The sequence below is a fragment of the Terasakiella sp. genome (genome assembly GCF_048267425.1).
GTDB lineage: Bacteria > Pseudomonadota > Alphaproteobacteria > Rhodospirillales > Terasakiellaceae > Terasakiella.
On the sequence record NZ_JBLWXN010000001.1, the window covers coordinates 1 to 52,392 of the forward strand.

Consider the following 52,392-nt stretch of genomic DNA (forward strand, 5'->3'; position numbering starts at 1 on the left):
CCGCACAGCAACTCACCGCGTGCTTTTACCGTATCAAGGGTGCTGGCCGCCATTGCTGCAGTGGCTGTAACAGCCGTGACAACAAATGCGCCCGTCAGGACAGACAAAGTTTTTTTCATAGTTAAATTCTCCCGTGAATTCTAAAAAATGCTCCGGCCGTCAGTTTTTTAATCGCACTTTCCAAAAAAACCGACATTCAAAGCTCCCTAACAATAGTTACTTTTTATTTAGCCAGAACATCTACAAAAAGAGCCCGAAAAATCGGCCTCTTCCATGATTTTCTTTTTGCACATGCGAAAAAACATTCGTTGTTTCTCATGCACATATCCAAGCTTTACCCTTAATTTACCTCTTTGCAAGACCAAATTCCGGAATAAGTCGTTTTTTTTACCATGTGTTCAAAATTTATGCGTAATAGTGGGTATATATTCACCATGACGCATGTTAATTGTGCATTCTGAAAGTTGGCACACATTATTTCTTGGCATTCCCGCAAAAGACATGGCAAAAGAGTCTCTGAATTTTCTTTCAGGCAGGAGTGTTTTAAACATGTCAGAGACCATCATCGGCATCATGGGCGGCAGCGGAATCTATGAGATTGACGGGCTGGAGAATACCCGTTGGACAAAAATCGAATCGCCCTTCGGCACCGTTTCAGACGAGATCCTTTTTGGTGAACTGGACGGCGTTCAAATGCGTTTCCTGCCCCGTCACGGCCGCGGTCACCGCATTTCCCCGTCCGAAGTCAATTACCGCGCCAATATCGATGCAATGAAACGTGCCGGTGTCACAGATATTGTTTCGGTTTCTGCCTGTGGCTCGCTGAAAGAAGAACTGCCGCCGGGGCATTTTGTACTGGCTGATGATTATATCGACCGTACCTTCGCCCGCGAAAAATCTTTTTTCACAACCGGCTGCGTTGCCCATGTCGCTTTTGGCGAGCCGGTATCGAAACGACTGGTCGATTGTCTGGAAGAGGCCCTGAAAGAACTGGATATCGATTATACCCGAGGCGGGACATATCTTGCGATGGAAGGCCCGCAGTTTTCCACCAAGGCAGAATCCAACCTCTATCGTAGTTGGGGCTGTTCCGTCATCGGAATGACCAATATGCCCGAAGCCAAATTGGCCCGTGAAGCTGAAATGGGATATGCCACCGTCGCGATGGTCACCGATTATGATTGTTGGCATGAAGATCACGACGATGTCACCGTTGAGCAAGTCATCAAAGTGTTGCTGGAAAACGCCGAAAAAGGTCGCAACCTTGTCAAAGCTGCTGCCCCAAAAATCGCTGCCGCCCCACTGCCCTGCCCATCCGGTTGCCACAATGCGCTTGAATACGCCCTCATCACCGCACCGGATGCCCGTGACCCGGAAGTGGTTGCTAAATTGGACGCGGTTGCTGGTCGGGTTTTGAAAGGATAATTCCAATGAAAGTTAACGGCACCCCGACACGCCCCATCTGGCTGGATGATGATGGATTTGGGGTCAATATTATTGATCAAACCAAACTCCCGCACACTTATGAGATTGTGCGTATGGAAACGTTAGCCGATGCTTGTCATGCTATTTTTGACATGCTGGTGCGGGGCGCGCCATTGATCGGGGCGACAGCAGCTTATGGCATGGCACTTGCTTTGCGTACTGACGCCAGTGATGAAAGTTTTGAACAAGCCTACAAAGAGCTTTATGCCACCCGCCCAACGGCAGTGAATTTACGCTGGGCACTGGATGAAATGCGCAAACAAATTTTGCCTTTGCCGGTTGCTGAACGTGTAAAAGCAGCTTATGCACTGTCGGCCCAAATTTGTGATGACGATGTCGCACAAAATTCCGCCATTGGTGATCATGGCCTAAAAATCATTGAAGAGATTTGGGAGAAAAAAGGCAAAACAGGTGTGATCAATATCCTGACCCACTGCAACGCCGGATGGCTGGCCACAGTGGATTGGGGGACAGCAACCGCCCCGATTTACAAAGCCTTTGATGCAGGTATTCCGGTTCATGTCTGGGTGGATGAAACCCGCCCGCGCAATCAAGGTGCATCCCTGACCGCATGGGAACTGGGCAATCACGGTGTACCCCATACCCTGATCGTTGATAATGCCGGTGGACATTTGATGCAGCATGGCGAAGTTGATATATGCATTGTCGGCACAGACCGTACCACCGCCAGCGGGGATGTCTGCAACAAGATCGGCACCTACCTGAAAGCCTTGGCCGCCCATGACAATGGTGTGCCCTTTTATGTCGGGCTGCCGTCCCCGACCATCGACTGGACGGTGGATGACGGCGTAAAGGAAATCCCGATTGAACAGCGCGATGCCACCGAAGTCACCGAAATGACCGGACGTTTAAAAGACGGCAGCACCGCCACCGTGACCATCACCCCACAAGGCTGCAAGGCGGCAAACTACGCTTTTGACGTCACCCCGGCCAAATATGTTACCGGATTAATCACTGAACGCGGTGTGGCACATCCCAGCAAAGACGGCTTGGCGAAGCTGTTCCCCGAGTTCACCTAACGGATACTCAGGAGAGGTCTTATGGCATTTGAAACATGGTTGATGTATTTATTGGCGGTTCTTGCGGTCTGTATAACGCCAGGGCCCAACATATTGCTCGCTATGACTCACAGTGTTCAATATGGGTTGAAGCGCACCAGCATCACCGCCCTTGGCTGTATTACAGCGACCTCCAGCATGGCCCTGATCTCTGCAACCGGATTGGGGGCACTTTTGCTCGCATCTGAAAATGCCTTTCATCTTTTAAAATGGATGGGAGGCGCGTACCTCTTTTACATGGGAATCAGCCTGTGGCTTAAAAAAGAAAGTGCTTTCTTTGATGCGACCTGTAACGCACGCCCTGCCGTACGATTGCGCCGTCTTTACGCCCGTGGCGTTATGGTCTCAGCCAGTAATCCAAAGGCGATCATCTTTTTTGGGGCACTCTTCCCCCTGTTTATCAATCCAGATGCTCCCTTGGCCCCACAATTTGCAATTATGCTGACAACTTTTTTGGTCTTTTCTTACGGCTTCATCATGGGGTACGCCGCCCTGACAGCAAAAATCACCCCTTACCTACGCACCCGCCGCGCAAGTAAATGGTTTAATCGGATGAGCGGCAGCCTGTTCATGGGGATTGGACTGGCCTTGGCAACATCGGAAAAATAAATTTATGAAACATCAAAGCGTCATTGATACGGCCTTAAAAATGAATGCCCTTGGTATCAATCAGGGCGCCAGTGGCAATGTCTCAACAAGATCGGATAATGGCTTTTTAATCACGCCGTCGGGGCTGGATTACGACATGCTTCGTCCCGAGGACATCGTGAACGTTCATATGGATGGCACCTACACGGGATCACTTAAACCATCCAGCGAGTGGCTATTTCATCGTGATATCTATTTGGCAAAACCGGATGTCAATGCTGTCATCCATACCCATTCCAAATTTGCAACCACCTTGGCCTGCCTGCGTCGCGACTTGCCGCCTTTTCATTATATGATTGCAGTTTGCGGCGGCAAAGACGTCCGTTGCGCGCCTTATGCCACGTTCGGCACACAAAAGTTATCCGATATTGCCCTCAGCGCCCTTCAGGACCGTCATGCTTGTTTGCTGGCCAATCATGGCATGATTGTCACGGGCCCAAATCTGGAAAAGGCCCTGAAAATCGCACAAGAGCTGGAACTCCTTTGTGAACAATACTTGAATGCTCTACAAATCGGTGAACCTTACATTTTAAGCGATGGCGAAATGGACGAGGTTCTTGAAAAGTTTAAAACCTACGGCAAGCAGGATAAGCACGAGTCATAGATGCCCAAAATCATCGATCTGATCAATATGGGGCCAAAAACAGAAATCTGGTTGCACGAAATCGGTATTGAAACAGAAGCTGACTTACGTGAACGCGGCGTGATTCAAGCTTATATTGAACTCAAAGCCCGTAATCCACACACATGCTTTGGGCGATGCAAGGGGCTTTGATGGGGATCAATTGCTTACACTTGCCAGACGAGATCAAGCAAAGTTTAAAAGATGAATTAAATCAGGCTTAACGTAATAAAGCGCGCGCTGTACGGATAAGCTCATCCGGTAAAAAGGGCTTTTCCAATATAGCATCCGCCCCGCTGAGCATAGCGGCCTCCAGCAAATCACCACCATCTTGATCCGGCCCCCCCCCTGAAATGGCCAAAACGGAAATATCCTGATTGCTCGCAATTGCTTTATCAATAATGGCAAGCCCGTCTATTTCCGGCATTAAAATATCTGTAATCAATAAATCGAAACGAGTATTTCGTATTTGTTCCAGCGCCTGCTCGCCGTTTACAGCACTTTCCACATCAAATTCTGCATTTCGCAATGCCTCTGCCATAACCGCTAAAACGGCTTCATCGTCGTCGACGATCAAAAGTCTTGCCACGCATTTTCTCCATTGAGACTAGAACAAGTCACAAGGATAATCGCATAAAAGTGTAAAAAAAGTACAAACATTTAATCAAACCCAAACATTGTATGTTGCACTTACAGTTCACAAACCTTACATTTTAGCCTTGCGTCACCATCAGGACAATGAACGTGTCTCTTTCCGCTTTTAAGTTTATGCGCCATACCGTCGAAAACCTTCCCCATTGCAAAAAACTGGGGCTGAAGTTCACACAGCTTGACGAAGGGGTCGGCGCCATGCAACTGGCCCCCCGACCTGAATTTGTCGGCAATACCGCCCAAAATTTCATGCATAGCGCAATTGTCACCACCCTTCTGGATACCCTGTGCGGGACGGTTGCCTCTTCGGCTTACAGCGAAGGCCGTACCGTTGCAACATTGGATTTACGGCTGGACCATCTGGACCGACTGCATGGTGATCGCACCCTTTACGCCAAGGCTGAATGCTTTCATCATAATGATGACGTTGCTTACGTGCGCGGCTGGGCTTGGCAGGATAGCGAAGACAAGATGGTTGCCAAAGCAACTGGAACCTTTATGGCCAGCGGCACATTTAAACTGCAAAAGGAAGATATGTGATGAAAACCCTTTTTGGAACAAGCAGTTTACAAGATATAAACGCCATGATCCCTTATGCTCAACTGGTCGGGTTGGACATTTCAAGTGACGAACAAGGTTTGTTAACGATCTTGCGTGCGCACGATGACAATATCGGCAATGAAATCATCGGGGCAGTTCATGGCGGGGTGGTTGCTGGCCTTATGGAACATGCGGCTTCTTTTCATCTGCTGGACGAACTTGTCAACCCGGTGCGCATTCCCCGTATCATAAATGTCTCGATCGATTATTTGCGCCCTGCCCTCAATAAGAATACATTTGCCCGTGGGCAAGTGGTCAAGCAAGGCAAACGCGTTGCAAACGTGCGCGTTACGGCTTGGCAGGACGATGAAAGTCGCCCCGTTGCCGCAGCTCATGCTCATTTCCTTATTGCGTAAAACATCCGGCCTCCCCATCTTTAGAAACTGAACTTATAAAAGCAGGGCCTTAAGAATGGAATTTTCAGCGACAACCCGGATGGTGCATATAACCGTCCAACCTTTTTTTCTGGAACAAGAATCCGATCCGCAAAAAAATACCTTTATGTGGGCCTATCATATCCGCATTCACAATAGTGGGTTTGAACCGATCCAGCTGCTCTCACGTTACTGGAAAATCACCGATGCTTTAGGGCGTGTACAGGAAGTTCGCGGCGAAGGCGTGGTCGGTGAACAACCCCTCATCAGTCCGGGTGGTTTTTACGAATATACCAGCGGTGTTCCCTTGCAAACTCCAAGCGGTTTTATGGGGGGATCCTACGAAATGGTCAGTGGAAACGGCGAGCGACTGGATGTGACCGTTCCGACATTTTCACTCGACAGCCCCTTTGATGTCCATTCTGTCAATTAAAGCTCCTTTTTTCCACACATAGAAACGTTTATTAAAAACCTTCTATTCATCATTTCATGCTGGCTTATTTTTAAGCGGCCTCATATTGTACAGCCTATTTCAGGATACAGCCCCGCATAAGGATATACATGAGAATTGTATCGATACTTGTTCTGGTCGCCTTGTTCTGCCTGACCATCCCTGCTTATGCAGCCACTCCACAATGTCCACAAACCCTAGGTATGTATGCGGAAAACAAGCTGACGTTAAAGGCGCGCCATATATTTGAAGGGATGTACGCAAAACTTGGTTGCAAGCTATCGGTTCGTCTGTTGCCACCCAAACGCAGTGTTATATATTTCAACCGCGCTCTCATTGACGGAGAACTCTACAGACTGGAAGATATCGAGAAAAGTTACACAAAAACCTTTGTGCGCTCTCAAGCTCCTCTCCTTTCCATTCCCGCATCCCTTTGGGCTTCCACAGACCCGGAAATATACAGCACACGTCCGCTGGGCTACATCAAAGGCTATGCATGGCAAGAACGTTTTATCGGACAGAAACCTCTACTGACGCCCGTTGCCTATATGAACGAAGACGATTTATACGTTGCGTTCAACAAGGGTGTTATCGGGTCCTTTCTTGGCAACGACCCCTACGTTGATTTTCTTCAAAAAGAAGGACTGCTGAGCGCACCACTCAAAAAAATTATGACCATTGAAACCCGTCATTTTTACCATTACCTCAACGCAAAATACGCCCCCTTTATGCAACGATTTTCAGAGCTTCTGGCAAAAGAAGATAATTTCGCAGCCCTTTATCAAGACTAGCCCGTGTCCTGAAACATATTTTGCCCTTGCATTCCCTCGATCTTGAGTCTATAACCCGCTACCTCGTCGCTGAAATTTTAGTCAGCGGCGCATATTTTGTTAAAGGCATTGAAAGATGACGAACTGAGGCTAAGGCATGCCGAAGCGTCGGTTTCAATGTAGATACATAAAGGATAATGAAATGCCTAAAATGAAGACGAAATCTGGCGCGAAAAAACGCTTCAAGATCACGGCTACTGGCAAAGTACGCGGTGCTTACGCATTCAAATCCCACAACCTGCGCAAACGTTCTCAGAAAATGAAACGTCAAGCACGTGGCACAATGGTTCTGAGTGCACCTGATGCACGTATGGCCAAATCTTTGATGCCGTACGCTTAAGTACACGATTACAAGCCCAGAATAAGGATTAAGACACATGCGTTCAACAGTAGCAGTTGCTTCCCGCGCTCGTCGCAAGAAGATCATCAAGGCGGCCAAAGGTTATCGCGGCCGTAATAAAAACGTCCTGCGCGTCGCTATGGAGAAGGTCGATAAAGGCCTTCAGTATCAGTACCGCGACCGTCGCAACAAAAAACGTAACTTCCGCGCACTGTGGATCCAGCGTATCAATGCTGGTTCTCGTCAGTATGGCGTAAGCTACTCTCAATTCATGAACGGCCTGAAACTGGCTGGTATCGAGCTGGACCGTAAAGTTCTGGCTGATCTGGCAGCTCGTGAGCCGGACGCGTTTAAATCTTTGGTAGAACAGGCCCAGGCCGCTCTTGCCAAGTAACAAAACGCTCACGTAAAGCTGATTGTTTTACGTTGAAAATTCTTGGAAAAGGGGACTGGGGCCTTCGGGCCTTGGTCTCCTTTTTTGTTTGCTCTAAACACTTCCATAGGGAACGGATATGGAAAACCTCGATCAGATTAAAACAGAAGTCCTGGAAGCTGTCGTTGCCGCGACCGACTCCAAGGCTTTAGATGACATTCGCGTCAGTGCGTTGGGTAAAAAAGGTTCCATCACCTCGTTGATGAAGAACATGAAAGACCTGACACCGGAAGAACGCAAAGAAACCGGACAAAAGCTCAACCTCATTAAAGGCGAAGTCGCCCAAGCTATTGATGCGCGCAAAACAGAATTGGCCGATGCCGAACTGAACGCCCGTCTCATGGCGGAAAAAATTGATGTGACATTGTCTGTACGCCCGGAACACACTGGCACAGTTCATCCTGTCAGCCAAACCATTGACGAAGCCATTGCTATCTTTGGCGAGATGGGTTTCAGCGTTGCCGAAGGACCGAATATCGAGGACGATTGGCGCAATTTCGGTGCCCTGAACATTGGCCCGGAACATCCCGCCCGTCAGGATCACGACACATTTTATCTGCCGCGCGAACAAGACGGCAATCGTATGGTCTTGCGTACGCATACCTCCCCTGTACAAATCCGTTCCATGCAGGAAAAGGGCGCACCGATCCGTATTATCTGTCCGGGGCGCACGTATCGTTGTGATTATGATGCGACCCACACACCGATGTTCCACCAAATCGAGGGGCTGGTCATCGATGAAAAAACCCATTTTGGGCACCTGAAAGGCTGCCTGATTGATTTCTGCAAAGCCTACTTTGGTGTGGATGATCTGCCCGTTCGTTTCCGTCCCAGCTATTTCCCGTTCACAGAACCAAGCGCGGAAGTCGATATCGGCTGTACCCGTAAAGACGGTGAATTCAAAATCGGTGCCGGTGATGACTGGCTGGAAATTTTGGGCTGCGGCATGGTTCACCCCAAAGTTTTGGAAAACTGTGGCATCGATTCCAGTAAATATCAGGGCTTCGCCTTTGGCATGGGGATCGAACGGATCGCAATGCTGAAATACGGTATTCCCGATCTGCGGACATTCTATGAATCTGATCTGCGTTGGCTGCGCCATTATGGCTTCAAGGCCTTGGACATTCCCAGCATGGTAGGAGGGCTGACCCGATGAAATTCACTTTAAGCTGGCTCTTGGAGCATCTCGAAACAGATAAGACCTGTGACGAAATCGTTGAAAAACTCTCCATGATTGGATTGGAAGTCGAAGGCGTGGAAGATCGTTCCAAAGGTCTGGAAACGTTTAAGGTTGCTGAAATTTTGACCGCGGAAAGACACCCGGATGCAGATAAGCTGCAATTGCTGAAAGTCTCTGATGGTGAGAAAGAATATCAGGTCGTTTGCGGTGCCCCGAACGCACGCGCCGGTCTAAAAGGTGTGTTTGCCACATCCGGTTCCTACATTCCCGGCTTGGATGTCACCCTGAAACCGACAAAAATTCGTGGCGTCGATAGCCAAGGCATGATGATGTCCGAAGCGGAAATGAATTTATCTGATTCCCATGACGGTATCGTCGACCTGCCAGCCGACGTCAAAGTTGGCGCACGCGCGGTCGACATTATGGGCCTGACCGATCCGATTATTGAAATTGCCATTACCCCGAACCGTGGCGATTGCGCAGGCGTGCGCGGCATTGCACGCGATTTGGCAGCAACCGGTTTCGGCACCTTAAAACCGATCAATACTGATCCGGTAAAAGGAACGTTTGAAAGCCCGATTAAAGTCCATCTGCACAATCCTGCAGACGGCGTAAAAGCCTGTCCGCAATTTGCCGGGCGTTATATTCGCGGTGTAAAAAACGGCCCCAGCCCGAAATGGCTGCAAGACAAGCTGCTTGCGGTTGGCCTGCGTCCGATTTCCGCACTTGTTGATGTCACCAACTACTTCAGCCAAGGCCTGTGCCGCCCGCTGCATGTCTTTGATGCTGACAAACTCAACGGTGATGTGCATGTCCGTCTCGCCAAAGAAGGTGAAACACTGAAAGCACTGGACGAAAAAGAATACACGCTGGATACGGACATGACCGTTGTGTGTGACGACACAACCCCGCATGCCCTTGGTGGTATTATGGGGGGCGAAGCTTCCGGCTGTCAGGACGACACAACCAATGTCTTTTTGGAATGTGCGTTGTTCGACCCGATCCGCACCGCTATGACCGGACGTAAACTGGATATCCTGTCCGATGCCCGTTATCGTTTCGAACGCGGCGTTGATGAAGCAGGCGTTGTTGACATGACGGAAATGGCAACCCGCCTCATCCTTGAGTTGTGCGGTGGCGAAGCCTCTGATCTGGTTGTTGCCGGTGAAGAACCCCAATGGCAACGCACCATCACTTTACGCAAAGCCCGTGTCAAACAATTGACCGGTGTTGACGTGCCGGAAAGTGATATGGTCCGCATCCTCGACGTTTTAGGCTGCAAATTGGAAGACAAAGGCGACACCTTTGATGTTCAGCCGCCGTCATGGCGTTCAGACATTGAACTGGAAGCTTGCCTCGTTGAAGAAATCATCCGTGTTTATGGTTACGAGCATATCGAGGAAGTGTCTTTGGTTCGTGAAACCAACCTGCCGGGGATTGCCTATACCCCCATGCAGATCAAACGCGATATTTCACGTCGCACACTGGTTACACGCGGCCTGTCCGAAGCCGTCACCTATGCTTTCTTGCCAGAAAAACAGGCTAAACTGTTTGGTTGGTCTGATGAAAACCTGCGTCTAACCAACCCGATTTCCAAAGATTTGGAAATTATGCGTCCAAGCCTGTTGCCCAATCTGTTGGCGGCTTGCCAGCGCAACAATGATCGTGGCCTACCCAATGGCTGCCTGTTCGAAGTTGGTCCGCAGTTTGACGGTGATACAGCCGACAAGCAACCCGTTGTGGTTTGCGGCGTACGTACAGGTCAAACCGGCCCGCGTAACTGGGCGCAAGCCCCGCGCCGTTTTGATGTGTTTGACGCCAAGGCCGATGCAATGGCGGTTCTGGAAGCTGCTGGTGCCAAAGTTGAAAGCCTGCAAGTGGACCCCGAAGGCGCCCCTGCCCATTATCATCCGGGCCGAAGTGGTGCCTTGAAACTGGGTCCGAAAAACACATTGGCCTATTTCGGGGAATTGCATCCCGGTACGCTCAAGAAAATGGGCTACAAGGGGATTGCCGTTGGTTTTGAGATTTATCTTGATGCTATTCCGGCAACAAAATCCAAGAAAACAGGCGCGTTACGCCCTGTGTTGGAACTTTCCGCCTTCCAAAGCGTGGAACGTGACTTTGCCTTTGTGGTCGATAGCGATGTTCCCGCAGCCAAGATCATTCAATCGGCGAAAACAGCCGATAAGAAACTGATCAGTGACGTTGCTGTTTTTGACGTTTACGAAGGCGAGAATGTGGAAGCGGGTAAAAAATCCGTTGCCATCAGCATCACCTTACAACCCACCACCGACACCTTGACGGATGAACAGATTCAAACCGTCAGCGACAACGTGGTTGCCAGTGTTGCCAAAAACACTGGCGGCGAGTTACGTGGGTAAAATCTAACGTCAGTACTGATAAATAAAAAGGGCCGGAAAAATTATCTTCCGGCCCTTTCTTATAGGTTCCTACTTATATTGAGTGCGGTGGTAGAGAGTGCAAAAAACACCACTTTTCAATCGAGTTAAGAACCTATCCCCCTCTTAGGCAACCTTTTGTTTTTGTTCATTTGTTTGTGTTTCCTCCAGAATTTGCTGGATTTCTGACTGACAGGATCCGCAATTGGTTCCGGCTTTCAACGCAACGCCGATGGCTTCAACACTCATTCGGCCTTCTTCGACGATCGCGCGTTGAATTTCCAACAAGCCGACATTGAAACACGAACAAACAATCGCGCCTTTTTCGGCCACTTTACCCGCCGGTTTTGCACTTAATAACGACAAGCGATCCTGTGCATTCAATTCGTCCTGCGCAAACAGGCCTGTGATCCAGTTGCGCGATGGAATACCTTCAGGTGTGCGCGCCATAATCATGACGCCAACCGGTTTATCATCACGTAAAACCGCATAACGACGCGCGCCACGGCGTTCATCACTCATCGCCAGCATTTCACCTTGTCCCAGCAAAACGCCAGCATAATCATCCCAGTTGGACGGATCCCCAACACCTGCCACATCATAGATATAACACCCGTTTGAAAGACTACGTGTCCAATAGGCAAAACCCGATGGTTCCAACGTCTCCCGTACAATCAACAACGCATGCCAATCCGCGGCAAACGGTTTTAAACTGACTGGTGTATGTTTGCTTTCCGGCTGACCGGAATAAGGATCACAAACCGGGTTGACGAGACGACCAACAACGGCTTCCGCACTGTTTTCATCACTCCAATGCATCGGCATGAAGACTTCGCCACGTTTAACATTCTCGCTGACTTTTACCCGCAAAATCGCACGCCCCCAGTTTGATGTAACTTCCACCAAACCACCGTCCTGCAATTCTTCGCGCAAGGCGGCTTCGGGGTGAACTTCCAAATAAGGTTCAATCACATGTGTCGATAAGCGCGGAGACATCCCCGTGCGCGTCATAGTATGCCATTGATCACGGATACGCCCGCTGTTCAACACATAGGGATAATCCGCCGTGACAGGATAAACCGGGCTTTTGGGTTGAACGGGGACCATATTGCCCTTGCCCGAAGCGGTATAAAAACGACCATCCTCGAAAAAACGATCTTTCGCATATGTGCCGACAGGCCATTGCGTGGGTTCAATCCCATTAAATCCAGCACGCGATAAGCCGATCCAGCCGGATAAGTCAAAATCACGCCCGCCTTGATTTTCAAACGCAGATAAAGCGACATGCTCGCGAAATACGTCGTAGGAACTTTCATAAGGGAAAGCTTCCTCAAACCCCATTTTACGGGCAACGTGCGTGATGATTTTCCAATCGGGCAGCGCCTCGCCCGCAAGATCACAAAAAGCACGTTGTCTTGAAATGCGACGTTCCGTATTTGTCACCGTCCCGTTACGTTCCCCCCACGCAGCTGCAGGCAGAACGACATCGGCATAAGCCATCGTATCAGTATGATCCACACAATCAGACACCACCACAAAATCACATTTTTCCAAGGCTTCGCGCACCCGTCCCGCATCGGGAAGGGAAACACATGGGTTGGTCGCCATGATCCAGACCGCCTTGATCTGGCCTTCATGAATGGCTTCAAACATATCCAGCGCTTTTTTACCCGGTTCCTTTGCAATATTCGGCGCTTGCCAAAAACGCGACACCCGATCAATCCCATCCGGTGTAAAATCCATATGGGCCGCCAGCATGTTGGCCAATCCGCCAACTTCGCGCCCGCCCATTGCATTGGGTTGTCCCGTCACAGATAACGGACCGCAACCTTCGTGCCCAATGCGACCGGTAAAGAGATGACAATTGATAATGCTGTTGACTTTATCTGTTCCTTGGGATGATTGATTGACCCCTTGGCTATAAACACTCAAGGTTCGATCCGTCTTTAAGAACCCGTCATAAAAGGCAAGCACATCTGCGACAGACACATCACAGCCTTTTGCAACACTCAGGATATCCACAGCCGTTGCCTGCAATGTTTCGTCAAGACCTTCGACAAATTCTGTCACATAGGATTGATCTTTTGCACCATTTTGATCCAGATAAGTCAGCAGACCATTAAACAGCAAAACATCCGAACCCGGCTTGATTGCCAAATGAAGATCGGCAATTTCACAGGTCGCCGTTTTGCGCGGATCAATAACCACAACCTTGGTTCCCCGCTTCTTTTTCGCGGCTTTCAGACGTTGAAAGAGGATGGGATGACACCATGCGAGATTTGATCCAACCAGAACAACCAGATCGGACGTTTCCAAATCTTCATAGGTTTGGGGCACCGTATCAGAACCAAATGCACGTTTATGCCCAGCAACGGAAGAACTCATGCACAGGCGTGAATTGGTATCTATATTGGCAGTTCCGATAAAACCTTTAATCAGCTTATTTGCTACATAATAATCTTCGCTCAGCAACTGGCCCGATACATAAAAGGCCACACTATCGGGTCCATAGCGTTCAACCGTTTCCTTAAAACGGGTGGCCACCAAATCACTGGCTTGCTCCCATGTTGCAACTTGATGATTAATTTTCGGTGTCAGCAAACGGTTATCCTGGCCCAACGTATCCCCAAGAGCCGCCCCTTTGGAACAGAGCTTACCGAAATTTGCCGGGTGGTCGGGGTCGCCTTTAACGACAACCCCACCCGCATTATCTTTTGAAACCAGTACCCCGCAACCGACGCCGCAATAAGGGCAAGTGGTGCGAATGCTGTCAGCCATGCGTTCCTGTTGCCTCCGCCTCAACGTAGATACGGACAATGCCGTCTTTACTGGAAACCGGGATTACCCGCGCACAGCCATGATCAGGGTCCAGCACATCGCCTGTTTCCAGATCGATATTCCAGTTATGCAGCGGGCAGGCCACAGCCTTGCCATGCACAATCCCTTGTGACAGCGGGCCGCCGGAATGGGGACAGCTATCGACGATGGCGAAAATTTCATCATCGGCTGTTCGAAAGACCGCGATATCACCGCGCATACTTTTGACCACACGTGCCCCCAGCTTGGGGATATCGTTAACGGTGCCGACTTCAATCCAGTTACTCATTTTCCAATCTCCCTTTACTCAGCCGCAACAGCGGATAATGGTTTAAATTCACGCGCAGCCGCTTCTTCGTTGACCGCTTTGGCCCACGGGTCGTCCTGCCAGAATTTTTGTGAATAGATAAAGCGTGCGTTCAACTCTTTACGCTTGGCTTCATCTTCAACAACAATTTGTTTGATGTAATCCAGACCGACACGTTCAACCCAAGGGGCTGTGCGTTCCAGATAGCGGGCTTCTTCACGATAAAGCTGAACAAAAGCACCGCAATATTCCAGAACCTCTTGTTCCGATGCAACTTTGCACAACAAATCCGTTGCGCGGACATGGATACCGCCATTACCTGCGATGTGCAGTTCATACCCGCTATCCACACAAATCACGCCGAAATCCTTGATGGTGGCTTCTGCACAATTTCGCGGACAGCCAGAAACCGCCATTTTGAATTTATGCGGCATGTAGGATCCCCAGCTGAGTTTTTCCAACTGCACACCAAGGTCCATCGACATTTGTGTTCCAAAACGGCACCATTCCTTACCCACACAGGTCTTCACCGTGCGCAACGATTTGCCATAAGCATGACCGGACACCATCCCTGCTGCGTTCAGGTCCGCCCATACTGCCGGCAGATCTTCTTTCTTGATCCCGAACAAATCAATGCGTTGACCGCCAGTCACTTTGAGCGTTTTCACATCAAATTTTTCCGCCACATCGGCAATGGCGCGTAATTCTTTCGGGTTGGTTAAACCACCCCACATGCGCGGCACAACAGAATAGGTTCCGTCTTTTTGAATGTTGGCATGTGCGCGTTCATTAATATATCGCGATTGGGTATCATCGACATATTCACCAGGCCATGCGCACAACAGATAATAATTCATCGCCGGACGACATGATGAACATCCATCCGGTGTTTTCCATTCCAGCGCTTGATAGGCTTCTGGGATAGATTTCAACCCTTGTTCCACAATCGCAGCACGGACTTCATCATGGGTATGTTCGGTGCAACCGCACATGGGTTTAACGGTTTGTGCCTGATAACTATCACCTAATGTCACCTTCAGCAGGTTTTCCACCAGACCGGAACATGTCCCGCAAGAAGCCGATGCCTTGGTATGGGCCTTGACCTCATCCAAAGTTGTCAGGCCTTTTTCATTTACCGCCGTCACGATATCGCCCTTGCATACGCCGTTACAGCCACAAATTTCGGCGTCCATCGCCAAAGCTGCAACGGCTTCAAGAGGGTCCGCAGTCGCTCCTCCCCCAGACGCAAACGCTTGACCGAAGATCAACAGGTCACGAATATCGCTGATGTCCTGCCCGTCTTTCAACATCTGGAAATACCATGCCCCATCGGTGGTATCGCCATAAAGAACGGCCCCTTGAACTTTATTGTCTTTTAAGACCACGCGTTTGTAGATGCCACGGGCCGCATCACGCAGGACAATATCTTCACAGGCCTCACCGCCTGAAAAATCACCGGCAGAAAAAACGTCAACGCCACTGACTTTCAACTTGGTCGATGTCACAGACCCCTGATAAGCGTTGTCCGTTCCGGTAATATGATCCGCCAGCACCTTCCCCATTTCATAAAGCGGAGCAACCAGACCGTAACAATTTCCACGGTGTTGTACACATTCCCCAATGCTGTAAATATCCGCATCAGACGTTACCAATTGATCATTCACCAGAATGCCGCGCTCGACTTCCAATCCCGCTGATTGTCCAAGGCTGACATTGGGGCGGATCCCCACAGCCATCACCACAAGGTCAGCTGCGATTTCACGCCCGTCCGCCAAGCAGACTTTTTTAACCCGGCCATTTTCACCAATGATTTCTTTGGTATTTGCCCCGGTTAAAACATCAATACCGCGCCCTTCTAATTCCTGCTTCAACAGAAAACCAGCGGCCTCATCCAACTGACGTTCCATCAAGGTATCCATCAGGTGAATGACGGTTGCTTTCATACCGCGACGTTGCAGACCATAAGCCGCTTCCAGTCCCAACAGCCCGCCACCGATAACAACGGCGTTTTTATACTGTGAAATCGCTTCTTCCATGACATTTACATCATTCATGTCACGAAACGAAATCACCCCGTCCAAATCTTTACCCGGTACCGGAATGATAAAAGGTTCAGATCCGGTGGCAATTAACAATTTATCATAAGCCGCTTCAATGCCATTTGCAGATTTCACAACCTTTGCCGCTCGGTCAATTTCCGTAACCTCGGCATCGGTGTGCAATGTAATTTTATTTTCAGCATACCATTCAGGTGAATTAATCACGATTTCATCAAAAGTCTTTTCCCCGGACAAAACCGGTGACAACATGATGCGGTTATAGTTTCCGTAAGGCTCTGCGCCAAAAACAGTGATTTCAAATTGATCGGCGTCGCGTTTGAGAATTTCTTCCACACAGCGCATGCCCGCCATACCATTACCAATAACAACCAGCTTTTTCATAATTTTTGTTCCTTTCACGCGGCTTCTTGATCGTCAGCTTCACAAACGTCTTTATCATCGGTTTGCGGTTCCGGATCGCCATGTTCATATTCAGCAAGGAAAGAGAGGAGTTCTTCGCGCAGTTCGTAATAACGCGGATGTTCCAACAATTGTTTGCGGGTCCGTGGGCGTGGCAGATCCACTTCCATGATCTTACCCACCGTTGCATGTGGCCCGTTTGTCATCATAATGACGCGGTCTGCCAATAAAATGGCTTCATCAACATCGTGGGTGACACACATGGCTGTGACTTGTGTACGTTTCCACACATCCATCAACACTTCTTGCAATTCCCAACGCGTCAAACTATCCAGCATGCCGAACGGTTCATCCAGCAGCAAGAATTTAGGGGACAAGGCAAAGGCGCGGGCAATTCCGACCCGTTGACGCATCCCGTTGGACATTTCAGAAGCCGCTTTATCCATACTGTCGGCCAAACCGACACGTTGCAGGTAATATTCAACGATATCGTTGCGTTCCTGTTGATTGGCATGGGGATATACCCGTTCCACACCGATCATCACATTGTCACGCGCCGTTAACCACGGGAACAGGCTGGGGGCCTGAAAAACCACGCCCCGATCCGGGCCTGCCCCATCAACTTCGCGTCCATCCAGAATGATCCCGCCTTTGGAAATCTCGTTTAACCCGGCAGCCATTGTCAAAACTGTAGACTTGCCACAGCCTGAATGCCCGATAACCGAGATAAACTCCCCTTTCTTGAGCTGCAGATTAAAGTCATCCACCACAGTCAATGGGCCTTTGGGGGTGGGGTAGACCTTGTGAACATGGGAGAAATCGACAAAACGATGGGTATCGCCACTGCGGGCTTGCGCTGCCTCTTTCGCCTTTTTCGGCATCCGTGATCCCGGCATAATCGGGCTGACGGAGGGCAGCGGCGCAAATTCGCCGGTTTCAGCATTCTTTTCAATCCCCACATCGATCAGATACTGAGTGACGTCTTTGCGCAGCTTCTTGAATTTTTCATCATGGTTCATGGCCGTACGATCACGCGGACGATCCAGATCCACCACAAAATCCGGTCCAAAGGTCGCGTTCGGCCCCGGTGTCAGCGGAATGATACGGTCGGCCAGCAAAATTGCCTCATCCACATCATTGGTAATCAGGATGACGGTTTTCTTTTCCTGTTCCCAAATCCGTTCGATCTCGTCCTGCAGGTTGGCCCGCGTCAATGCATCCAATGCAGACAGCGGTTCATCCAGCAACAGGATTTGCGGACTCATGGCCAAGGCACGCGCAACAGCTACCCGCTGACGCATCCCACCAGACAATTCTGCCGGTTTACGATCCTTGGCGTGGCCCAAACCGACCATTTCCACATAACGGTGAACACGTTCTTCTTTTTCCTTGCGGCTGGCTTTTTTGAAAACACTGTCAACCGCCAGCATCACATTGGAAAAAACAGACATCCACGGGAAAAGGGAATAGCTTTGAAAAACCAGTCCACGGTCCGGGCCTGCACCTTCAATTTTCTTGCCGTTCAGGGTAATTTCGCCACTGTCCGGTTCGATCAGTCCGGCGATTGCCGAAATCAATGTGGTTTTACCGGAACCGGAAAACCCGACGATGGCAACAAACTCACCTTCTTTAATCGAAAGATTGATGTTGTTCAGGACTTCGGTGCGTTCCGCACCTTTGCCATAGCCCTTGTTTACATTTTTTAGCTCTAAGAATGACATGGGGGTAATCCTTTTTGCGTTTGGGTTAGCGTTTGTCACTGAATGTGAAGAGGTCTTGCAGCGTGTACATGACACGATCAAGGGCAAAACCGATGATCCCGATGGTGAAAACCGCCACCATAATGCGTGCAAGAGAATGGGAGCTGCCGTTCTGGAATTCATCCCAGACAAACTTGCCAAGCCCCGGGTTCTGCGCCAGCATTTCTGCAGCAATCAGAACCATCCACCCCACACCGAGTGACAGACGTAAGCCTGTAAAGATCAACGGCAGGGAAGACGGTAAAATCATCTTGAAAATCGTGGTTCTGGCATCCAGTCGCAAAACGCGTGAGACGTTCAATAAATCCTTGTCAATCGAAGCAACCCCAAGCGTGGTATTGATCAACGTCGGCCACAAGGAACACAGCGTCACCGTAATCGCAGATGTCAGGAAGGATTTATCAAACATGGGATCATCACTGACATAAAGGGCCGAAACTACCATTGTCACAATCGGCAACCATGCCAGTGGTGAAACCGGTTTAAAAATCTGGATCAGCGGGTTAAAGGCTGCGTTCATGGCTTTTGATAAACCGCAGGCGATCCCAAGGGGAACAGCCACCAACGTTGCCAACACAAATCCCATAAACACCGTTTTCAAGCTGGTAAGGATCTGATCAATATAAGTCGGCTTGCCGGTGAACTGACGGATTTTGACTTCCGCATCCGGGTTCTTTTTCAGTTTGGCGGCGTTGCGTTTTTCTTGGCGTTCATAGAATTTATCTGCCTTCTCACGCATCTCCACATGATCCTGCCATAACAAGACCGTTTCTTCCGCAACCTGTACCGGGCCGGGAATATTGCCCAGACTGGTTTCGATTGAGGTTGATGCCTGCTGCCAGGCAAACAGGAAAATAAGGATGGAAAGAAGCGGAATACCGACATTTTGCCAGATTTTTTTCATCGCATCCGAGGAAGATGTCGCACCGGGAACAATTCGTCCCAGAAAGCCGACATCAGCAGTTTGAACAGAAGTTTCGGACATATGGCACCTGTAAAAAATAAATGGATTCAAAAGTTAAAAATGAAAGAGGTCTTGTTTTTTTTGGGGGGGCTTGGGGGTATCAAGATCAACGAGATGATTTGACACCCCCTCGCCGAGGGCAAACTTGTTATTTGGCAGCGACTTCCGTACCTTTGATGACTTGTGCGCCCTTCAGGCCAATGCCGAATTTTTCGAGATAGGCGTTCGGTTGGTGGCCGTCATAACTCACATTGTCGATAAAGTGCGTTTGCGGATCACGGAAACCATCTGTATCCCACGGGAAATCCTCCTTCGCGACCTGACCTTCATCGACCAGCATTTTCGCAGCTTTCAGGTAGATATCCGGGCGATAAACTTTCTTCGCAATTTCAAAAAACCACTCGTCTGTTTTGCCTTCGGGGATTTGGCCCCAACGGCGCATTTGCGTCAGATACCAAATCGCATCGGAATAATAAGGATAGGTTGCGAAATAACGATAAAAGACGTTGAAGTCCGGCACATCGCGCTTATCGCCTTTTTCATATTCAAACGTCCCGGTCATCGAGTTTGCAATCACTTCAACGTCCGCCCCGACATATGCGGATTTCGCCAAAATTTTCACAGCTTCCGGACGGTTGGCGTTGTTATTTTCATCCAACCATTTTGCTGCACGGATCAAGGCTTTGACAACGGCGGTATGTGTATTTGGATATTTTTCAGCCCATTCATTGGACACGCCGAACACTTTTTCGGGGTTGTTTTTCCAAATTTCGTAATCGGTCACAACCGGTACACCGATCCCTTTAAACACAGCTTGCTGGTTCCACGGTTCGCCCACACAATACCCAGAGATCGTCCCGGCTTCCAACGTCGCGGGCATTTGCGGCGGCGGCGTTACAGACAACAACGCATCACCCTGAATTTGACCGGAAATATCGGTTTTGGAATAAAACCCCGGGTGAATGCCACCAGCGGCCAGCCAATACCGCAGCTCATAGTTATGGGTGGATACAGGGAAAACCATCCCCATGTTGAAAGGCTTGCCTTCTGCCTTAAATTTTTCCACAACCGGTTTCAGATAATCAGCCTTAATCGGGTGCACGGGCTTACCGTCTGCGTCTGTTGGGATATGTTTTTTCATCTCCGCCCAAACGTCATTGGAAACCGTAATTCCGTTCCCATTCAAGTCCATCGAAAAAGCCGTAATAATATGGGCCTGTGTACCAAATCCAATCGTTGCTCCCAACGGTTGCCCGGCCAGCATATGCGCACCATCCAGTTCGCCATCAATCACGCGGTCCAGCAGAACTTTCCAGTTTGCTTGCGGTTCCAGCGTGACATAAAGACCTTCATCTTCGAAAAAACCTTTTTCATAAGCAATGGCCAGCGGGGCCATATCTGTCAATTTGATGAAACCGAATTTCAGTTCCTCTTTCTCCAGATCCAGCATGTCCGCCAAGGCAGAACCGCTCATGGCACTCAGGGCGACAACAGCACCTGCCAGAACGGATTTGAATGACTTAAACGTTTTCATATCGGCTTGCTCTCCTTAAAAGTTTGCCTTGTTTTTTCAAACCAGATCGCCAGAACCGATCTAAAAAAACAAAAACGCCGCTAACAAAGCGCACCCGGGGAGGACGATGGGGGATGCGATTGTCAGCGGCGTTGCTGATTGTCCTAAAGGACGATATAGGATCCGGCATCTTTGCCGGACATCTGCTTTTTACCTTACAAGGTTCGTGCCAACTTTTACTCACCCACAGCAAACATCAATAAAATCATATATTTAAACATTGTGCAGTGCGGTATTTTATTCAGTACGGCTTCTTTTTAACCTTGTGCAATGCAAAATATTAGAGCAGTTCGAAAATATTATGCATAATTTTTAATCACTATTTTTATTTGTTTATTTTTTATGCAATATCAAAAAGGGCAGCTTCATTAATGTCGGAAAATTCCCCACCAATACAATCCAGATAAGTTTGCGTTGAGAAGGCATCTTTCAGGGCGGTTTCCACAATCATGTCCGACTGAATTTGCCCCCAGCGTTCCATTTGTCGCGTCAACCAAAAGGCCGCGCTTAAATGGGGACAGCTATCCCCATGTAAAGACATAAAACCATCAACATGGCGCGACGGCTTCCCCTTCTTAAGGGACAAATCCCCGCTTAATGCTTTAAGGATAATCTCTTTCGGGACATCCAAATATTGATGGTCTGATAAAACATGCGCCAATTCATCGAAGTTTTCCGCATTACCGGCCCAATCAGCCGCTTCCTTCATTGCGCACAACAAAGCTTTTAAGGCTTCCGGGTTAGCCTCACACCAGTTTTTACGAACGCCCAATAGTTTTTCGGGGCTCTGCGGCCAAATTTGCGATGTCGAGGCGATAATCACGCCAATATCCTGCGCAACCGCCAAAGAATTCCACGGTTCCCCCACACAAAAACCATCCAGGCGCCCTTGTTCAAGGTATTGATCCATAAACGGCGGGGGGACAACCTGCAAATGAACATCAACATCCGGGTCAATCCCACATGCCGCCAACCAATAACGCAAATGATAGTTATGACAGGAAAACGGAAAGACCATCCCAAAGCGCAGAACAGGTTGCCCTGCATTTTTGCGCGCCTCAATCACAGCCTTCAACGCCTGCCCGGTCACAGATAAGTCCCAGCTTTCCAGTAACCCCTGTGTATGAGCACTCATGGCATCATATAAATCATGTGACACCGTAATCGCATTACCATTGCGCCCCAAAACAAAGGGCGCAACAATATCGCAACTATTGGGCATCAAGGACAAATTACCCGCCAAGGCCATCGGGGCCAACATATGCGCGCCATCCAGATATCCTAAAAACACCTTATCGCGAATATTGGCCCAGGAAACTTCTTTTGACAAAGACAAGTCCAGACCGTGTGCCTGTGCAATTCCCTTTTCACGGGCAACCGCCAAGACCGCGCAATCCACAAGCGGGACAAATCCGATATTCACATTTTGCAGTTTTGATTTCATAACTACCCCAAGATCTCTGATGCGGTCACAATACTGCTGGCGATATCACTGATTTTCTGACCTTTGTTCATAGCTGTCTTACGCAACAACGCATAGGCTTCGGCCTCCCCAATGCCGCACTGTGTCATAAGTATTCCTTTGGCCCGTTCCAGAACCTTACGATCCTGAAGGGCATTTTTGGCCTCTGCCAATTCTTTATGAAGTTTAGAGAATGCGTTAAACCGGCTCACCGTCATTTCAACAATAGAGCGCACCCGTTCACTTTTTAAACCGTCAACAATATAGGCGCTGACCCCGGCATCGACCGCCTGCGATATGGACTGACTGTCCGAACTATCGACAAACATTGCAATCGGGCGGCGCACTTCCCGGCTGACCTGGAACATCTGTTCCAGCACATCGCGGTTCGGGTCTTCCAGATCAATTAAAATCACATCGGGATCAAGCATAAAAATACGCTCAGACAAACCACGCGTATCTTTCAACCATTCCACACATGTCAGACCACTGGCGCGCAATCCTTCAAGCAAAATAGCAGCGCGTGTTTCATTTTCGTCAATGACTAATATTTTAAGTTCAGCGTCCACGGCTGAGCACTTTCAAAAAAATTTAAACTTATTGAGCACTACGTTGCAAAAGCCATGCCGGAACTAAAGGATGAGGTTTTCCAATACGTTCATTCCAATTACCCATATTGCGCTGCACAATATTAGGCGGCATGCGCCCATTTTTTAGGCAAACCGGCCAGGGCACATTCCTAACGGCTTGCTTTTTATAACTTTTCCAAGTGGCATGGAAAGTGCTTGATAGAAACCAAAGGCCCGATCGCCAGACCGCTCACACGGTAGGGTCCTCACCCATTTTATTGAGGAGTTTCCCATGTTGGCCAAGATTGTAGACTTTCAGCCCAAAAATAAAATTCAAAGCCAGAACACAGGCTTAACCGAGGCCTTGAGCTTTCTAAATCGTGTGTCAGCGATTGTTGATCGCCATGACGATTTTAAAACAGCAACCCAGCAAATCTTTGCCGAAGTCTGTAGTTACACCCAATGGCCAATTGCCCATCTTTACATCAACACAACAGAAAAACCGGATACTTATATTTCCAACGGCATTTGGTTTTTAGAAAACGGGTTTGACAAAAACGCCATTGATGAATTCGTCACCATCAGCGAAGAAAGTATCTTTGAAACGGGCAAAGGCCTCATCGGCCTGATCGCACAGGAAAAAGAAGCCAAAGCCATCGAAGACGTTACCGTCCTGACACAGTTTCTCCGAGCCGAGGCGGCAGCGCGTAACGGCGTGCGTGGTTTTTTCGGTTTTCCCATTCTGGTTAATCAACAATGTGTCGCCGTTGCTGAATTTTATAGCCGTCAAACCGGACTGCTTGACCCAACAGCCTTGGAAATCATGCAATATGTCAGTTCGCAATTGGCGCGTCTTTATGAACGGGCAACCCATCTTGATCACCAAGAACAATTGATCAAACAGTTTCAATCCAATGTGCAAACATCTATCCAAAAACTGGCCGAAGGTTCCCGTGAACTGGAAAATGTAGCCAGTGGTGTTCAGCAGCAAGCCAACTTAACCAACCGTCAAAGCGATCAGGTCACACGCGGCAGCAATTCCATTGCCGGTAATATGGAAACCTTGCAACAGGCAATGGAAGACCTCGTCCATATTGAAGGTCAAACGTTGCAGTCCAGCACGACCGTCAATTCAACGGTTGAAGAGCTGGCAAAAAATGTCATGGCAACCTTACAGGAATTACGCCAGTTGGGCACACTCAGCGCCCAGATTGAAAGTATTGCCCAGAACGTTTCTGAAATATCGTCCCAAGTGCGCATGCTCGGTCTCAATGCCTCCATCGAGGCGGCACGGGCTGGTATTGCAGGTAAAGGTTTTGCCATTGTCGCTGGTGAAATTAAGTCACTGGCTCAACAATCAGAAAAATCATCGCAGGACATCTCCACCCAACTCAGTGAAATTCGCACAATTGCTGATTCCAGCATCACCTGCATGCAGACCGTTCGTCAGTCTATGGACATGCTGGAAAACTGTACGGGAAATCTGAGCAACGTTGTCGATCAACAACATCAAGCTACCAAAACCATTCGCCAGAATCTAACAGATGCCCAAGGCACCTTTACCCATATCGGACAGGATATCGCAGGCATGGGAAACGCATCGGCAGACTTGCTGAACTTGGCACAAAATGCCAGTACACAAGTCCAATCCATCAAAGGGTTAAGCGAAAGTATTTCAAGTTCCAGCCATGATTTTATCGCCGCGCTTAAAAATTAGACGATACCTCAATTCAACTGTTTTTCGTGACCTCTGCGCCAAGCTGACATAGTTTGGTGTTTGAGTTTCACGAAACACAGGGCCGTCATCAAGGCATCATGAACCGCGTTATGCGCTGGCAACGCAGGTAAATCGAGTGTTTTTCGAATATTTTCGAAACTCAAATCAACATAGCGGTCGATATCCCCACGCGTTTGCCAATCATAATATTGGGCGGAAACTTCAATTTGACGATTAGGCAGGCCAATGCCGATCATATCCTTCAAATATCGATTAACCACCGCAACATCGAATTCCAGATAATAGCCAACAACAGGACGGGGACCGATAAATTCCACCAATTGCTTAACCGCATCCTGTACACAATGGCCTTTTTTTGCATCGGTTTTACGAATACGATGCACCTTGATCGCCTCTTCATCAAAATTGCCTTCGGCGCGGACTTCCAGATAAAATTTTTGGCTACTCAACACACGATGGTCACGGATACGCACCGCCCCGATTGATAAAATTTGTGCCATGCGCGGATCCAAATTGGTGGTCTCCAGATCAAAGCAGACATATTCATTTGCCGGCTCTTCTTCAAAAAGGAAACCATAAGACAGGTCTTGCAACCGCTTTTTCATCCATGCCCGTTTTAACCTCTGCCACATGATTAAAAATGTCCCAGATTGAAATGATGACTGACCACGTTTTTAAATTCTTTCACCAACTGCAAGGAATCTTTGAGAAGGTCTTTTTCCAGCTTATGCAAACTCTTGATCCGCACAAAATTAGTCGCCCCTTTAAATTCCCCATCCGCGTTGAACGAGGCTTTTAATTTTAGTCCCCGCAAAAATTCAAAGGCATCAATTAAGTCTTCGCCAAACCGCTTATCAAGGACACCTGCTTCTGCCAAGGCCGAAATGCGACGCAAGGTGTTGGTGGTATGGATTTTATGCTTGATCGCCAAAACGCGCGCACCGTGAACGATGGTGAAAATTCCACCTTTTTTCAAATCCATCTCGCCTTCATGCTCGCCCTTTTCGACTTTCAAACGGTGAAACATGCCCAATGGTGTATCAAACGACACAATCGGGGCGGCAAACATGGTATAAAACCCATCATGGTCGCTGAGAACCTGATGAAAATATTCTTTGGCCTCGCGCAATAAATTCTTATCCCCACAGGCAGATACCGCATCGACAAAGGCCGACAAGCCAATCATGCTGTTTTCATCCGGTTGATTGATCCATTGGAAAATTTTGCGCTTATACTCACTCAGGCTCATGCACCAGTCCGGGTTGGACACCATCATATGACCGGGACAAGGTGGAAAGCCAAAACTGTCCAACACTTCTGAAAACTTTTGACCAAAGGCACGCACAGTGTCCACATCATATCCATCGCGAATAATCAGCGCATTATCCTGATCGGTACGCAAAACCTGCTCGCGCCGACCTTCACTGCCCATAATAATCAGGCACGTATTTTCCATCATCCCCTTTGGGGCAATGAAGTGCGTCAACTTGGTAAAGACACGCTGATTTACCTCGGACACCAAACGCGTAATAATCGCAATACTGGTTCCGCTATCATGCAGCAAGCAAACCAGATCGTTAATCCCACTGACCACATCTTTTAATTCTGACAGATTTTGTGCGCGTTCCACCTGCAAAAACAACAAATAGGAATGGTTGGACAAGAAACTAAGCAAATCAGTCAGTTCCAACACCCCTGTAATATGGTCGCCATCTCGAACCACAACCCGATTGATCTTATGCTTCACCATTGTAATCATGGCATGGCTCATGGGGTCTTGCTGGTTCACCCCGATTAAATCAATCAGGCACACATCCCCGACCGGGGTTTGCGCCGGGATCCCGTCAATCAAGGCACTGTCACGCAGTTTTGAGGATGTAATCAAACCGCATACCTCGTTTTGGCGATCCGTCACCAAAATAGATGTCGTCGCATGATCACGCATCAAACGGGCCGCATCCGACATCGGTGCACTGGCTGCAATTGATAAAGGGTGCGGGACAACTTTTTGCACGGGCGTTGCCAACAAGGGGCTGGCTGTGTAACTGGAGGCCCGCGCCGGGGTCATGTTCACTTTGTCACGGATGGATTTAAAAAAGAAACTATGAAAATCTTCATTCTGTTTCAAAATATCTTCAAACAGGGCCGCAGGCAGCAAATAGATCAAGGCCTCTTCCACCACCGTAAAGGTACTGGAACGTTTTCCTTCAATCAGCCATCGTGCACCAAATACATCATGTTCGCCATGCACATTCAGAGTTTCCCCATCCTGTGTTTCATGGACAATGCCTTTAATTAAAATGAAAAGGGACTGGATATCCTTGTTTGGCTCAATCAGGACCTCGCCTTCCTGAAAATAGCCAATATCCAGCGCCTCGCTGAACTTATCGCGTTCAGACGGCCTCAACAGGTTGAAAGGCGGAAAATCAAAATTAAAAAACTCGGTCATCGTGTGATCACTTTCACAAGAAAAATCCCGAAAAAGAAGGGCCGAAATTTCCCTCCCCTTTCAGGACTTCAAGTTTGACAAGTCTAGAGATTGAAAGGCATGGGTCGCATCCCTTTCGATCTATTGAACCCATTTTAGTGGGCAGAGGCACCTTCCGCACCCACACCTGTTTGCGAACGAACAGATTGTGAGTCAAACAGTTCCGCTTCTTTACGGGCTTGTTCAGAATTATCCAGTTTCGAGAAAACATAGATCGCAAGGAATGCCGTTGTCATAGAGAACAGAGCCGGGTGGTTGTACGGGAAAATTGCTTCTTCAAAACCGAAGATGCTGACCCAGATGGTCGGTGACAGGATCACCAAGATCAATGCTGTCAACAGGCCGATAAAGCCACCAATGAACGCACCGCGCGTGGTCAAACCTTTCCAGTACATAGACAGGATCAGAACCGGGAAGTTGGCAGAACCGGCAATACCGAAGGCCAAACCAACCATGAAGGCAATGTTCTGTTTCTCAAAGGCAATCCCCAAAACGATAGCCAATAGACCAAGACAGATGGTTGCAATACGAGAAACGCGGATTTCCTGTTGTTCTGTTGCTTTGCCCTTTTTGAAGACAGAAGCATACAGATCGTGTGAAATCGCAGACGCACCCGCCAAAGCCAGACCGGACACAACCGCAAGGATTGTTGCGAAGGCAACGGCTGAAATAAAGCCGAAGAACAAGTCACCGCCAACCGCTTTTGCAAGGTGCATCGCCGCCATGTTGCCGCCACCAAGCAATTTACCGGCCGCATCATAGAAGCTTGAATCTGTACCAACGATAACAATCGCACACAGGCCCATCGTACAAACAACCATGAAGAAATAACCGATAAACCCGGTTGCGTAGAACACAGATTTACGAGCTTCTTTCGCATCCGTTACCGTAAAGAAGCGCATCAGGATATGCGGCAAACCGGCTGTCCCGAACATCAGAGCCAAGCCCAATGAAATCGCAGAAACAGGATCCGCCAACAAACCGCCCGGTGCCATCAAGGAAATACCGGATTTGTGAACTTCCGTTGCCTTGGTTGCAAGTGCTTCGAAATTGAAGCCAAACTGGGACATGGCCATAATAACCATGAACGTGCCACCAAACAGCAGCAGGCAGGCTTTGATGATCTGTACCCATGTGGTTGCAATCATGCCACCAAACGTCACATAGACCATCATCATGATACCGACGAGAACAACGGCATAAGCATAGTCCAGACCAAACAGCAATTGGATCAGTTTACCTGCACCAACCATCTGCGCAATGAGATACAGGACAACAACTGACAACGCACCGGAAGCCGCCAAAGAACGGATCGGTGTTTGTTGCAAACGGAAAGAACAGATATCAGCAAACGTAAATTTACCAAGGTTACGCAAACGTTCCGCCATCATAAACAGGATGATCGGCCAACCGACCAAAAAACCGATGGAATAGACAAAACCGTCGTAACCTTTTGCAAATACCAAACCGGATAAACCCAGCAAAGTTGCCGCAGACATATAGTCCCCCGCAATCGCAAGACCGTTCTGGAAGCCTGTGATCCCGCCACCAGCAGTATAGAAATCTTTTGCTGATTTTGTACGGCGCGCCGCCCAATATGTAATCCCCAAGGTAATACAAACGAAAACCACAAACATGGAAATCGCAGAAAGGTTAACCGGCTGTTTCGTAACTTCCCCTTCAATTGCACCAGCAGCCCATACAGGATCGCCCGCAAACAACATAAGGGCAAAAAGACCGGATACGGTCAAAATACGGTTCAAACTCATTTGCTTGCATCCTCCACAATCTGTTTGTTGAGGGTGTCAAACTCACTGTTGGCACGGCGCACATAAATCCCTGTGCTTAGCCATGCAAGAACGATAATCGCCGCCCCGATCGGTATACCAACGCTTGTCGTCATACCTTCAGCCAACGGTGTCGCCAGCTTTTCAGGTGCAAAGGCAACAACCATGATAAAACCGTAATAAACGGTTAAAACAATGATAGACAAAATAAGAGCAAAACGTCCCCGACGCTTTTGCAAGTCACTAAATCGCGGATCTTTTTTGATCCGCTCATAAATATGTTCAGACATTTTTTTCTCCCCGCCCAATATGAAATTGGGTCATTAAATCTGCCCCCTTGCCATATACCGATTTAATCTAATAATCCAGTATCAAAATACCGATTTGCGCATTTTATCGCAGGTTTCTGCTGGTCTTACCGATTTTTATCAAAATATAAAAACTTAAAAGAAGGAGAAAATTACCTGAAACGGTTGAGTTTTCTTGCAGTGCAATGCCGCAGATGCACAATTTACATTACAAAAATATAATTCAGTTATTTTACTGCCCGGCCTTTCTTTTTGCAGATCAATTCTCAAAATATCTTTTGCGGGGATATTAAATAGCCGGATTCGGCATAACTTCGACTGTTCGGTCAAGTTTTGAGGTGTACATACGCTTATTCCCCCCTTAAAACCCGCACAAACTGTAAATTTTCACTCAACAGAGAAAATAAAAATTGTAATGTGGCATGATTAAATTAACTTAGTACCAACTCTGGCCTTTTAGGACAGAATACTAGGGGTTCCCCCTAATCATCCACTTCGTTTCAAACTGAAAAGCAGGGACTGCTATGTTCAACAAAAAAATCCTTGGCGCTTTTGCAACAGCCGCTTACATCGGTGCCAGCACTCTTTTCCCCGCTGTTGCCCAAGCTGACAGCAAAACCGTTAAAATCACCGCAATCGTCGAACACCCCGCCTTGGACGCTGTGCGCAAAGGCGTCAAAGACGTTTTAGGTGAAAATGGCTATAAAGTGGGTGAGAACCTGAACTGGGAATTCCAAAGTGCACAAGGCGATGTCGGCATTGCGGGTCAAATCGCCAAAAAATTCGTCGGCGAAAACCCTGACGTAATCGTTGCCATCGCCACCCCGTCTGCACAAGCTGCTGTAGCTTCTGCGCGCGGCACGATCCCTATTGTCTTTTCTGCCGTAACCGACCCGGTTGCCGCCAAACTCGTTAAATCATGGAAAGCGTCCGGCGGTTCCGTCACCGGGGTCAGCGATATGCTGCCGCTGGAAAAACACCTGCAACTCATCACAGATGCCCTGCCGAACGCAAAAACCATTGGCGTTCCCTACAATCCGGGTGAAACCAACGCTGTTGTACTGGTCGAAAACTTCAAAAAAATCGCCGAAAGCAAAGGCATCAATGTTGTCACGGCCTCCGCACCATCTAGTGGTGACGTTTTGATGGCCGTTCGCAGCCTCGTCGGTAAAGTCGATGCGATCTATGTCACAACCGACAACACCATCGTCAGCGCATTTGAATCGGTTGTTAAAGTCGGTATCGATGCTCAAATCCCGGTCTTTGCCGGGGACACGGGTTCGGTTGAACGCGGCGCAGCCGCTGCCCTTGGTTTTGACTACTACGACATTGGTCGTCAAACAGGTCAGGTTGTTCTGGACGTCCTGAATGGCAAAACAGCTGGGGATATCGACGTTCAAGGTGTGGAAAAAACCAATTTGCACATCAATCTGGGGACAGCCAAACAAATGGGGCTGACTTTCGACGAACAAATGGTTAAAAAGGCCGCAAAAGTCGTTGAATAATCTTTCTTGATTTCACGACCTGTTCTGATTGATCCGCTGCCTTCATCCATGAGGGCGGCGGATCATACTATATAGATGTAAGGTTCTGGTATGAGTTTAATCGCCTTTCTCGGTGCAATAGAAACCGGCCTCCTGTTCGGTATTGTCGCACTTGGGGTATTTATTAGTTTCCGCGTTCTTGATTTTCCCGATTTGACGGTTGACGGCAGTCTGCCTATGGGAGCTGCTACAAGCGCAACCCTGATCGTTGCGGGCGTCAATCCATTTCTGTCCCTTCTTGGGGCGATTATTGCCGGGGCATTGGCCGGACTGGTCACAGCATGGTTGAACGTAAGACTCGGCATTTTGCACCTTCTTGCCAGTATCCTGACCATGATCGCGCTTTATTCGGTGAATTTACGCATTATGGGCAAACCCAACCAAGCCTTACTCGGGGAAGAAACCGTCTTTACCCCGTTCGAAAAACTGATCGACCTGCCTTATTATTGGGTCACCCCCATTGTTTTATTCGCTGTTATCGTTATCTTGCTGGTTTTGTTAAACTTATTCCTGTCTTCGGAAACCGGGCTTGGTATGCGGGCCACAGGTGTCAACGGACGTATGGCAGCCGCACAAGGCATCAATACCGGTAAAATGAAACTGGTCGGTATTGCACTGAGCAATGCAATGGTCGCCTTGGCCGGTGCCTTGTTTGCCCAAATTCAAGGTGGCGCCGATATCACAATGGGTGTCGGTGTCATTGTCGTCGGTCTGGCCGCCGTTATTCTGGGCGAAGCAACCTTTTCGACGCGCACTATCATTTTAGCAACAATCGGCTGCGTGGTCGGATCAATCCTGTATCGCGTTGTTGTTGCAGTTGCCCTGAACGCCGACTTTATCGGTTTGCAAGCCCAAGACCTGAAACTCGTCACCGCCGTTCTCGTGGTTCTCGCCATGACATTACCCGGCGCACGCCAAAAATGGGCAAAACGTAAATCCGTGAAAGGAGCCGGCCAATGATCGAAGCAAAAGACATCCAAGTCGTCTTCAATCCGGGTACCGCCATTGAAAACAAAGCTCTGCGCGGCATGAACCTGCAAATCCCCGAAAGCCAGTTTGTCACCGTGATCGGATCAAACGGGGCCGGTAAATCCACTTTCCTGAATGTGTTAGCTGGTGAGATTAAAGCGGATGCAGGCTCGGTTAAAATCGATGAACAAGATGTTACCAACTGGTCAACAGCACGGCGTTCCGGTCTGGTTGCCCGCGTTTTCCAAGACCCGATGGCCGGAACCTGTGAAAGCCTGACCATCGAAGAAAATCTCGCTTTGGCTTCCGGGCGCGGTCAAAAACGTGGTTTTTCCCACGCGGTCACAACGGAACGTCGTGACTTGTTCCGTGAAAAAATCTCTGTTCTTGGTCTCGGCCTTGAAAACCGCCTTGAAGACAAAATGGGCCTGTTGTCCGGTGGACAACGCCAAGCCGTCAGTCTTGTCATGGCGACATTAAATCCGATGAAAATCCTTTTGCTGGATGAACATACCGCCGCCCTTGACCCGAAAACAGCCGCCTTCGTCCTTGAATTGACTGAAAAACTCGTCAACGAAGGACAACTGACGACCATGATGGTTACCCATTCCATGCGACAAGCCCTTGATCACGGTCAACGGACCGTCATGTTGCACGAAGGCCGCGTGGTTCTTGATGTGGAAGGCGATCAACGTAAAAATATGAAAGTCGAAGACCTGCTGCATATGTTTGAAAAAGTACGCGGCGAAGAAATCGACGACGACAAGTTGTTGCTCAGCTAAATCAAAATGCCCTGCCCTTTCTTCTGTGCGAATAAGGTGCAGGGCATTAGCTTATTATCCGCAAGGTACGGTTTACCTTGACACACCGCACAATCTCGCTAATTTGCCCCTCTTAATGTTAATTTCTTATTTTAAAGAGTGAGTGCGAGATCAATGGTCGCGATTACTTTGCCTGACGGCTCTAAACGTGAATTCGACGGTTCTGTCACCGGCGCCCAAGTGGCTGCCGACATTGGTGCGGGCTTGGCCAAGGCTGCCTTGGCTGTGCGTATCAATGGCGAAATGAAAGACCTGTCTTTGACGATCACGCAAGATTGCGAGATGTCCATTGTCACGGCCAAAGACGAAGACGCACTGGAGCTTTTGCGCCACGATGCCGCACATATCATGGCACAGGCCGTACAAGAACTGTTCGACAATGTTCAGGTCACCATCGGCCCGGCTATTGAAAACGGCTATTACTATGACTTTGCCACTGAAAAACCGTTCAGCCCGGAAGATCTGGAAAAGATCGAAAAACGCATGGAAGACATCGTGGACCGCGACCTTCCGATCGAACGTGAAGTTTGGGACCGCAACGAATTGATCGCCAAGTTCAAAGAAATGGGCGAACATTACAAGGCCGAGATTATCGAAAGCATCCCCGAAGGTGAAGACGTCACTGTCTATCGCCAAGGCGACTGGTTTGATATGTGTCGTGGCCCGCACCTGCCCTCAACTGGCAAGCTGGGCAAAGCGTTCAAACTGATGAAAGTGGCTGGTGCCTATTGGCGTGGCGATTCCAATAACGAGATGTTGCAACGTATCTACGGGACAGCCTGGACAGATAAAAAAGCGCTGCGCCAATACCTGCATATGCTGGAAGAAGCCGAAAAACGCGATCACCGCAAGCTCGGCAAGGAAATGAGCCTGTTCCATTTTCAAGAAGAGGCCGTCGGTTCCGTCTTTTGGCACCCGCACGGCTGGAAAATCTATCGTACCGTTCAAGGCTACATGCGTGATCGTCTGGAAAACGCCGGCTACGTTGAGGTCAACACACCGCAAATGGTGGACCGTAAACTGTGGGAAGATTCCGGTCACTGGGAAAAGTTCCGTGAAAATATGTTCATCACCGGGGCTGAAGACAAAGTTCTCGCCATCAAGCCGATGAACTGTCCCTGTCACGTCCAGATTTTTAACCAAGGTTTGAAATCATACCGTGACCTGCCCTTGCGTATGGCTGAATTTGGTTCTTGCTTCCGGAACGAACCATCTGGTGCCTTGCACGGTTTGATGCGCGTGCGCTCCTTTACACAGGATGACGCGCATATTTTCTGTAGCCCGGATCAGATTATTTCTGAAACCAAGATTTTCTGTGACCTTCTCAAATCCGTATATAAAGATTTCGGTTTTGAAGAAGTCAAAGTTAAATTCTCTGACCGACCAGACGTGCGGGCCGGTTCCGACGAAACATGGGACAAGGCCGAAGGCGCTTTGAAAGAAGCAACCGAAGCCGCTGGTCTGGAATGGACATTGAATCCGGGTGAAGGCGCGTTCTACGGTCCTAAACTGGAATTCGTTCTGCGCGATGCCATTGGCCGGGATTGGCAGTGTGGTACCCTGCAGGTTGATTTCGTTTTGCCGGAACGACTGGATGCCGATTACATCGGTGAAGACGGGCAAAAACACCGTCCCGTGATGTTGCACCGTGCGATTCTCGGTTCCTTTGAGCGTTTCATCGGTATTTTGATCGAAAACTTCGCCGGACGCTTCCCGTTATGGCTGGCACCGCAGCAAGTTGTCGTTGCCTCAATCACAAGTGATCATAACGAGTATGCTCAGGATGTGTGCGACACGCTTAAACAGCACGGTTTGTCTTGTGAAACGGACTTCCGTAATGAAAGTATCAACTATAAAATCCGCGAACATTCCCATGCAAAAGTACCAGTTATTCTGGTCGTCGGTGGCAAAGAAGTCGAGAATCGCAGCGTTGCCATGCGTCGTTTGGGTGGAAAAACGCAAGAAATTCTTGCACTTGACGAAGCGGTAGATAAACTAGTGAGCGAAGCAGCCCGCCCGACCGGTAAATAGGGCGGCACTTCTTCGTTTTTTTGGCGTAGCAAGATATAGGAGAATTTCAATAGCTCGTCGTCCGATGAAGGCGCAACCGGCCCAAGATGGTCCACGCGTCAATAAAGAAATCCGCGCTCCGCAAGTTCGGCTCGTAGATGAGAATGGTGAAATGGTTGGCGTTGTCTCTATTGACGAGGCACTGAAACGCGCACAAAAGGCAGGTATCGACCTGATCGAAGTGTCGCCCAATGCCGAGCCGCCTGTTTGTAAAATTCTGGATTCCGGAAAATACAAATATGAAGCTCAGAAACGAAAAGCTGAAGCCAAGAAAAAACAGAAAGTCGTTCAGGTCAAAGAGATCAAAATGCGACCTGGCATTGATCAACACGACTATGAAGTCAAGATGCGCAATGTCTTCAAATTCCTTGAGAATGGCGATAAGGTAAAGATTACCCTACGCTATCGTGGTCGTGAAATGGCTCACCAGGAATTGGGGATGGAAGTTCTCAAGCGCGTGAAAGCCGACACGACAGAAATCGCAAAAGTTGAACATCAGCCGAAGATGGAAGGCCGCCAGATGATTATGATCCTCGGCCCGATACCGACTGGCGTAAAATAATTCATCGCACTTGCGATACAAAAAAACGGCGCTGTTTTCAGTGCCGTTTTTTTGTTTACTTCATTTCACACGTGCCCGAAAGACTTCGGTAAGCTTCTCGTGCAACTGCACCCAGTTCAAGGGCTTGGTTACCACATCATTCGCACCGGCTTCCAGATATTTGCCCCGATGTTCGGGGAACGCATCGGCCGTAAATGCAAAAATGACCGTCGTGCAATTAAGGCCCTGCTCTTGTCGAATATGAGAAATGGCCTCAACCCCATCCATTACCGGCATTTGCATGTCCATAAGAATGACATCAAACTTCTTTTGTCGCGCAATATCCACGGCTTCCTGACCATTTGAAACAATATCAACCGTATGCCCTTTTTGGCGCAGAAGAGTCGAAACAACTTTCTGATTAACCACATTGTCTTCGGCCAACAACATTTGTAGCGACCCGATATCCACATCCTGAGACACGCCCCCATGAGGGGCATGTACCTGATCAACCGGGATATCCACGGCAAAGATGGAACCGGAATTCTGCACACTGTTGATTTTTAAACGTCCGCCAAGGAGTTGACATAACTGTTTCGTAATCGTCAACCCAAGCCCCGTTCCACCATACTTGCGCGTTGTCGATGCATCGGCCTGCGTAAAGGGCTCAAACACAGTATTTACTTGTTCCGGGGTCATACCGATACCGGTATCTTCCACCACAATTTTCAGAGAAATCTTGCCCGCCACCAAGGGGGTGACGCGTAGATTAACACGCACATGGCCTATTTCCGTAAACTTAACCGCATTACTCACCAGATTAGACACAACTTGGCGCAATCGCAAACCATCCGATTTGACCCAGATATCGCGATACTCTTGCGCATTTGAAACCAGTTCCACGCCTTTGTCTTGCGCTGTTTCCCTAAACAAATGCAGCACATTTTCAATAATCGCACTGGGATTACAGGGTAAAAATTCAATTTGCAGTTTACCCGCTTCGATTTTTGACAGATCAAGAATGTCATTTAAAAGCATCATCAAGGCGTTAGAAGAACTGCCCAAATCATCCAGCAGATCCGAAACCTGTTGTGGATTGCACTGATTTGATTTCAAAATTTCGATAATCCCGTTGATCCCGGTCATCGGGGTACGCAACTCGTGGCTCATGGTCGCAAGGAAATGCGATTTGGCTTCACTGGCCAATTGCGCTTCACGAGACGCCGCCAAGGCTTTTTCCTGTAATTCTTTTTGCACAGAAATATCCATCAGCGCACCGACCAGATAATCGAAATTACCGTCATCATCAACAACAGGTGAAATGGCCGAGGATGTGGGGATCAACTGGCCATCCTTCGTTTTATTAATAAACTCTCCTTGCCATGTCTCTCCACGGTTCACACTTGCCCATAAATTTTTATATACCTCTTCAGGTGCCATTCCACTTTTGATAATGGACGGGTACTGACCAATATATTCTTCCCTTGAATACCCGTAGAGCTTTTCAAAAGCAGGGTTGGCATAATGAATAACCCCTTGCTTGTCCGTAATTAGAAACGATACCGGGGATTGCTGCACAGCCGAGGACAACAGGCGAATTTCTTTGCGTAAAATTTTCGAACGCTGCAAATCTAAATAAAGCCAGAACGCAATGACCAAAACCCCAAACGTGGCGAGAAAAAGGGTCAAAATCAAAATTTTATTTTCATCCAGCCAATTGCTAAATGTCGCACCATGATCAACACTGACAACAATACCCAAGGGATATTTTCCGGAAAAACGGATTGTCGATTGGCTTTTTTCCAACCAGCCATCTTGCTCTCTCAGATGACTTTCATCACGACCTTCTTTGAAGCTGGAAATCGCTTGTTGAATAACATTTATACCCGTACTTTCGCGCCCTTTTGATAAAAGAACAGTCCCATCGGCACGCAATAAAGCATAGCTATCACGATCGCCCAAATCGGTTGTCTTAAAAAGACGATCCACATAATGGGCATTCATCCCCACCAAAACCCGATAGCTTGCCGCCGAAGGATTATTTCTGAGACTTAAGAGTAACGGGATCAGCTTGCGCGGTGAGTTTTTCGACGTGACATCACCAACTTCCGATAAAAAACGACCATGAACGGTATCACCGATTTGTATGCCCAATGACAAGGCATTAAACAATTTGTCAGGAAAACTCAGGTGCTTGAGATCGACCTTCGCATGACTGCGCATATTGCTGTTAAACAGAACGTCATCGCCACGTAAAAGAATAATCTGCCGGATATGAGGCGCAAATCGAATAAGGTTGCCTATGCGCCGCTCATAAATGGTGAAATCAAGATCACCTTCTTCCAGTTCCAAATCCTGCAAAATTCCAAACAGGTTATTTTCTACGGCCTCCACCATACGCGTAATACTGCTTTCGATCATGCGTGCATAAAGCTTACTGAGGTTGTCCCGTTCTGAAACCGAGGCCTGAAAACTTGTCCAAAGCATCGAGATTACTAACCCCAAAACCCCTAACGAAATAATCGTATAGCGCATAAAAGGTGGACGATGTCTTTTAAATATACGGTACTTCTTCGACGCCAAGAGACCCTCTTTCCCGAAAACATATTCTTGTATTTATTTTATAAACAAATATCTAAAGGAAGACCACGATATCAGTAAGTATAAAAGTTACAACTTGCTTCATATTAAACCCTGAATTACTAATAGCCAGCTAATTTCGAGGGGGGGAATTACAGAATGTCACGTATAATTGCCAGTGCAATTCTATTTACACTTTTTATGTTGCCTACGAGCTCCCATGCCGCAGATCGACTGGAAAAAATTCAAAAAAACAATGAGCTTCGGGTTTGTATTTGGCCGGGATACTTTGCCATTTCCTATCGCAATCCCAGAACGGGGGAACTGGAGGGCATCGACATTGATATGGCCCATGAATTTGCAAAATATCTGAAGGTAAATCTTAAATTCGTTGATAGCTCTTTTGGCAAAATCAAAGAGAATATGACCAATGACGCCTGTGACATTTCCATGCATGGTGTTGGCGTGCGTGAGGATCGCAAACCCTTTATGGATTTTTCCGAACCACACTTGATCAGCGGGATTTATGCGGTTTCTATGCGATCTAATCCGACAATCAAACATTGGGAAGATATTGATCAAGACGGTCACATTGTTGTGGTTCAAAAAGGAACCTATATGGAACCGGTCATGCGTGATTATCTGAAAAAGGCCGAGCTCTCCGTTGTAGATAGCTTCAAAGCCCGTGAACAGGAAGTCGAAGCGGGACGCGCCGATGTCTTTATGACTGATTTTCCCTATGGTCGGCGCATGGCATCCCTCACCACCTGGGCACATTTGATGGAACCAAATAAAACATTGGCCCCGACACCGTACGCTTATGCCGTTCCTAAAGGGGAACCCGCTTGGCTGGCAAAGGTCAACGAATTCCTTCAAGCCGTTAAGAAAGATGGGCGACTGGCGGCTTCTGCCAAAAAACACGGCCTCAGTCCGATAGTCGCTAAGTAATAAAAAAGCCTTAGAACAAACAATCTTCGAGCCCGCAAAACCGTGTGTTTCTGCGGGCTTTTTCATGCCTTAATCCATTCGTTAACAAAAGGTAAATTTTTATTTAGAATCAATAAGTTATTAATAAAAAACTTTGTAGCCGTTAAGACTTTTTTTACCCGATTCGCCGTAGATTCCTTCTCATGAAAACGCTACAAACTTTACCGCTGAATCAAATCTTGCAAGGTGATTGTATTGAGATGATGAACAGCCTTCCGGAAAAATCTGTTGATCTGATTTTTGCGGATCCGCCCTATAACCTGCAACTCGGTGGTGACCTGCACCGCCCCAACAACACCAAAGTCGACGCCTGCGATGATCACTGGGACCAGTTCGACAGCTTCAAGGCTTACGATGATTTTTCAAAAGCCTGGTTGAAAGCCGCACGTCGTATTTTAAAAGATGACGGCACGATTTGGGTGATTGGGTCTTATCACAATATTTTCCGTGTAGGTGTGACCTTGCAGGATTTGGGCTATTGGATGCTCAACGACGTTATCTGGCGCAAAACAAACCCGATGCCAAATTTCCGAGGTCGTCGCTTTACCAACGCGCATGAAACCATGATCTGGTGCTCCAAATCGGAAAAAGCCAAATACAACTTCAATTACGAAGCCATGAAAGCCTTTAACGACGACGTGCAAATGCGTTCGGACTGGCTGCTGCCCATCTGTAATGGGGGCGAGCGCCTGAAAGATGATGCCGGACAAAAAGCGCATCCGACTCAAAAACCGGAAAGCCTGCTCTATCGTGTGATTATGGCCTCCAGTAAACCCGGCGATGTGGTTCTGGATCCTTTCTTCGGTACAGGCACAACAGGGGCTGTCGCCAAAAAACTGGGCCGCAACTTCATCGGTCTGGAACGTGAAACCGATTATATCAAAGTTGCTGAAAAACGTATCAAAGCCATCAAAGGCACGGTTGATACATCTTTACTCACGACGCCTGCCAAACGCCAAGCCCCGCGCATTCCGTTCGGTACACTGCTGGAACGTGGCCTACTGGAACCGGGTACAACCTTGACCGACGTTAAGGGACGTTACCAAGCCAAGGTCCGTGCAGACGGGACACTCAGTGCGGCCAATTTCCGTGGTTCTATCCATCAGGTCGGCGCCCGTGTTCAAAATGCACAAGCCTGCAACGGCTGGACCTTCTGGCATATGGAAAAAGCGGGAAATCGCGTCTGTATCGACGAACTTCGTGAACAGGTCCGCGCTGAAATGGCCAGCTAATCTATTTTCTCTATATACGCGGCTTTCGTCTTGAACGCTGAAAGACGGCTGCCCTTGATTTCGGACATATCCCACAGCGTTTTCATCATCGGGATATATCCAAAAAAATACCCTCGCTCTGATCAAGCGAGGGTATTTTTTGTGGGTTTGCCGATTTACATAACCGACTTCAAGGATCTTGTGCCGTAATCGTAACGGTTGGTGGTTGTGGGAAAGTGACTGTACAGGCACCACCACCATGTCCAAAAGCCTGGGAGGTATCGAACTTCACATCAATACGCGGGAGCTCACCTTTGCAGGTGTAAGGCGATGCAAGTGCGATGGTCATTGTAAACTGGCTGGCCCCATCTGTTTGCGTAATACCGTAGGTCGAATAGTTAAATCCGGCCCCTAGTACCCCTTGAACTGTTGCTTGATTGGGTAGCTGCATGGTCGCCGGCAACACCGCCCCACCAGAGGCTGCACCGGCTAAAAACGCACCACGCGCGCCGCTGCCACCGTTTGTTTTACACGTCCCGTCATCCCCACTGATCACAAAGGACGTGGACATTGTTACCCGGACATGGGACCAGGTTTGAAAAAGCGGGATCCCTTGCAGGTCAATAAATTTACCGACCTCTTCCCCAGCGCTGGCAGAGGCGATATCAAAAACTTTGGATGAACTTCCCAAAACGAATGGCGCGGTACATGTTGCACTTTGGCACAGTTCAACCTTGGTAATCGTCACATCATAACGTGTTGCCTGACCCGAATTTGTCCCTGTGATTGGGCTTGCATTGACCGATGCTGCAAAGAACAACACAGACAAAACAAAAAATATGTTTGTAAATTTTAACATTTTTCTCTCCGATCCGGCTTAGTTGCTGCGACTAATCACAACGCCGCTGGAACGACGTTCAACAATAATACGATTTTCGCGGCGCACTTTATCCAGATTATGTTCGCTCATATCGCGCATATCCCATGCCTGATCGGCAATAAAGGAGGAACTGAAGGCCGCAGGCCGATTGGGCTGCCCCCCACCGGGGCCGAAATTGAAGCTCAGTTTCATAAAGACTTCATCATCACTGAAATTATCATCGCGCCAACCCGCTTCAACCGTCAGGTTTTGATGAATGTCCGCTTCCAGACTGGCTGTCCAGCCTTTGATATCTTCAGTATTGAGAACGGATTCCCAAAAATAGCGTTTGCCATAGACCCGTGCCCACGGCATGTAAGGGATTTGCAAACCAAGCTCGACATCGTAGCCGTCCAGAACTTCTTCGCGGGTATCACCGCTCAGGCCGCTTCCGGTTGCCCCGCCGAGCCCCCAATAGGCATTGCTGGCGAAATCCAGACCGGACCATTTGGCCTCAACCCCCATACCCAACCGTTTATGACGACGTTTCCATTCCCAATCAAAGAAGGTGTTCGCCCCTAACATAATCGTATTGTCGTTCAATAACTGACGATAGCCCAAACCGATGTTTGTCACATCCCGGTCCGTTCCCAGATATTCATACCGATTTTGGCTAAGCTGCGTAAAAACCGTCTGCTCTTTGCCTTCACTCTCGTAAAGCGGCTGCACAGTCAGCAAAGACCAATACGGTTTGCCATCATCCTGTATTTCAGCCTCAAATTCGATACGCTGCGCCCATTGCGGCAACTCTTCGCCGATTGCCGGTAAAAAATATTCAATCGCAGCTTGCCCTAAATTAACGGCAGCCCCTTCAACATTGTTGCTGGCCGCCATTTGAACGGATTGAGCGACTTTCTGATATGTTTTTTGCGCATTTTGATCTTCCGCATATGACGGCAGGACACAACCTACGGACATACCTGCGATCGTTGCAGCACCAAACACAACCTTCAAACCAAGTTTGGACATTTACTTTACCTACACTCCCCCATCGAGCAAAAGCTTGCACTTTATTAAAAACGTTGCATAAAATAGTGAATTCTAACCCCTAACTCAATTAGTACACATGTAGCATGCATTTTTCCATCCGGAGATATACGTAGTTAACGCCAACGCTATAGATTGAAAATATGACATCTGTGCAAACTGAACAAATCCGACTTTTTGCCAAAGCCCCTAAAACCATTGTGATCGGGCATATCAGTTCGTTTGCCGTTTTATTGTATTTGGCAACGAAATCTTCAGCCCTCCCATCGGGTCTTCTGATCGCCTGGGCGATTCTGGAACTTGTCCTCACACCCGGACTTCTGTTGTACATGAAAATATGGGCAAAAGACCTTCCCGAAGAAATACCGCAACAAGCACGCTGGATTGGTTTTCTCAATGCCTTGGTCTGTCTGGTCGGCAGCAGTTGGGGGATGATGCTTTATCTTTCCCTTGCAACAGATGATCCGGCGTCATTTGCCATGCAAATGGCAATTGCAGCCGGGTCAACGGCGGCGTCTGTCAAATCCCTTGGTTTATTTCGCTGGACCTTTATGTGTTACGGCATCCCCTATCTGGGCCTGCTATCCCTCAAACTCATTCTGTTGGGCGGAGACTTTGTTGCATTGGCCGTTCTCGTGCTGATTTTCCTGCTGATGATGTTATTACTGGCCAAGGACGTTTTGGCCTCTTTCATGGACTATGTCGCCATCAAAAATGAAAACCTTGATCTGATTGCCCAGCTTCAAAATGCCAATGCACAGGCTCGTTTGGCCAATCGGGAAAAAACCCGGCTGCTTGCCTCTGCCAGTCACGATTTGCGCCAACCGGTTCATGCAATGGGGCTGCATCTGGAAACACTATCTGACAGCACCTTACCTGAAGCTGCGCAAAAAACCGTTGCCCATTTGCGTCAATCCATTCGCAACCTCAGCAATATGTTCACCTCTTTGCTGGATGTCAGCCTGTTGGAAACCGGGAATTTTACAGTTCAAACCCAAGTGATTGACCTTGCGGCCTTTCTCAAAAACATTGCCGAAGAATTCAAGCCATTGGCTGATATTTGCGAGGCCTCCATTCACATCAAATGCGCCCCTTACTGGATTGAAAGTGACCCGGTCCTCTTGCGCCGGATTGTACAAAACTTACTATCCAATGCCTTGAAATATGGCGGCAAAGGTACTGTTACGCTGGAGATTACACACACCTCCAACACTTTGAACCTGCATGTAAAAGATCAAGGCCGGGGAATTGCACAGAAAGAACGCACCCAGATTTTTGAAGAATTTAAACGTGCCGCCACCACACCAGACCATGTCCAGACACAAGACAGCATCGGTCTGGGTCTTGCCATTGTCAAAAAGCTCTGCATACCTTTACACTTAGACCTTGATTTGCACAGCTCAATCAAAGGGTCCATTTTCACCGTTTCCGGCCTTAAGCTGGGGCATGCACAAGCTGCGACACCGCCTGAAACCACGTTAAACAATTCATTAAACGGTTTACATATCCTCATCGTTGATGACGACCCTGACAGCCTGCGGGCCAGCGAAACCTTGCTCGCCCATTGGGGGGCACGTGTCAGTTATGCGCAATCGCTTTATGAAATTAAACCCTCGGATGCACCCGATCTGGTCTTGAGCGATTTTTCATTGGGAAACGGCGTGACCGCCTTTGATGTGCAGGAACAAATTAACCAACAAAGTCCCCATTCCATCCCCTTTATTGTCCTGTCCGGTGAAACCGATCCAAAGATTATGGATGAAATTCGCACACGCGGTCTTTTACTAATCCCCAAACCGGTTCAACCAGCCCGCCTGCGCGCCGCGATTGAAAGCCAGCTTGCCCGGATCAGGCGCTAACGTCCTGATCCATTTTATGCGCCCATGACGCCGCAGCCGTGCGCGAATTGACATTTAACGCCCGCATCAGGGCCGACATATGACTGCGCACCGTAAAAGGTGATAAATCCAAAACACGGGCGATTTCTTTATTGCTCATGCCTTGGCTCAACAGGTCAAGGACTTCACGTTGGCGCGGTGGTAAATTCGACAGAATTTTGCGTTCCTCTGTATCGACATCAATCAGAAACTCCCCCATCGCCAAGACCCGTTCCCCGGCCCAAACATCCTGAATATGAGCACTGATGTCTTGCGGGTCCAAACTTTTTGAGACAAACCCGTTTACCCCCATATCCATAATCTGCTGAATGTCCCCTTTACGATCCAGCATCGACACGATCACCAAAGGAACCAACGGATAGGATTGTCGAATATCGGGAAGATCTTTCTTGTAATCAAAATTGGGGAGGAACAGGTCCAAAATCGCAAGGTCATACGGCTGCTCCAATGCCTTCAGAAGGGCTGTCCCCTCACCAACCTGCGTACACTGTACCCCGTCAAACGCACGTTCTATCAATCCGCATATTCCGCTACGAAACATCGGATGATCATCTGCAATTAAAACCCGCATCGTTCCCTCAACCTAACATACCCGGTTATTTTCATAACGCAGACATAGGCTTTTTGCCAAGGAAAGATTGGCTTTTTCACCAAATGACTTTAGCTATAGCCTCTATTACCCCCTTTCTTTCTTTGACATCGATGCCTAAATCCCCTAAGCCAAAAAACGTTCTTTCTGTTCCCCTTTTCGATCAAGTGAGCCTTACCGATGAAAGCTTTTGAACGTATATATGTCGCCTTGGATACAACCGATGTGTCCTACGCTGTTGAACTGGCCCAAAAGCTGAAAGGGCTTGTCGGGGGAATGAAGGTTGGCAAAGAATTTTTTACCGCCAATGGCCCGCAAGGGGTTGCTGCCATTCGGGATGTCGGCATGCCGGTTTTTCTGGATTTGAAATTCCATGATATCCCCAATACCGTTGCCGGGGCCATTCGTGCGGCAAAACCGATTGCGCCACAGATTATCAACGTGCATGCCCAAGGCGGACCGGAAATGTTGAAACAGGCCGCAAACGCCGGACGCGACGCAGGCATTCCCCTGACCATCGCTGTTACCATCCTCACCGCATTGGATCAAGAGGACCTCAACGCCATCGGCATCAATGACAATATCGAAGACCAAGTCGTGCGCCTTGCCAAACTGACCCAAGACAATGGTTTGGACGGTGTGGTCTGTTCTGCCAAAGAAATTGCCCCGATCCGCGCGGCCTGTGGCCCTGATTTTAAATTGATCGTCCCCGGCATTCGCCCGGCATGGGCAGCCAAAGGCGACCAAAAACGCGTGATGACCCCACGTGACGCCGTTATTGCAGGCGCAGATATTCTGGTGATCGGGCGCCCGATCACCCAAGCCGATGATCCGGTGGAAGCCGCCCAAAAAATTGCACACGAGCTGGAAGGGCTGTAAGCCGACATGGAAATGCAAATTATGACCATCGTTTTTGACGCATTGGCCTTTATGCGCGCAAATGCGAAGGTCTTTCGCAAATATATTTTCCTACCCCTATGCTTGTCCATTGCCTCGTTGTTTTTGGTCAAAATTCCTGTCGTCGGTTTAACGCTGTCGACAATTTCCAATTCATTTGCGCTTGCTTTATTGGGGGTATCTTCCACCCGGTTTTATCTGCTGCGCGATGCCGATGCTGTTGCTGACGGGGCCAATCGTCCTTTCGCCCGTTTCTTTTTCCTGACCTTCTGCCTGACATTTTTGGGGCATATGGCGGAGATTTTCGAATACCTCCCGCCGGAATATATGGGTGGCATGTTTATCTGGATGTTGCTCGGCTTCTGGGTCAATCTGAAAATCTGCCTTGCCTTTCCGGCCCTTGCAATGGACCATCCGGGTTCGGTCTGGGACAATGTCAAAGCCAGCTTCAACTGGACGACGGGCTACGGGTTTCGCATTATTGCAGCATTCCTGTTCTGTTATTTTCCAGTCATTTTCTTTACGCTTGCCTTGATGCAGGTGCCGGACTTAACACCATCGCTGGATAATTTCTGGGCCAGCCTGCCCCAATTGATTTTTTCAGATGTCCTGATTGTTTTCTCAATGCTCTGGTCGTCGCTGGTGCTGGCTAAATTCTATGAAAATATTGTCCTGAAAAGGTCTTAAAACATGCTGGATATCCCAAAACTAGACGACAAACTGCCGGTTTTCGCCCTTGTAAACGGGGTTTATGCCGTCTTATTTCGCAATCCCATGATCTTTGTCAGAGCGGGATTATTTCCCTTTTTACTTTTGCTTGCCATCAATCTGTGGCACACGCCGCAAAGCTGGGGACAGGAAGCTTTTTACGGGATACGCGTTATAGAATGGCTGATGATCCTCGCCCTTTGGACCTTTTATGCGCTACAATTGCAACGCTTTGTCCTCAAAGGATCCTTTGAAGGTGCGACGTCTTTTTTACCGAAATTGAATCTGCGCGAATGGCGTTTTTTCAAGGCCTCCGTGCTGGTATTGATGCCACTGACGATCTTTGCCTTCTGGTTTGACCAACCCTTGTTTTTCCATCAACCCGATGTGTTGGTGATGGGCGGTATTACGGCCTTGGACGGGGTCAGCCTGCATTTATACGCCAGTTTGTTTTTAGGCTGGATCATGCAGGTTTTTGCCTTTGTTCTGCCTGCAATTGCAGAAGACACCCCCCGTCCGGCCCGTGACCTGTTCGCCATGTCATTTAATGCCTTACGCCAAGATTTCACCCGCCTGTTTGCCGCCAGTGTGCTGGTCGCCTTGCCTTTATGGGTCGCCGTGTTTATCCTGCGCCTTGTCCTGCATATGCCGATTTTCACTCAATTGGCAATGGGGGATGAGGCATCTGCCCTTGTCTGGAATTTACTCTTTTTAACTTTGGAAACCGCCAAAACCTTTATCGGGGGCGGATTACTCGCTATGTTATGGGCACTCGCCTATGGAAGAACGAGAGGACGCCATGTCGATAGCCGTTAAAATCTGCGGATTAAAAACACCCGAGGATGCCCATATTGCCATACAGGCCGGAGCTGACCTGTTGGGGTGTGTCTTTTTCCCGCCCAGTCCGCGCCATGTCAGCGCAGAACAGGCTGCAGAAGTTTTCGATATGGTCGGTGATGCCGATGTTTTAAAAGTGGGCCTGTTTGTTAATCCAAGCGATGACGAGTTAATGAGCGTGCTTAATCAGGCCCGCCTTGATTTGATCCAGCTTCATGGTGACGAAAGCCCGGAACGTGTGGAAGAGGTTCGCCAGACCTTTGGCCTGCCGGTTATGAAAGCCCTGCCCATCGAAACAACTGAGGATGTGGAAAAAGCACGGACCTATGACGGTGTGGCCGATCGTTTGTTATTTGATGCCAAACCACCCAAAGGGGCGACACGTCCGGGCGGAAACGCCATTGCCTTTGACTGGTCCTTACTGCGCGATACCCAATGGACGGTGCCGTGGATGCTGGCGGGCGGTTTAACCGTGGATAACGTTCTTGACGCTGTGAAACAAAGCGGATGCAAAGCAGTCGATGTTTCCAGCGGGGTCGAGGCCGAAAAAGGTGTTAAAAGCCCCGAGTTGATAGAAGCTTTCCTCAAAGCCGTAAAAGGCTGAGCAAAAAACGCCATTTTTCTTTGCCAGTCCTTTTGCACATGCGCTATAAGACAAGCAAATATTTATAGGTCACGTTTAACGATGAACACACCCAATACATTTATGGCAGGCCCGGACGAAGACGGGCGCTTTGGTATTTTCGGCGGACGCTTTGTTGCCGAAACGCTTATGCCCTTGATCCTTGATGTTGAAAAACATTTTAACGAGGCCAAAGACGACCCGGAATTTCAGGCCCAAGTCCAAGGGTACCTGAAACAATACGTCGGTCGCCCCAGCCCGCTTTATTTCGCCGAACGTTTCACCGAACATTGCGGTGGGGCAAAGGTTTATTTCAAACGCGAAGACCTGAACCATACAGGTGCGCATAAAATCAACAGCTGCATCGGTCAAATCCTGCTGGCAAAACGCATGGGTAAAAAACGCATCATTGCGGAAACCGGTGCAGGTCAACACGGTGTGGCAACCGCAACCGTTTGCGCCCTGTTCGGGTTGGATTGTACCGTCTTTATGGGCGCCACCGATATTGAACGCCAGCAACCCAACGTCTTTCGCATGAAATTGCTGGGCGCAGAAGTTCGCCCGGTAACCGCCGGGTCCGGCACCTTAAAAGACGCGATGAACGAAGCTTTGCGCGATTGGGTCGCCAACGTACACGATACCTATTATTTGATCGGCACGGTTGCTGGACCGCACCCTTACCCGGTTATGGTCCGCGAATTCCAGAAAATCATTGGTGAAGAAGTCCGCGAACAGATTATGGAACAAGAAGGCCGCTTGCCTGACACACTTGTTGCCTGTGTCGGTGGCGGGTCCAACGCAATGGGTCTGTTCTATCCGTTCCTTGATGATACGGACGTGCGCATTATCGGCGTCGAAGCCGCCGGGCATGGTGTCGATACAGATGAACATGCGGCATCCCTGACAGGGGGGCGTCCCGGTGTGTTACACGGCAACCGGACCTATTTGCTGCAAGATGACGATGGGCAGATTACCGAAGCTCATTCCATCTCTGCCGGGTTGGATTATCCGGGTATCGGGCCGGAACATAGCTTTCTGTTTGATGCGGGACGGGTGGAATATCATTCGATCAAAGATGACGAAGCGGTCGCGGCGTTCCAGCTTTGCACCAAACTGGAAGGGATTATTCCCGCCCTTGAATCCTCGCACGCATTAGCTGAGGCTGAAAAGCTTGCCAAACAAATGTCCAAGGATGAAATCCTCGTGGTCAATATGTCCGGGCGCGGTGATAAAGATGTCAACACGATTGCCAAGGCGATGGGGACCGTATTATGAGCCAGACCCGATTAAAAACACGTTTTGACCAGCTCAAGGCCGAAGGGCGTTCCGCGCTTGTCACCTTTATTACAGCCGGTGACCCGGATCTTGCCACATCGAAAAAATTGCTGATGGGCATGCCCGGTGCAGGCGCCGATGTCATCGAATTAGGTATGCCGTTTTCCGACCCGATGGCCGATGGCCCAGCCATTCAATTGGGATCACAACGCGCCTTGGCAGCAGGTATGAACCTGAAAAATGTTTTGGCGATGGTGCGTGAATTCCGCCAAGCTGATAACGACACACCGATTGTTCTGATGGGATATTTCAACCCGATTTATTCTTATGGTGTGGACGACTTCCTTAAAGACGCCGCAGAAGCCGGGGTTGACGGTTTTATTATTGTGGACCTACCACCGGAAGAAGAACGCGAATTTGCCATTCCCGCCCAAAAGGCAGGTTTGGATTTTATTTATCTCTGCACACCGACCGCAGATGATGCCCGCCTGCAATTAATCGCAGACCGGGCCAGCGGCTTTATTTATTATGTATCCATCACCGGGGTAACCGGCACGGCATCCGCCGTCACATCCGATGTGGATGCGGCTGTAAAACGCATTCGTCAACATAGTGACTTGCCTGTTGCCATCGGTTTCGGTATCAACACGCCCGATCAGGCAAAAACAATGGCGGGCCTCAGTGATGCGGCTGTTGTCGGTTCTGCCATTGTTAAGCGGATCGCAGATAATTTGGACGAAAACGGCAAGGCCAAAGAGGGCTTGTCCGAGGCCGTTCTCTCTTATGTACAAGAATTGGCTGACGGCGTACGCGCCGCCAAAGCTTAAAGGGGTTTAATCGATGAACTGGTTAACAAACTACGTAAAACCGAAACTGCGCGACCTTGTGCGCCCCAAGGAAATCCCCGATAATCTTTGGCACAAATGCACCAAATGCGGTCAAATGATTTTCCACCGTGATCTGGCGAAAAACCATCATGTCTGCCAACATTGCGGTCATCATATGCGCCTGTCTGTAACAGAGCGCCTGGAATTGTTATTTGACGATGGTAAATATACCCGCGCTGAACTGCCCAAGGTCAAACAAGACCCGTTGAAATTTACCGATCGCCGTAAATATAAAGACCGCATCAAAGAATCGAATGCAAAAACCAAGGAAGAAGATGCGCTTGTTGTCGCACATGGTAAAATGGGCGCTCAGAACGTGGTTATCGCTGCCTTTAACTTTGCCTATATGGGCGGTTCTATGGGAACAGGCGTCGGCGAAGGATTGGTTGCGGCCTCCAAACTGGCGATTGTACAAGATGCAGCCCTGATTGTTGTCCCAGCCTCAGGTGGCGCACGTATGCAAGAAGGGATTCTGTCCCTGATGCAAATGGCGCGGACCACAATCGGTGTGGAACGTGTCAAAGAAGCCGGCTTGCCCTATATCGTCGTTCTGACCGATCCAACAACGGGTGGGGTTTCTGCCTCTTTTGCGATGCTGGGTGATATTGCCATTGCTGAAAGCGGCGCTGTTATCGGTTTTGCCGGTCGCCGTGTGATCGAACAAACCATCCGCGAACAATTACCCGACGACTTCCAAACCGCCGAATACCTGTATGAACACGGTATGGTCGATATGGTTGTGCGCCGTCACGAGTTGCGCCCGACCCTGATCAACGTTCTCAGCCTGTTGCGCAACACAAAACCGGCAGGGGATCTGGTTGAACTGGCGCACGGTGATAAACCGATTGAGCCGGAAGTCGAAGATAACATCAACGACATCCCGCCACCGCCGGATATCCGCCGCCCTGACAGTGAACCGCTTCCGGGCACAGAAGAAAAAGACGAAAAGGACGAGGACCATAAAGCTGACTAGCGATCTCCTTCTCTCAGAAATTGCCAAGCTCCATGACAAAGATATTGATCTGGGGCTTGAGCGATTTTTGACCCTGCTGGAACGATTGGGCAATCCGCAGCAACAACTGCCGCCCACCATTCATGTTGCAGGCACCAACGGTAAAGGATCCACCGTCGCTTTTTTACGCGCCTTTTTTGAATCCGTTGGATACAAGGTGCACAGTTTTACCTCGCCTCATTTTTTCAATGCCCGCGAAACCGTTAACTTAGCAGGCAATGAAATAGACGAAGACACCTATTGCGCCCTTCTTCAAGAAGTCATAGATGCCAATGCGGGTGCGCCCCTCACGGTATTTGAAGCCATGACCGCCGCTGCCTTTCTGGCGTTTAGCCGCACAAAAGGCCATGTCCTGTTGCTGGAAACCGGAATGGGCGGATTGGGCGACACCACCAATGTGATTGAAGCCCCGATCGCCTGTGCTATTACGCCGATCTCACTGGATCATAAAGAATTTCTGGGGGAAAACGTTGCTGAAATCGCCCGCCATAAAGCCGGGATTTTAAAAAAGGGCGTTCCCGTTGTCATTGCCAAACAAGAAGACGAAGCCTATCACGCCATTCGGGAACGGGCCAAACAGCTGAATGTCCTCATGTACCGTGAACGGCGCGAGTGGTTCATTAAAAAAGCCGGCGAACGGATTATTTTTGAAGGATGGCAAGGCGTTGATCGCGCATGGCCCCGTCCCGCCCTGATCGGATCTCATCAAGTTCAAAACGCCGGTGTGGCCTTGGCCTGTCTGGAATTGGTGAAAGGCCGCTTCAATTTCCCTGATGAAGCCTTAAACAACGCCATGCGTTCCGTTCACTGGCCGGGGCGACTGGAACGCGCCGCCCTGCCCAGCTTTGATCCAAAATGGGAAATTTGGCTGGACGGTGCCCATAACCGAGCCGCCGGACAAGCCCTGCGTCGGCAGCTTAAAAAATGGGATGATCGCCCGCTTTATCTTGTGCTTGGCATGCTGAAACGAAAAGACAGCAAACCTTTTATTCGTGAAATTGCCGATGTGGTTGATCATGTCTACACCGTTCCCATTCCGAACCAGCCCTGTAAAAAACCGGAAAAACTGGCCCATAGCGTCATGTCTATCGGGGCAACGGCGACCGTCTGCGAAGACTTGCCCCTGGCCTTGGACTTGATTAAACGCAAACATACAAAGACCGGGCGGATCGTGATTTGCGGCTCCCTCAGTCTTGTGGCTAATTTTTATGAACTACAATCGCGCGCTTGATCTGATTTTTGAAAGCTACATTGCTGTCAAACCGCTGTTAAAAGGGCGTTTGGACCGCGATGTTCGCAATCCACATATTATCCTGAATATCGCCCGGCAACTGGATTTAATTCCACCCGCCGATAAAATCCTGAAAGTCACCGGGTCAAAGGGCAAAGGCACGGTTGCCCGGCTTTGTGCCAGCAGCCTTGAACCGTTTGGCAAAGTGGGTCTGGTGATTTCCCCGGAAGAAATCGACCATACCGATCGCATGCGCATTAACGGACAACCTATGTCCGAAGACCGTTTTATTGCTTGTTTTGAGAAAATATGGGCACAAATCACAATCCCATCGGCGCCTGATTATCTCTCGCCCTATGGTCTATTTTTATTAATTGCCCTGCAATGGTTCAAAGAAGAAAACGTCGATCTGTTTGTTATTGAAACCGGGCGCGGTGTGCGTTTTGACGAAGGCGGTCAAATCCCGGCCCATACCGGTGT

The 52,392-nt window shown here is 48.9% G+C and carries 47 protein-coding genes and 1 pseudogene; 31 read left to right on the forward strand and 17 right to left on the reverse strand.

From position 1 onward, the window contains the following. Positions 1–549 precede the first annotated feature (549 nt). From ACN0VA_RS00005 to ACN0VA_RS00025, 5 genes and pseudogenes are all read left to right on the forward strand, one after another. Entirely contained in the window at positions 550–1,425 is an 876-nt protein-coding gene (locus ACN0VA_RS00005) for an S-methyl-5'-thioadenosine phosphorylase (protein ID WP_417819151.1), read from the forward strand. A gap of 5 nt (positions 1,426–1,430) precedes the next feature. Further along, on the forward strand, positions 1,431–2,525 hold the full coding sequence (gene mtnA, locus ACN0VA_RS00010) for an S-methyl-5-thioribose-1-phosphate isomerase (RefSeq protein ID WP_417819152.1): 1,095 nt from the start codon (positions 1,431–1,433) through the stop codon (positions 2,523–2,525). A gap of 21 nt (positions 2,526–2,546) precedes the next feature. Beyond that, positions 2,547–3,173, forward strand: a complete 627-nt coding sequence (locus ACN0VA_RS00015; RefSeq protein ID WP_417819153.1) for a LysE family translocator — start codon at positions 2,547–2,549, stop codon at positions 3,171–3,173. A 4-nt stretch (positions 3,174–3,177) separates the two neighbouring features. Next, the gene (locus ACN0VA_RS00020; RefSeq protein ID WP_417819154.1) at positions 3,178–3,816 is read left to right on the forward strand and encodes a class II aldolase/adducin family protein; all 639 of its coding nucleotides are present in this window, start codon (positions 3,178–3,180) and stop codon (positions 3,814–3,816) included. Positions 3,817–3,843: 27 nt separating this feature from the next. Then, positions 3,844–4,058 (forward strand): annotated as a pseudogene (locus tag ACN0VA_RS00025) (TfoX/Sxy family DNA transformation protein). Here ACN0VA_RS00025 and ACN0VA_RS00030 read toward each other — a convergent pair. Beyond that, positions 4,055–4,423 (reverse strand): response regulator transcription factor, encoded by a 369-nt coding sequence (locus ACN0VA_RS00030; protein WP_417819155.1) that lies wholly within the window; start codon positions 4,421–4,423, stop codon positions 4,055–4,057. The pseudogene ACN0VA_RS00025 and the gene ACN0VA_RS00030 sit on opposite strands and share 4 nt — an antisense overlap. 155 nt (positions 4,424–4,578) lie before the next feature. Between ACN0VA_RS00030 and ACN0VA_RS00035 the strand changes: the two genes are divergently transcribed. The 8 genes from ACN0VA_RS00035 (at position 4,579) to pheT (ending at position 11,077) form a co-directional block, all read left to right on the forward strand. Next, positions 4,579–5,025: a PaaI family thioesterase gene (locus ACN0VA_RS00035; RefSeq protein WP_417819156.1), complete on the forward strand. Its 447-nt coding sequence runs from the start codon at positions 4,579–4,581 to the stop codon at positions 5,023–5,025. Beyond that, positions 5,025–5,441 carry a PaaI family thioesterase gene (locus tag ACN0VA_RS00040; RefSeq protein ID WP_417819157.1) on the forward strand — a complete coding sequence of 139 codons (417 nt, stop codon included), beginning with the start codon at positions 5,025–5,027 and terminating at the stop codon, positions 5,439–5,441. The genes ACN0VA_RS00035 and ACN0VA_RS00040 overlap by 1 nt, the downstream gene beginning before the upstream one ends. Positions 5,442–5,496: 55 nt before the next feature. Beyond that, the gene (gene apaG, locus ACN0VA_RS00045) at positions 5,497–5,892 is read left to right on the forward strand and encodes a Co2+/Mg2+ efflux protein ApaG (protein WP_417819158.1); all 396 of its coding nucleotides are present in this window, start codon (positions 5,497–5,499) and stop codon (positions 5,890–5,892) included. Positions 5,893–6,020: 128 nt separating this feature from the next. Further along, complete coding sequence (locus ACN0VA_RS00050; RefSeq protein WP_417819159.1) at positions 6,021–6,701, forward strand: hypothetical protein; 681 nt, start codon at positions 6,021–6,023, stop codon at positions 6,699–6,701. Positions 6,702–6,882: 181 nt separating this feature from the next. After that, complete coding sequence (gene rpmI, locus ACN0VA_RS00055; protein WP_417819160.1) at positions 6,883–7,080, forward strand: 50S ribosomal protein L35; 198 nt, start codon at positions 6,883–6,885, stop codon at positions 7,078–7,080. 37 nt (positions 7,081–7,117) lie between these two features. Continuing rightward, a complete protein-coding gene (gene rplT, locus ACN0VA_RS00060) occupies positions 7,118–7,474 on the forward strand; it encodes a 50S ribosomal protein L20 (RefSeq protein ID WP_188663400.1) in 357 nt (118 codons plus the stop codon). 118 nt (positions 7,475–7,592) lie between these two features. Beyond that, positions 7,593–8,669, forward strand: coding sequence for a phenylalanine--tRNA ligase subunit alpha (gene pheS, locus ACN0VA_RS00065; RefSeq protein WP_417819161.1), 1,077 nt, complete (start codon positions 7,593–7,595; stop codon positions 8,667–8,669). Then, positions 8,666–11,077, forward strand: coding sequence for a phenylalanine--tRNA ligase subunit beta (gene pheT / locus ACN0VA_RS00070; protein ID WP_417819162.1), 2,412 nt, complete (start codon positions 8,666–8,668; stop codon positions 11,075–11,077). Before pheS ends, pheT begins: the two co-directional genes overlap by 4 nt. A gap of 144 nt (positions 11,078–11,221) precedes the next feature. Here the strand turns inward: pheT and ACN0VA_RS00075 are convergent, their stop codons facing one another. From ACN0VA_RS00075 to ACN0VA_RS00110, 8 genes are all read right to left on the reverse strand, one after another. Continuing rightward, complete coding sequence (locus ACN0VA_RS00075; protein ID WP_417819163.1) at positions 11,222–13,873, reverse strand: molybdopterin-dependent oxidoreductase; 2,652 nt, start codon at positions 13,871–13,873, stop codon at positions 11,222–11,224. Continuing rightward, the gene (gene nirD / locus ACN0VA_RS00080) at positions 13,866–14,201 is read right to left on the reverse strand and encodes a nitrite reductase small subunit NirD (protein WP_188663408.1); all 336 of its coding nucleotides are present in this window, start codon (positions 14,199–14,201) and stop codon (positions 13,866–13,868) included. The genes ACN0VA_RS00075 and nirD overlap by 8 nt, the downstream gene beginning before the upstream one ends. A gap of 14 nt (positions 14,202–14,215) precedes the next feature. After that, positions 14,216–16,660: a nitrite reductase large subunit NirB gene (gene nirB / locus ACN0VA_RS00085; protein ID WP_417819164.1), complete on the reverse strand. Its 2,445-nt coding sequence runs from the start codon at positions 16,658–16,660 to the stop codon at positions 14,216–14,218. Positions 16,661–16,674: 14 nt separating this feature from the next. Then, complete coding sequence (locus tag ACN0VA_RS00090; RefSeq protein WP_188663419.1) at positions 16,675–18,399, reverse strand: ABC transporter ATP-binding protein; 1,725 nt, start codon at positions 18,397–18,399, stop codon at positions 16,675–16,677. Between the two features lie 25 nt (positions 18,400–18,424). Beyond that, on the reverse strand, positions 18,425–19,423 hold the full coding sequence (locus tag ACN0VA_RS00095; protein ID WP_417819165.1) for an ABC transporter permease: 999 nt from the start codon (positions 19,421–19,423) through the stop codon (positions 18,425–18,427). A 127-nt stretch (positions 19,424–19,550) separates the two neighbouring features. After that, a complete protein-coding gene (locus ACN0VA_RS00100) occupies positions 19,551–20,936 on the reverse strand; it encodes a CmpA/NrtA family ABC transporter substrate-binding protein (protein ID WP_417819166.1) in 1,386 nt (461 codons plus the stop codon). Positions 20,937–21,315: 379 nt separating this feature from the next. Further along, positions 21,316–22,419: a CmpA/NrtA family ABC transporter substrate-binding protein gene (locus ACN0VA_RS00105; protein ID WP_417819167.1), complete on the reverse strand. Its 1,104-nt coding sequence runs from the start codon at positions 22,417–22,419 to the stop codon at positions 21,316–21,318. 2 nt (positions 22,420–22,421) lie between these two features. Further along, positions 22,422–23,006, reverse strand: coding sequence for an ANTAR domain-containing response regulator (locus tag ACN0VA_RS00110; protein WP_417819168.1), 585 nt, complete (start codon positions 23,004–23,006; stop codon positions 22,422–22,424). A gap of 292 nt (positions 23,007–23,298) precedes the next feature. Here ACN0VA_RS00110 and ACN0VA_RS00115 point away from each other — a divergent pair, with 292 nt between their 5' ends. After that, on the forward strand, positions 23,299–24,723 hold the full coding sequence (locus tag ACN0VA_RS00115; RefSeq protein ID WP_417819169.1) for a methyl-accepting chemotaxis protein: 1,425 nt from the start codon (positions 23,299–23,301) through the stop codon (positions 24,721–24,723). 8 nt (positions 24,724–24,731) lie between these two features. Here the strand turns inward: ACN0VA_RS00115 and ACN0VA_RS00120 are convergent, their stop codons facing one another. From ACN0VA_RS00120 to ACN0VA_RS00135, 4 genes are all read right to left on the reverse strand, one after another. Next, on the reverse strand, positions 24,732–25,376 hold the full coding sequence (locus ACN0VA_RS00120; RefSeq protein ID WP_417819170.1) for a 3'-5' exonuclease: 645 nt from the start codon (positions 25,374–25,376) through the stop codon (positions 24,732–24,734). A gap of 2 nt (positions 25,377–25,378) precedes the next feature. Further along, positions 25,379–27,193 (reverse strand): putative nucleotidyltransferase substrate binding domain-containing protein, encoded by a 1,815-nt coding sequence (locus ACN0VA_RS00125; RefSeq protein ID WP_417819171.1) that lies wholly within the window; start codon positions 27,191–27,193, stop codon positions 25,379–25,381. Positions 27,194–27,327: 134 nt separating this feature from the next. Next, on the reverse strand, positions 27,328–29,001 hold the full coding sequence (locus ACN0VA_RS00130) for a cation acetate symporter (RefSeq protein WP_417819172.1): 1,674 nt from the start codon (positions 28,999–29,001) through the stop codon (positions 27,328–27,330). Then, positions 28,998–29,309, reverse strand: a complete 312-nt coding sequence (locus tag ACN0VA_RS00135) for a DUF485 domain-containing protein (protein ID WP_417819173.1) — start codon at positions 29,307–29,309, stop codon at positions 28,998–29,000. Before ACN0VA_RS00135 ends, ACN0VA_RS00130 begins: the two co-directional genes overlap by 4 nt. 542 nt (positions 29,310–29,851) lie before the next feature. On the opposite strand from ACN0VA_RS00135, the gene ACN0VA_RS00140 reads away from it, so the two are divergent. The 5 genes from ACN0VA_RS00140 (at position 29,852) to infC (ending at position 35,293) form a co-directional block, all read left to right on the forward strand. After that, a complete protein-coding gene (locus tag ACN0VA_RS00140) occupies positions 29,852–30,832 on the forward strand; it encodes an ABC transporter substrate-binding protein (RefSeq protein WP_417819174.1) in 981 nt (326 codons plus the stop codon). 90 nt (positions 30,833–30,922) lie between these two features. Beyond that, complete coding sequence (locus tag ACN0VA_RS00145; RefSeq protein WP_417819175.1) at positions 30,923–31,831, forward strand: ABC transporter permease; 909 nt, start codon at positions 30,923–30,925, stop codon at positions 31,829–31,831. Further along, positions 31,828–32,622 (forward strand): ABC transporter ATP-binding protein, encoded by a 795-nt coding sequence (locus tag ACN0VA_RS00150; protein WP_417819176.1) that lies wholly within the window; start codon positions 31,828–31,830, stop codon positions 32,620–32,622. The genes ACN0VA_RS00145 and ACN0VA_RS00150 overlap by 4 nt, the downstream gene beginning before the upstream one ends. A gap of 153 nt (positions 32,623–32,775) precedes the next feature. Further along, the gene (gene thrS, locus ACN0VA_RS00155) at positions 32,776–34,692 is read left to right on the forward strand and encodes a threonine--tRNA ligase (protein WP_417819177.1); all 1,917 of its coding nucleotides are present in this window, start codon (positions 32,776–32,778) and stop codon (positions 34,690–34,692) included. Positions 34,693–34,756: 64 nt separating this feature from the next. Beyond that, complete coding sequence (gene infC, locus ACN0VA_RS00160; protein WP_417819178.1) at positions 34,757–35,293, forward strand: translation initiation factor IF-3; 537 nt, start codon at positions 34,757–34,759, stop codon at positions 35,291–35,293. 60 nt (positions 35,294–35,353) lie between these two features. On the opposite strand, the gene ACN0VA_RS00165 is transcribed toward infC, so the two are convergent. Then, positions 35,354–37,759: an ATP-binding protein gene (locus tag ACN0VA_RS00165; RefSeq protein WP_417819179.1), complete on the reverse strand. Its 2,406-nt coding sequence runs from the start codon at positions 37,757–37,759 to the stop codon at positions 35,354–35,356. 252 nt (positions 37,760–38,011) lie between these two features. Between ACN0VA_RS00165 and ACN0VA_RS00170 the strand changes: the two genes are divergently transcribed. Next, the gene (locus tag ACN0VA_RS00170) at positions 38,012–38,800 is read left to right on the forward strand and encodes a substrate-binding periplasmic protein (protein WP_417819180.1); all 789 of its coding nucleotides are present in this window, start codon (positions 38,012–38,014) and stop codon (positions 38,798–38,800) included. A gap of 239 nt (positions 38,801–39,039) precedes the next feature. Beyond that, positions 39,040–40,071: a site-specific DNA-methyltransferase gene (locus ACN0VA_RS00175; protein WP_417819181.1), complete on the forward strand. Its 1,032-nt coding sequence runs from the start codon at positions 39,040–39,042 to the stop codon at positions 40,069–40,071. A gap of 169 nt (positions 40,072–40,240) precedes the next feature. On the opposite strand, the gene ACN0VA_RS00180 is transcribed toward ACN0VA_RS00175, so the two are convergent. Further along, a complete protein-coding gene (locus ACN0VA_RS00180) occupies positions 40,241–40,909 on the reverse strand; it encodes a hypothetical protein (protein WP_417819182.1) in 669 nt (222 codons plus the stop codon). Between the two features lie 18 nt (positions 40,910–40,927). Continuing rightward, positions 40,928–41,938, reverse strand: a complete 1,011-nt coding sequence (locus ACN0VA_RS00185) for an inverse autotransporter beta domain-containing protein (RefSeq protein ID WP_417819183.1) — start codon at positions 41,936–41,938, stop codon at positions 40,928–40,930. 161 nt (positions 41,939–42,099) lie between these two features. On the opposite strand from ACN0VA_RS00185, the gene ACN0VA_RS00190 reads away from it, so the two are divergent. Next, entirely contained in the window at positions 42,100–43,815 is a 1,716-nt protein-coding gene (locus ACN0VA_RS00190; RefSeq protein ID WP_417819184.1) for an ATP-binding protein, read from the forward strand. Here ACN0VA_RS00190 and ACN0VA_RS00195 read toward each other — a convergent pair. Beyond that, on the reverse strand, positions 43,805–44,425 hold the full coding sequence (locus tag ACN0VA_RS00195) for a LuxR C-terminal-related transcriptional regulator (RefSeq protein ID WP_417819185.1): 621 nt from the start codon (positions 44,423–44,425) through the stop codon (positions 43,805–43,807). The genes ACN0VA_RS00190 and ACN0VA_RS00195 overlap by 11 nt on opposite strands. 198 nt (positions 44,426–44,623) lie before the next feature. On the opposite strand from ACN0VA_RS00195, the gene pyrF reads away from it, so the two are divergent. From pyrF to ACN0VA_RS00240, 9 genes are all read left to right on the forward strand, one after another. Beyond that, entirely contained in the window at positions 44,624–45,322 is a 699-nt protein-coding gene (gene pyrF, locus ACN0VA_RS00200; RefSeq protein ID WP_417819186.1) for an orotidine-5'-phosphate decarboxylase, read from the forward strand. A 6-nt stretch (positions 45,323–45,328) separates the two neighbouring features. After that, entirely contained in the window at positions 45,329–46,027 is a 699-nt protein-coding gene (locus tag ACN0VA_RS00205; protein WP_417819187.1) for a hypothetical protein, read from the forward strand. A 3-nt stretch (positions 46,028–46,030) separates the two neighbouring features. Then, on the forward strand, positions 46,031–46,864 hold the full coding sequence (locus tag ACN0VA_RS00210) for a hypothetical protein (RefSeq protein WP_417819188.1): 834 nt from the start codon (positions 46,031–46,033) through the stop codon (positions 46,862–46,864). Further along, on the forward strand, positions 46,848–47,489 hold the full coding sequence (locus tag ACN0VA_RS00215; RefSeq protein WP_417819189.1) for a phosphoribosylanthranilate isomerase: 642 nt from the start codon (positions 46,848–46,850) through the stop codon (positions 47,487–47,489). The genes ACN0VA_RS00210 and ACN0VA_RS00215 overlap by 17 nt, the downstream gene beginning before the upstream one ends. Before the next feature lie 81 nt (positions 47,490–47,570). Beyond that, the gene (gene trpB / locus ACN0VA_RS00220) at positions 47,571–48,782 is read left to right on the forward strand and encodes a tryptophan synthase subunit beta (protein ID WP_417819190.1); all 1,212 of its coding nucleotides are present in this window, start codon (positions 47,571–47,573) and stop codon (positions 48,780–48,782) included. Continuing rightward, positions 48,779–49,609 carry a tryptophan synthase subunit alpha gene (trpA, locus tag ACN0VA_RS00225; RefSeq protein WP_417819191.1) on the forward strand — a complete coding sequence of 277 codons (831 nt, stop codon included), beginning with the start codon at positions 48,779–48,781 and terminating at the stop codon, positions 49,607–49,609. The genes trpB and trpA overlap by 4 nt, the downstream gene beginning before the upstream one ends. A 13-nt stretch (positions 49,610–49,622) precedes the next feature. Continuing rightward, complete coding sequence (accD, locus tag ACN0VA_RS00230) at positions 49,623–50,642, forward strand: acetyl-CoA carboxylase, carboxyltransferase subunit beta (RefSeq protein WP_417819192.1); 1,020 nt, start codon at positions 49,623–49,625, stop codon at positions 50,640–50,642. A 67-nt stretch (positions 50,643–50,709) separates the two neighbouring features. Then, entirely contained in the window at positions 50,710–51,912 is a 1,203-nt protein-coding gene (locus tag ACN0VA_RS00235) for a bifunctional folylpolyglutamate synthase/dihydrofolate synthase (protein WP_417819193.1), read from the forward strand. Further along, positions 51,890–52,392, forward strand: a 503-nt coding sequence (locus tag ACN0VA_RS00240; RefSeq protein WP_417819194.1) for a hypothetical protein, incomplete at its 3' end; no start/stop codon positions are given. The genes ACN0VA_RS00235 and ACN0VA_RS00240, both read left to right, overlap by 23 nt.

Bases quoted from the DNA above. Each gene is read 5' to 3' on its own strand.
- ACN0VA_RS00005 (WP_417819151.1), top strand. From the start codon at position 550: ATGTCAGAGACCATCATCGGCATCATGGGCGGCAGCGGAATCTATGAG.
- mtnA (WP_417819152.1), top strand. From the start codon at position 1,431: ATGAAAGTTAACGGCACCCCGACACGCCCCATCTGGCTGGATGATGAT.
- ACN0VA_RS00015 (WP_417819153.1), top strand. From the start codon at position 2,547: ATGGCATTTGAAACATGGTTGATGTATTTATTGGCGGTTCTTGCGGTC.
- ACN0VA_RS00020 (WP_417819154.1), top strand. From the start codon at position 3,178: ATGAAACATCAAAGCGTCATTGATACGGCCTTAAAAATGAATGCCCTT.
- ACN0VA_RS00040 (WP_417819157.1), top strand. From the start codon at position 5,025: ATGAAAACCCTTTTTGGAACAAGCAGTTTACAAGATATAAACGCCATG.
- apaG (WP_417819158.1), top strand. From the start codon at position 5,497: ATGGAATTTTCAGCGACAACCCGGATGGTGCATATAACCGTCCAACCT.
- ACN0VA_RS00050 (WP_417819159.1), top strand. From the start codon at position 6,021: ATGAGAATTGTATCGATACTTGTTCTGGTCGCCTTGTTCTGCCTGACC.
- rpmI (WP_417819160.1), top strand. From the start codon at position 6,883: ATGCCTAAAATGAAGACGAAATCTGGCGCGAAAAAACGCTTCAAGATC.
- rplT (WP_188663400.1), top strand. From the start codon at position 7,118: ATGCGTTCAACAGTAGCAGTTGCTTCCCGCGCTCGTCGCAAGAAGATC.
- pheS (WP_417819161.1), top strand. From the start codon at position 7,593: ATGGAAAACCTCGATCAGATTAAAACAGAAGTCCTGGAAGCTGTCGTT.
- pheT (WP_417819162.1), top strand. From the start codon at position 8,666: ATGAAATTCACTTTAAGCTGGCTCTTGGAGCATCTCGAAACAGATAAG.
- ACN0VA_RS00075 (WP_417819163.1), bottom strand. From the start codon at position 13,873: ATGGCTGACAGCATTCGCACCACTTGCCCTTATTGCGGCGTCGGTTGC.
- nirD (WP_188663408.1), bottom strand. From the start codon at position 14,201: ATGAGTAACTGGATTGAAGTCGGCACCGTTAACGATATCCCCAAGCTG.
- nirB (WP_417819164.1), bottom strand. From the start codon at position 16,660: ATGAAAAAGCTGGTTGTTATTGGTAATGGTATGGCGGGCATGCGCTGT.
- ACN0VA_RS00090 (WP_188663419.1), bottom strand. From the start codon at position 18,399: ATGTCATTCTTAGAGCTAAAAAATGTAAACAAGGGCTATGGCAAAGGT.
- ACN0VA_RS00095 (WP_417819165.1), bottom strand. From the start codon at position 19,423: ATGTCCGAAACTTCTGTTCAAACTGCTGATGTCGGCTTTCTGGGACGA.
- ACN0VA_RS00100 (WP_417819166.1), bottom strand. From the start codon at position 20,936: ATGAAAACGTTTAAGTCATTCAAATCCGTTCTGGCAGGTGCTGTTGTC.
- ACN0VA_RS00105 (WP_417819167.1), bottom strand. From the start codon at position 22,419: ATGAAATCAAAACTGCAAAATGTGAATATCGGATTTGTCCCGCTTGTG.
- ACN0VA_RS00115 (WP_417819169.1), top strand. From the start codon at position 23,299: ATGTTGGCCAAGATTGTAGACTTTCAGCCCAAAAATAAAATTCAAAGC.
- ACN0VA_RS00120 (WP_417819170.1), bottom strand. From the start codon at position 25,376: ATGTGGCAGAGGTTAAAACGGGCATGGATGAAAAAGCGGTTGCAAGAC.
- ACN0VA_RS00125 (WP_417819171.1), bottom strand. From the start codon at position 27,193: ATGACCGAGTTTTTTAATTTTGATTTTCCGCCTTTCAACCTGTTGAGG.
- ACN0VA_RS00130 (WP_417819172.1), bottom strand. From the start codon at position 29,001: ATGAGTTTGAACCGTATTTTGACCGTATCCGGTCTTTTTGCCCTTATG.
- ACN0VA_RS00135 (WP_417819173.1), bottom strand. From the start codon at position 29,309: ATGTCTGAACATATTTATGAGCGGATCAAAAAAGATCCGCGATTTAGT.
- ACN0VA_RS00140 (WP_417819174.1), top strand. From the start codon at position 29,852: ATGTTCAACAAAAAAATCCTTGGCGCTTTTGCAACAGCCGCTTACATC.
- ACN0VA_RS00145 (WP_417819175.1), top strand. From the start codon at position 30,923: ATGAGTTTAATCGCCTTTCTCGGTGCAATAGAAACCGGCCTCCTGTTC.
- ACN0VA_RS00150 (WP_417819176.1), top strand. From the start codon at position 31,828: ATGATCGAAGCAAAAGACATCCAAGTCGTCTTCAATCCGGGTACCGCC.
- thrS (WP_417819177.1), top strand. From the start codon at position 32,776: ATGGTCGCGATTACTTTGCCTGACGGCTCTAAACGTGAATTCGACGGT.
- infC (WP_417819178.1), top strand. From the start codon at position 34,757: ATGAAGGCGCAACCGGCCCAAGATGGTCCACGCGTCAATAAAGAAATC.
- ACN0VA_RS00165 (WP_417819179.1), bottom strand. From the start codon at position 37,759: ATGCTTTGGACAAGTTTTCAGGCCTCGGTTTCAGAACGGGACAACCTC.
- ACN0VA_RS00170 (WP_417819180.1), top strand. From the start codon at position 38,012: ATGTCACGTATAATTGCCAGTGCAATTCTATTTACACTTTTTATGTTG.
- ACN0VA_RS00175 (WP_417819181.1), top strand. From the start codon at position 39,040: ATGATGAACAGCCTTCCGGAAAAATCTGTTGATCTGATTTTTGCGGAT.
- ACN0VA_RS00180 (WP_417819182.1), bottom strand. From the start codon at position 40,909: ATGTTAAAATTTACAAACATATTTTTTGTTTTGTCTGTGTTGTTCTTT.
- ACN0VA_RS00185 (WP_417819183.1), bottom strand. From the start codon at position 41,938: ATGTCCAAACTTGGTTTGAAGGTTGTGTTTGGTGCTGCAACGATCGCA.
- ACN0VA_RS00190 (WP_417819184.1), top strand. From the start codon at position 42,100: ATGACATCTGTGCAAACTGAACAAATCCGACTTTTTGCCAAAGCCCCT.
- ACN0VA_RS00195 (WP_417819185.1), bottom strand. From the start codon at position 44,425: ATGCGGGTTTTAATTGCAGATGATCATCCGATGTTTCGTAGCGGAATA.
- pyrF (WP_417819186.1), top strand. From the start codon at position 44,624: ATGAAAGCTTTTGAACGTATATATGTCGCCTTGGATACAACCGATGTG.
- ACN0VA_RS00205 (WP_417819187.1), top strand. From the start codon at position 45,329: ATGGAAATGCAAATTATGACCATCGTTTTTGACGCATTGGCCTTTATG.
- ACN0VA_RS00210 (WP_417819188.1), top strand. From the start codon at position 46,031: ATGCTGGATATCCCAAAACTAGACGACAAACTGCCGGTTTTCGCCCTT.
- ACN0VA_RS00215 (WP_417819189.1), top strand. From the start codon at position 46,848: ATGTCGATAGCCGTTAAAATCTGCGGATTAAAAACACCCGAGGATGCC.
- trpB (WP_417819190.1), top strand. From the start codon at position 47,571: ATGAACACACCCAATACATTTATGGCAGGCCCGGACGAAGACGGGCGC.
- trpA (WP_417819191.1), top strand. From the start codon at position 48,779: ATGAGCCAGACCCGATTAAAAACACGTTTTGACCAGCTCAAGGCCGAA.
- accD (WP_417819192.1), top strand. From the start codon at position 49,623: ATGAACTGGTTAACAAACTACGTAAAACCGAAACTGCGCGACCTTGTG.